Here is a 56,003-nt window from a genome sequence, read left to right on the forward strand (position 1 = left end):
TTCACACGGGCGCCTTATGTGAGGAAGAGGCCCCCAGACACCGCTCTCCCTGGCGGGCGCCCCAAAGGATACGTCCGAACAGAGCGGACGCCTGGCGGGCTGCGCCCTGGTTTTCGGACAGTCTCCCCGGTCCCCTGTCAGGACACTCAGGAATGAACCCGAGGCAGCTCAGACCTGGCAATACGCAGCCGCGTACCAGCCCTCAGGCAGGTTCAGTTCCTGATCCGGGCTTCCCATCACCCAATGGAAATTCCAGGAAATCCCCTGCAAAAATACCTGCGTAAAGTGCAGCATAGCTATCCCGATGTTTAATTTTTCATCGTTAGCGTTGGTCATGCCATCTTTTTCGACCACGAGGGTAATATGATTTCCGTCTAATATCAGACGGTAAGGCTGCAGATTCAAAAAGGAAGGGGCAAGACTCGTGGCGTACAGGGCGCGGATCAGAAAATCGTTATTCATGAGTTCTTCGACCGGGAATTTACGTCCCCAGGTTTCCTTGTATACAAGTTCGGAGACATTGATTTTAGGGGCGACATGTCCTTCCCGTACATTGGTATTGATATCTGACTGGGTTTTGATATCCAGCCGGAGCAGTTTCTTTTCCTGCTTCCCGTAACCAAAACCAATCAGTGCGGCTATCTCCATACCGGAAGAGATCTGCAGGGCAGCTTTGGCAGCTTCTTTGTCCAGGATAGTCACCCAGCAGCTGTCCAGACCTAATTCGGTGATTTTGAGATCCAGTTCTTCACCGATGTAGCCGGCGTTTTCCACGTAGTGTTCTTTGGATTCAGAGAGTAGAACCAGGTAATAGGGCGCGGGAATCAGAGACTCCTGATAGCCGGCAATACCCTCCAGATTGTGGATTGCCTCACCTTCGAGAATCCTGAGAGATGTACCAACAGCCGGGATTAATCCGGAGCAGCCCGCGTAATGGGTCTGTATATCTTCCAGGATATGGGCGGGAACCGCTTTTTCTCGGAATTCCCGGATAGACATTCTTCTTTCAATCAGATCAAAATAATTCATGATAAACCTCCTTTTCTCTGCGCAAAATAATAAGGATGCGTTTTTCTTCCTGCTTTCTATTTTAGCCCAATAGGAAGAGAATGTCGACCTATTTCCAGTTTCGGGCGAAACAGGGATCTGAGAAGGTACAGTTTATAAAAACTTTAGAAAACACACGGAAATTTCACAAGGTATCTATTGATTTATAAAGGAACTAACCATATAATAAGAAGTGTTTATTACGAGGAGGAAAAAGATGGAGAATAACAACAATCAAAACCAGAATGGCAAAGAACCAAAGAATAAGCAGACTCTGGTAATGGTTTTAGTTTGTGTATTGGTAGCGCTCTTGTTAATGAGCGTTTTCAGTAATTTATTTAGCGGCAGCAGTGCGAAAGAAATCCCTTATAATCAGTTTTTGTCGATGCTGGATGAGGGACAGGTCGCGAAGGTGAAGGTGCAGTCGGATTTAATCACGATCGTTCCGAAAAATCAGCCGAACCCGCTGTTTGAAATTACTTATCAGACCAATCGAATGCCGGATGAAAAACTGGTGGACAGACTGGAGCAGGCCGGGGTGGAATACTCGGCGGAAGCGCCTGATGTGGTGTCTTCTGTAATCTATACGATCTTAAGTTTCGCGATTCCGCTGGCTCTTCTGTGGATCGGTATGAGCTTTATCATGCGCCGGATGTCTAAGGGCGGCGGCATGATGGGCGTCGGTAAGAGCAAGGCTAAGGTATATGTACAGAAAGAGACCGGCGTCACGTTCCGGGATGTGGCCGGGGAAGATGAGGCCAAGGAATCATTACAGGAGGTTGTGGACTTCCTGCATAATCCGGGCCGGTATACGAAGATCGGGGCGAAGCTTCCGAAGGGAGCCCTGCTGGTGGGGCCTCCGGGAACCGGTAAGACACTGCTTGCCAAGGCGGTGGCCGGTGAAGCACATGTGCCGTTCTTCTCCCTGTCGGGATCCGATTTTGTGGAGATGTTTGTAGGTGTCGGTGCTTCCAGAGTCCGGGACCTGTTTGAAGAAGCAAAAAAATCCGCTCCCTGTATTATATTTATCGACGAGATCGATGCGATCGGTAAGAGCCGTGACAGCCGGTACGGCGGCGGAAATGATGAGCGGGAGCAGACCTTGAATCAGCTGTTGGCGGAGATGGATGGCTTCGACACATCCAAAGGCCTTCTCATACTGGCGGCCACCAACAGACCGGAAGTTCTGGACCCGGCGTTGCTGCGTCCCGGCCGGTTTGACCGGCGGATTATCGTGGATAAGCCGGATCTGAAAGGCCGGATCGATATTCTGAAAGTACATTCCAAGGACGTGCTGCTGGATGATTCCGTAGATCTGGATGCCATCGCACTGGCTACATCCGGAGCCGTGGGTTCCGATCTGGCCAACATGATCAACGAAGCGGCGATCAATGCGGTAAAACATGGCAGGCAGGTTGTGTCCCAGTCTGATATTTTCGAGGCGGTGGAACTGGTCCTGGTCGGAAAAGAGAAGAAAGACCGGATTATGAGCCGGGAAGAGCGCCGGATCGTATCCTACCATGAAGTCGGGCATGCGCTGGTCAGCGCGCTGCAGAAGGATTCAGAACCCGTTCAGAAGATTACCATTGTTCCCAGAACCATGGGTGCTCTGGGGTATGTCATGCAAGTTCCTGAGGAAGAGAAGTTCCTGAATACGGAGAAAGAACTCCGTGCGATGCTGGTGGGCCTGCTGGCCGGCCGTGCGGCGGAGGAGATCGTATTCGACACAGTAACTACAGGAGCTTCCAACGATATTGAGAAAGCTACCCGTGTGGCCCGTGCAATGGTGACCCAGTATGGTATGTCTAAGAAATTCGGCCTGATGGGATTGGAATCCATAGAGAATCAATATCTGGACGGACGGACCGTGTTGAACTGCGGAGATGCCACCGCAGCTGAGATTGATAAAGAAGTTATGCAGATGCTGAAGGACTCCTATGAGGAGGCCCGGAAGCTTTTAGCTGAGAACAGGGAGGTTCTGGATAAGATCGCCGCTTTCCTGATCGAGAAAGAGACCATTACCGGAAAAGAATTCATGAAGATTTTCCGGGAAGTCAAAGGCCTGCCGGAACCCACGGAAAAGGATACCGCGGAAAAACGGATCATGGACCGCCAGGCGGAGCCGGCCCGGGTCATCGAGCTGGGGGCCGTTCCTTCACCGCCTTCAGACGGCGGATTAAACGATGCGCAAAGCGCGGGAGTGGTGGAGCAGGAGCAGGAAACAGACCAACAGATTTAGAAATGGTATTAAGAAAAAAATAGTAGCGCTCGAAAATACCTCGCTGACTATTTAAGAATAGCAATGTTTCGAAAAGATGTTCGAAATTTCCTATTGTCAATAATCAGAAAGTGCCTTAGAATAATATTCTAGGGCATTTTTTATTTCAATTGTAATAATCATGCGTATGGTATATGAGGTGATAATAGATGTTTGATATCGATGAGGAATTAAAAAAACTGCCGGGGAAGCCTGGGGTATATATTATGCATGATGATCGGGACGAGATCATCTACGTGGGAAAAGCGATCAGTCTGAAAAACCGGGTGCGCCAGTATTTTCAAAGCAGCCGGAATAAGGGCGTGAAGATCGAGCAGATGGTCACCCATATTGCCCGGTTCGAATATATTGTCACGGATTCGGAACTGGAGGCTCTGGTCCTGGAGTGTAATCTGATCAAAGAACACCGTCCGAAATACAATACCATGCTGAAGGATGATAAGACCTATCCTTTTATCAAAGTGACGGTACATGAAGACTATCCCAGAATCCTGTTTTCCAGGAGTATGAAGAAGGATAAGAATAAGTATTTTGGGCCGTACAGCAGCGCGGGAGCGGTGAAGGATACCATAGAGCTGATCCGGAAGATCTATAAGATCAGAACCTGCAACCGGAGCCTTCCGCGGGATATCGGGAAGGAGAGACCGTGTCTCTATTACCATATCAAGCAGTGTGATGCGCCCTGCCAGGAGTATATCAGCAGGGAGGATTACCGTGCCAATATCGACGAGGCGATCGAATTCCTGAACGGAAACTATGCGCCGGTCTTAAAGCTGCTGGAGGAACGGATGATGGCAGCCTCAGAGGCCATGGAGTTTGAGCAGGCTATCGAGTACCGCGAACTTTTAAACAGTGTAAAAAAGGTGGCCCAAAAACAGAAGATCACCAATAGCGTAGGAGAGGAAAAGGATATTATCGCGCTGGCAATCGACGAGCGGGATGCAGTGGCACAGGTGTTTTTTGTCCGGGAAGGAAAGCTGATCGGCAGGGACCACTTTTATCTGACGGTGGCAGTTTCCGACACAAGGGCGCAGGTTTTGAGCAGTTTCCTGAAACAGTTTTATGCCGGAACCCCTTTTGTCCCAAAGGAACTGATGATCCAGGATGAGATCGAGGACGCCGCCATCATTGAAGAATGGCTGTCGGGTAAGAAAGGGCAGCGGGTACATATCCGGGTGCCGAAAAAAGGAACAAAGGAAAAGATGGTGGAGCTGGCCGCTCAGAATGCGCAGCTGGTTTTGAGCCAGGACCGGGAGCGGATCAAGCGGGAAGAAGGGCGTACCATCGGTGCGCTAAAAGAGGTGGCCGGCTGGCTGGGACTAAGAGATGTGGTTCGGATCGAGGCTTTCGATATTTCCAATATCAGCGGCTATGATTCTGTGGGTTCCATGATCGTCTATGAAAAAGGCAAACCGAAGCGCAGCGATTACCGAAAATTTAAGATCAAATGGGTGAAGGGCGCGGATGATTATTCCAGTATGGCGGAGGTGCTGACCAGACGTTTTACCCATGGCCTGGAAGAAGAGCGGGAACTGCAGGAGAAGAACCTGGCCAGTGAACTGGGGAGTTTTACCAAATTCCCGGACCTGATCATGATGGACGGCGGAAAGGGCCAGGTAAATGTGGCGAAACAGGTATTAAGCGAGCTGAATCTCGATATTCCTGTCTGCGGCATGGTAAAAGATGATAATCACCGGACCAGAGGGTTATACTATGAAAATGTGGAAATACCCATCGACCGCTCTTCCGAGGGATTCCGGCTGATTACCAGGATACAGGATGAGGCGCACCGTTTTGCCATCGAATATCACCGGATGCTGCGGAGCAAAGGGCAGGTTCATTCGATTCTGGACGATATCGAGGGGATCGGGCCGGCCAGGAGGAAAGCACTGATGAAACATTATCAGTCACTGGATGAGATCAAAGCCGCAGAACCGGATGATCTGGCCAAAGTTCCGTCGATGAATGAGGCGGCGGCCCGGAAAGTGTACGAGTTTTTTCATTGATGTTCCAAAGTTGCTATGCTAGAATGATAGATAGTAGTGAATACTGATAAAAAAGGAGCGTCTGCTATGCACAGTGTAAAGCTTACAAAACTGGTAGAGAAAATGAACCTGAAGAACATGACGCCGGATATCGATATGACAGAAATCAAGGTTCATCAACCGGATATCAACCGCCCGGCCCTGCAGCTGACCGGGTATTTTGACCATTTCGATTCCGAACGGGTACAGATCATTGGGTATGTGGAATATACCTATCTGCTGTCTCTTAAGACAGAGCGAAAGAAAGAGGTGTACCGCAAACTGTTATCCGCGCAGATTCCATGCGTTGTATTCTGCCGGGAACTGCCGCCTGACCAGGAGATTCTGGATGCGGCAAATGAACTGGGAATTCCCATTTTTATGACGGAAAAGTCCACGTCCTCCTTTATGGCTGAGGTAATCCGCTGGCTGAACGTAGAGCTGGCGCCCATGATTTCCATTCATGGCGTGCTTGTGGATGTATACGGCGAAGGTGTGCTGATCATGGGCGAAAGCGGGATCGGAAAAAGTGAAGCCGCTCTGGAATTGATCAAACGGGGCCACCGCCTGGTGACCGACGATGTGGTGGAGATCCGGAAAGTAAGCGATGAGACACTGATTGGCACGGCTCCGGACATTACCAGGCATTTTATAGAACTGCGGGGAATCGGCATCATTGATGTCAAGACCCTGTTCGGTGTGGAGAGCGTCAAGGAAACCCAGTCTATCGATCTGGTAATCAAACTGGAAGAGTGGGAGAAGGATAAAGAATACGACCGTCTGGGACTGGAAGAGGAATACACGGAGTTCCTGGGAAATAAGGTAGTCTGTCATTCCCTGCCCATTCGTCCCGGACGGAATTTGGCCATTATCGTCGAGTCTGCGGCGGTAAACCACCGTCAGAAAAAGATGGGTTATAATGCCGCTCAGGAGCTGTACAAGCGGGTACAGAAGAGCCTGGCAAAAAACAGCGAAAAATAAAAGAATAGTGATGAATGGTAAAAGGAGAAAAGAGATGTTTTGTTTCGGAGTAGATATAGGCGGCACCACAATTAAGCTGGGATTATTTGACCTTCAGGGGGATGTGTTGGACAAGTGGGAAATCCCCACCCGGAAAGAGGACGAAGGGAAAAACATCCTGCCTGATGCGGCAAGAGCCGTGCTGAGCAAAATGAACGAAAGATCCCTTTCAAAAGAAGACGTCGCTGGCATCGGAGTCGGCGTTCCTGGTCCTGTGAAAGAGGACGGAACCGTGGAAACAGCGGTAAACCTCGGATGGGACTATATGGATGTACAGGGTACCATGCAAAAAGAAACCGGACTTCCGGTGAAGGTAAGCAATGACGCCAATGTGGCCGCACTTGGGGAAGCCTGGGTCGGCGGGGCGAAAGGATGTAAAGATGTCATTCTGGCAACCCTGGGAACCGGAGTGGGCGGCGGGTTGATCACCAACGGAAAAATTATAACGGGGGCACATGGGGCTGGAGGAGAGATCGGGCATATGCATCTGATCGATGATTTCCCTCATGCCTGCAATTGCGGGAATTATGGATGTCTGGAGCAGGTTGCCTCAGCGACCGGAATTACCTATCTGGCCGAGAAAGCTCTGGCAGACAGCCAGGAGGCTTCTGTGCTGCGGGACAGAAAAGTGTCGGCGAAAGCTGTGTTTGATGCAGTGAAAGAAAATGACGCGCTGGCTATTGCGACTGCGGAGCAGTTTGGAAAATATCTGGGAAAAGCGCTGGCTATGATTGCGGCTGTGACAGACCCGGAAGTGATCGTAATCGGTGGTGGTGTATCAAAGGCCGGAACGGTACTGCTGGATTTTGTGGAAAAGAATTTTCAGGTTTATGCGTTTAGTTCCTGCCGTAAAGCTACCTTTGCATTGGCGGAATTAGGGAATGATGCGGGCATTTTCGGAGCGGCAAAAATGGCGTTGGATACTTATGCATCCAAATAGCGGTAATCTGCAGCGCTGTTCAGATAGAGCGGCTAATTTAGTTGAGAATTTAAAACGGTATCATATTAGGTTCGTTAGGTCTATATGTTTGATTTCACAGATGAGGAAATGAAGGAAATAAATCAGGAGATGATGGCAATGAAGTTAGGATTTATCGGATGTGGAAATATGGCCTCCGCTATTATGGGAGGAGTGATCCGCAACGGAATTTTCCGGCCGGAAGAGATGATTGGCGCGGATTCCTATAAGACAGCCCTGGATAAGGTTTCGGAGACATTGGGCATTCAGGTAACTACAGATAACCGCAGGGTGGCGGAGGAATGCGAGGTACTGGTGCTCTCGGTGAAACCGCAGTTCTATGAGGAAGTGATAGCCCAGATCCGAAGCGCTGTGGATGAGAATAAAATTATTATTACCATAGCGCCCGGGAAAACACTGGAATGGCTGGGGCAGAAATTCGAAAAACCGGTGAAGATCGTCCGGACGATGCCGAATACACCTGCCTTAGTAGGAGAGGGAATCACTGCCGCCTGCGCGAATGTCCAGGTGTCGGAGGAAGAATTAGCGTATGTGTGCTCGATTCTCAGGGGCTTCGGGGAAGTGGAAGTGATTCCGGAACACCTGATGGACGTGGTTGTATCTGTCAGCGGAAGTTCTCCGGCTTATGTTTTTATGATGATTGAGGCGATGGCGGACGCTGCCGTCGCGGATGGTATGGCGAGAGCCCAGGCCTATCGCTTCGCGTCCCAGGCCGTTCTGGGAAGCGCGAAAATGGTTCTGGAAACCGGAAAGCATCCCGGTGAGCTGAAGGACATGGTGTGCTCGCCGGGTGGAACCACGATAGAGGCTGTCCGGGTTCTGGAGGAGAAAGGATTCCGGAGCAGCCTGTTCGAAGCCATGAAAGCCTGTGCCAAAAAAGCGCGGGAAATGTAAAACATTTTTGAGAGGGGACTGGCTCCTTTCGGTTGTAAAGTCAGAGTGTAAGTAACTATGCAGAGAAAGGTGCCTGTCCCCGGATGTGGGTCTATTCAAATCGACATCCGGGGACAGGCACCTTTCTCTGCGTAGTTATTTATACTCTGACTTTACTGCCGAAAGGAGCCAGTCCCCTCCCATTTATTCTATATCCGCTGACTTTATATTCTTGGATCTAGGCAATGAGAATATAAATTCTGTCCCCACGCCTTCCGTGCTGATCACGTTGATATTTTCTTTGTGGGCCTGTATGATCTCTTTCGTAATCGAGAGTCCCAAACCAGTCCCCTTCTTATCTTTTCCCCTGGAAAGATCGGTCTTATAAAAGCGTTCCCAAACCTTTTTCACACTCTCCTTTGGAATACCGATCCCGGTATCCTTTACGGAGACGAATACTTTTTCGTGCTTTTCGGTGGTCTCCACATAGATGACCGAATCCGGATTGCTGAACTTGATGGCGTTGTCGATCAGATTGTAGAGCACCTGCTGTATTTTCCCCATATCAGCGGAAACATAGAGGACCTTTGCGGAAAAAATCAGCTCTATGGATATGCGCCTGGTAGTACAGGTTCCCTCAAAGGTAGCCGCCGTCTTTTTGATAATACTGTTGATATCAAAATCCGTGATATCCAGCAGCGTCCCCCTGCGGTCAAAATCATTCAGCGTGAGCAGGCCGCTGGTCAGCTTATTCAGACGCTCCGTTTCAAAGAGTACGATATTCAGATATTTTTCCTGCATCTCCGGAGGGATCGTGCCGTCCAGGATCGCTTCCACATATCCCTTGATCGAAGTCAGGGGAGAACGGAAATCGTGAGAGATATTGGACACGAATTTTTTCTGATACTCCTCCATCTTAGACAGCTCGGTGGACATATAGTTCAGCGTCGCCGAGAGCCGGCCCATCTCATCATCGGTGGTCACAGGCAGCTCATATTTCAGATTTCCGGCCGCATACTGGTTGGCGGCGAAGGTGATCCGCTTTAACGGTTTGGACACCAGGAACGTAAACGCAGCCAGAATCAGCAGGGACAAGAGGAAAATGCCGATTAGGGTGATATAGGAAACGTTCAGCAGCTGGTCCCTTTCCTGGCTGATCGCGCTGACCGGATAATGAATCAGCACATACCCTCTGGTTTTGAGATTGAGGGTGATCGGTGAGATGACGCTTAATACTTCCTCCTGATAACAGTCATAAAAATTACTGATACAATAATACTGATTGCCGGTAAAAGTAGGATCGAAGTCCTCGATTACCTTCGGACTCTCCAGATTCACCTTTTCCCGGGAATTCAACAGAATCGTGCCGTCCGTGTCAATGATCCAGACCGGAGCGGACACATAGGTATCCACCGCTTTTAACTGGGTCTGCAGTTCATCCAGGGACAGCGCCTCCGTGTAATAGTTCTTGGCATAGGTGGAAGCGACAAAGATGGCCTCCCGGTATAAATTATCGGCTTTTTCTTCTTCCAGCTGGTTCAGGGTCAGAGACGAAGTCAGCGTGGCGATAAGAAAAAAACTCAGAAAGCCAAAAATCACATACGCGATAATAAATTTGGCATAGAGCTTCATTGCTTCACCTCGAATTTATAACCGATCCCCCATACGGTGGACAGACTCCAGGCCTCGTGATCCTTGATCTTCTCACGGAGACGTTTGATATGTACGTCGACCGTTCTGGTATCCCCGATGTACTCGTATCCCCAGATATGATCCAGAAGCTGTTCCCGGGTGAAGACCTGATTCGGTGAGGAAGCCAGAAAATACAGCAGCTCCAGTTCCTTGGGCGGCATATCCACAGGCTCTGCGTTGTAGATGACGGAATAGTTGGTCAGATTGATAATCAGGTCCGGATACTCCACATATTTGGCGTCCGGGGTGGGAGCGGCCGGCTTTTCCGGCTGGAACCGGCGCAGAACCGCTTTGACACGGGCCACTAATTCCTTGGAATCGAAGGGCTTGATGATATAATCATCGGCTCCCAGTTCCAGGCCCAGTACTTTGTCGAAGATCTCGCCCTTGGCGGAGAGCATGATAATCGGTACGGATGATTTGTGACGGATCTCACGGCAGACCTGATAGCCGTCGATGCCCGGCAGCATCAGATCCAGCAGGATCAGATTCGGCCGGAAGGTATCGAAAATAGTCAGGGCCTCCTCTCCGTCATGGACCATCATGGTTTCGAAACACTCTTTGGTCAGGTAAAGGGAGATGAGCTCCGCTATATTTACATCATCATCTACAATTAATATTTTTTGTTTTGCAGCCATATGAATGCCTCCTCTATTTTTTACAGTGATTATTTAAATTCAACGATTGTCACGCCGGTTTCGCCTTCGCCGAACGCTCCGAGACGGTAAGATTTTACATAACGGGTCCGTTTCAGATGATTATGAACGGCGGTCCTCAGGGCTCCTGTCCCTTTGCCATGCACGATACGGACCTGAGGGAGATGAGCCAGATAAGCGTCGTCCAGATATTTGTCCAACGCGCCCAGCGCCTCATCCACCGTCATACCCAGCAGCTTGATCTCAGGACTTACCGTGGCAGATTTAGACATTTTGATTTTTCCGGAGCCTGTTTTCTGAAGGTTCGGGCCTGTGATCACAGGTTCATCCACCAGCTCCAGATCTTTGATGTTGACCTGGGACCTTAGGATGCCCATCTGCACGAAAAGATCTCCCTTGGCGCCCGGCAGCGTGCTGACGGTACCTTTCAGATTCAGGCTTAATACCCTGACGGTGTCTCCGATTTTGAAGTCTGCAGGCTTATTGGCCTTGCCGGATTTCTGTTTGGGCTGGATGGTCATGTTCTTCTCTAAACCGGACATCTTATCCCGCAGCTTCGTGCGCTCCTGTTCCATCTGTTTCATGGAGATATTACCCTGCCCGTATTTGTTGAAATTGGATATCGTCTGGTCCGCGACTTCCTTGGCCTCCCGGAGAATGGCATGGGCCTTTTCATTGGCTTCCCGCAGAATGTCCTCCCGGCGCTGGTCCAGCTTATCGTATTTTTGTTCCAGCCGGGTCTTTAAGGATTCGATTTCTTCTTTGTAACGGGTGATTTCCACCTGTTCTTTCTCAATGGTAACCTTGCTGTTTTCCAGATCGGTGATCAGGTCTTCGAAATTCTCTTTTGTCTCACTGATCCGGCTTTTGGCGTCGTCGATGATATAGTCCGGAAGTCCCAGCTTGGAGGAAATCGCGAAGGCATTACTCTTTCCCGGAATACCGATCAGCAGCCGGTACGTGGGGCGCAGTGTCGCGATATCAAATTCGCAGCAGGCATTTTCCACACCCTGTGTGGACAGCGCATATACTTTCAGTTCACTGTAATGGGTGGTGGCCATGGTGCGGATGTCCCTTTGATGCAGCCAGGATAGAATCGACATGGCGAGGGCGGCGCCTTCCGTAGGATCCGTTCCGGCGCCCAGTTCATCGAACAGAACCAGGGACCGGTCATCGACCTCCTCCAGGATTTTCACAATATTAGTCATGTGGGAAGAAAATGTACTGAGAGACTGCTCGATGCTTTGTTCATCACCGATATCCGCATAAACCTCGTGAAATAGTGCCAGCTCCGACCGGTCGAGGGTGGGAATATGAAGTCCGGCCTGGCCCATCAGGGTCAGAAGGCCAACGGTTTTCAGGGATACGGTTTTTCCGCCGGTATTTGGTCCGGTGACGATCAGCTGGGAAAATTCTTTGCCCAGGTAAATATCGATGGGAACTACCTGCTTGGAATCCAGCAGCGGATGCCGGGCCTTGCGCAGATGAACATATCCCTGTGTATTGAACATAGGGGCGGTTCCGTTATAGTCCTGAGCCAGCCTGGCACGGGCAAAGATAAAATCCAGTTCGGTCAGAAGTTCGAAATCACTATGCACCGCCTGGGTTTCTTCCGCTACAAGGGTACTTAGGTTCGCTAAAATCACTTCGATCTCGGCCTGTTCTTTTAATACCAGCTCCTTGATATCATTGTTCAGGCGTACCACAGCCATGGGTTCGATAAAGACTGTGGAGCCGCTGGAGGACTGGTCGTGGATCATACCGGACACCTGGCCGCGGTATTCCGCTTTTACCGGAAGGCAGTAACGGCCGTCCCGCATGGTGATCACTGCGTCCTGCAGATAAGTGCGCACGGAACCATTTACCATGGAATTCAGCTGGGTGTGGATCCGGTCGTTGGCGAGCTTGATACTCCGGCGGATCTGGCGGAGCGTACTGCTGGCCTCATCGCTGATCTCTTCCTCGGACAGGATGCACCTGCGGATTTCCGCAGAAATCGTGGAGAGAGGAATGAGACCATCAAAATAGTCGTCCAGTGAGTCGCGGGTCAGATCGGCATTATCCTTACGGCCATAGGACTTCGCCCGGGCGGCTGTCTCCAACAGGGTACAGACGGCCAGAAGCTCGATGGCGTTTAAGGAACTGCCGATTTCCAGCCGTTTCAGGGAACCGCGGACATCCTTGATTCCGCCGAAAGAAGGACTGCCCTTTTTTAGTATACGGCTGAAGGCATCCGCCGTCTGAGACTGGAGCAGCCGGATCTGGGACAGGTCATCAGATGGGGTCAGATGACGGCACAGGTCCTTACCAGACTGGGACGCGGCGTGTTCGGTCAGCCGGTCGATGATTTTGTGGAATTCCAATGTATGCAAAGCTTTCGCGTTCATGTTGATCCTCCATATTGCAGGCAATGCTGAAAATTGTTGTTTACTATCTTTTCATTTTACAATATAATAAGATAAATGAAAAGCTCAATTCCGAGACTTTCTTATGTTTACATTACCTTCATAGATTGTTCATATGTCTTTGCTAAAATTAAAATATTATGGGGTTCCGCTGTACTTAAAGGAGAAGGTTTATGTCAGAGGAAAAAGATAAGGAAGAATTTTCTTTTATGAAGGAAAAAATCAAAGCGAAGCCAATCAACAAGAAAAAGCTGTTGCTTAAGGTGGCTGGTACGATGGTACTGGCTGTTCTTTTTGGGGTTGTGGCTTCTTTTACGTTCGTCATTACCAGTCCTATTGCCGAGAAAAAATGCGGGGAGAAGGAAGAGATTCCCTCTGTCACGATCCCCCGGGATGATGAGGCAGAACAGAATCCAGAGACTGAGGCAACGCCCGCGCCTACACCGGTACCCTCGAATCCTCCGGCGGTGATCCAGCAGACCGTAGGTATTGAGGTGGATGATTACAGAAAGCTGTATAATAAGCTCTACGCGGTGGCTGTGGGACTAGACAAATCTCTCGTGACCGTAACGGCTGTGAGCAGTAACGTGGACTGGTTTAATGTTCCCTATACGAATCAGGGGAAGGGTTCCGGTATCATAGTGGCGGAAAATGGGATTGAATATATGATCCTGACGGATGAACGGGTTCTGGAAGGTGCCGAGCAGATTATGGTTACCTTTGAGAATGATACCCAGGTGGAAGCCACGGTCAAAAAGATTGATCACAATACCGAAATGGCCATTCTAAGCGTCCGGATGGATACTTTGGAAGAAGATACCAGGAATGCGGTAGAAGTGGCTGTACTGGGGAATTCTTTCCAGGTGAGAAAGGGAACGCCGGTGATCGCTGTCGGCAGTCCGTTAGGCTATCCGGATTCCATGTCCATCGGCATGGTGACTTCCGCGGGTAACCAGATCGCCACCTGGGATGCCAATTATACATTGTTTACGACGGATATCCTGGGTAACACCGAGGGCAGCGGTGTCCTGATTAATCTGGACGGCGATGTCATCGGAGTGATCACGCAGGAAAGTAATGATAACTCCAGCGAAAATGTGGTGACCGCTTACTCGGTGTCGGAACTGAAAAGTGTGATCGAACATTTGTCGAATGGCCTGGATCTGGCTTATATGGGAATTAAGGGAACACCGGTAACGGACGAAAAGGCCGAGGAGAACGGGATGCCGCAGGGAATCTATATTGTCGAGACGGCTCTGGATTCGCCTGCCATGAATATTGGAATTCAAAATGGGGATATTCTGGTTAAGCTGGGAACGGAAGAAGTGAAGAACATGAAGGATGTGCAGAATGTGCTGCTGAATCTTTCTCCCAATCAGTTGGTGACGGCAGTCGTGATGCGTCCGGGAAAAGACGGATATAAGGAACTGACGTATCAGGTTACGCTGGGCGTGCGGGAGTAGTTTCTGTACGGTTCATACAGGGATTTGAGAAAAAATACAGGTATTTGATAGTTGGAAGGAGACAGCATGAGATACATAGAGACGCTGCGGGATGGAGACAGAATCACGGGGATCTATCTTTGTAAGCACAAGCAGGCAGCATTGACAAAGAACGGGAAGTCCTATGAGAATGTAATTCTGCAGGATAAGACAGGAACCATCGATTCGAAGATTTGGGAGCCGAATTCTCCGGGAATCGGGGATTTTGAGGCAATGGACTATGTGGAGATCGCCGGCGATGTGGTGAGTTATCAGGGCGCACTGCAGCTGAGTATCAAGCGGTCCAGAAAGGCTATGGACGGCAGTTATGACCCGAAGGATTATGTGCCGGTCAGCGAAAAAGACATTGAGGAAATGTACCGTGAGCTGCTTGGATTCATCGGCGGGCTTCGGGACCCTTATCTGAAACGGCTGGCAGCCAGCTTTTTTGTGGAGGATCAGGAGTTTATAAGCCGATTTAAATTTCACTCTGCTGCAAAGAATGTACACCACGGTTTCGTGGGAGGGCTGCTGGAGCATACGTTAAGTGTGGTGAAGCTGTGTGATTATTACTGCGGGGCGTATCCGGTCCTGAATAAAGACCTGTTGATTACAGCTGCGATTTTCCATGATATCGGTAAATTAGATGAGCTGGCCGCATTTCCGGCCAATGATTATACGGATGACGGACAGCTTCTGGGGCATATCGTGATGGGCTGCGAGGCGGTTGGAGCCAGGATCCGGACGATCAGCGGGTTTCCGCCGAAGCTGGCCAGTGAGCTGAAGCATTGCATTCTGGCGCATCATGGAGAGCTGGAGTTCGGATCACCGAAGAAGCCGGCGTTGGTGGAGGCTGTGGCGCTTAATTTTGCGGATAATACGGATGCGAAGCTGCAGACTATGACCGAGGCTTTTAAGGCGGCGGGAAATAATGATGATTGGCTGGGGTATAATCGGTTGTTTGAATCTAATATCCGGAAAACCAGCAAATAGATAGGTATTATAGGTATGCCAGGTTAGCGATGTGCGCAAACTGAGAACAGGTGGTTTAGGATCTGGTTGTATTGGAACAGGCAGTTTGAGAAAAGACAAACGGGATGTTGGTGGCGCAGCATTCCGTTTTTGCATGAGGTGACATTATGATACAGAAAAATGAAATTTATCAAATCAGAATCGAAGATATGACGACCGAAGGAGATGGAATCGGGAAGGTGGATGGATATCCGCTGTTCGTGAAAGGGGCTTTGACCGGTGATTTGGCGGAGGTGAAAGTGATTAAGGCCAAGAAAACGTATGGGTATGGGCGGCTGGTCCGGTTGCTGGAGCCTTCTGCGTTCCGGGTAACTCCGGAATGTGAAGCGGCTGGACCCTGCGGGGGGTGCCAGCTGCAGGCGATGAGCTATGAGGAGCAGCTGAGGTTTAAAGAAAATAAAGTGCGGAATAATCTGCTGCGGATCGGGAAGCTGGAAGAGGTACCGATGCTGCCGATCATCGGGATGGAGGATCCGTTCCGGTACCGGAATAAGGCACAGTTTCCGATCGGGACGGATAAAGAGGGGAATCCGGTAGCGGGATTCTATGCAGGGAGGACGCATTCTATTATTCCTGTCAGGGATTGCCTGTTGGGTGTTAAGGAAAACCAGAAGATTCTGGATGTGATACTGGGATTTATGAAGGAGTATGGGGTTACGGCCTATGAGGAGGAGAAGGGGACAGGGCTGGTGCGTCATGTGCTGATCCGGTATGGATTCCGTACGGGGGAGATTATGGTCTGCATTGTTTTGAATGGAAAACGGCTGCCGCATGGGGAGGTGCTGGTGGACAGGCTTCGGAAGATCGATGGGATGACCAGTATTTCTTTGAATGTGAATCAGAAGAGAACGAATGTGATTCTGGGGACAGAGATGGTGTATCTGTGGGGAGCGGAGTTTATCACGGATTTTATCGGGGATGTGGAGTTCCGGATCTCGCCGCTGTCGTTTTATCAGGTGAACCCGGTTCAGACGCGGAAGCTGTATGAGAAGGCGCTGGAATTCGCCGGATTGACCGGCGGGGAGACGGTGTGGGATCTGTATTGCGGAATCGGGACGATCTCGCTGTTCCTGGCGCAGAAGGCTGGAAAAGTGTACGGTGTGGAGATCGTACCGGAGGCGATAGAGGACGCAAGGATAAATGCGAAGATTAATGGGATAGGGAACGCGGAGTTTTTCGTGGGAAAGGCGGAAGAGGTACTGCCGGCGTATTATGAGCGGAATGGGGGGACTGCGGATGTCGTGGTTGTGGATCCACCCAGGAAGGGATGCGATCGGGCAGTGCTGGATACGATTGCCCGGATGAAGGTGGGACGGGTGGTGTATGTGAGCTGTGATTCGGCTACGCTTGCCAGGGATGTGGGGTATATGCGGGAGTATGGGTATCAGGTGGAGCGGATGCAGGGGTGTGATATGTTTCCGTTTACGGTGCATGTTGAAACCGTTTGTCTACTATGTAGGAAATAAGCGGTTCCTCCGACGTTTTTGTATGCCGGAACACAGTTTTGCCTACCTCTTGCCTACCATTTTTGTGAGTGGTAGGCAAGACCGGATGCCGCCCGCTCGAAAATATCCACGGCGTCTTGTTGCATCTTATCTGTGTTGAAAACATAGGTATTCATGGTGACACTAATGTCCTTGTGACCCAGGCGCTCCATGACAGCCTTCGGTCTGGCTCCGTTTTCAGCCAGTATCGTCCCGTGCGTATGCCGGAGACAATGGCTGTGAAAGAGGGGGAGTCCAAGCTCATTATGGCACACCCTGGCGCAGTATCTGAAAGAATTCGGCGTCATGATCTCACCGTTTTCGTGAGCGCTGGCTGGCATAATCTCTTTGTATGGCACTTCTACATGCGCGGGTACCTGTACGATCGCATTTTCGGGTGTAATATAAGTCTTTGTGTAATATTTCCCATATTTTAACTGGTTCTTTTTGCGTGATGTAATTTCCCGCTTTATTGCTTTTTCGATTGCTTGACCCATCTTAAGTATGCGGAAGGAATCATATTTGGGCGGACGCTGATACCATGTCCCACCCTCGCACTGCATCTGGTGATTGATTGATATTGTATGGGTCTTAAAATCAACATCCTCCAGCAGATCGAAACCATAGGATTCACCTATTCTTGTGCCTAGGTAGTAGCCGAGCATAAGAGGGAGATAGTATGACGAGTCAGGCCCAAAACGGTCTATGATCCTCGAAAAGTCTTCTTGAGGCAGTATATATTCCCGGTGCTCCTTCAGATATTGATTCTCTGCGATCTTCCCAATCTTGACATATATGCACGGATTGGATGATATATATTTCAGTGGCAGGACAGCATAATTCATTGCTCCCGAAAGACAAGACAGGAGATTCTTTAACATACCTTTTGATAGCCCGCAGTCTTTTTTTCGGTCAATCCAGCGTTGCACGGTATCTGGTTCTATAGCCGAAAGACGGTATTTCCCAAACTCCGGTTTGATATGCAAACGGATTTTTGTTGCATAATCCAGATATGTGTTATGGGCAAGATTACGCTTTACGTACTCTTCCAGCCAATAATCCAGGTAATCAGACACACTTATCTCGGATGGCTTAAAAGATCGTCCGGTATTGTCATACTCCGCTTTAGCCTGTGTGCCGGCCGTTAGGGCCTCTGCTTTGGTGCGGTATCCTCCCTTTGATATCGGATTCCGCTTTCCGCCGATCCTGGCTCCCTCAAATGACCATTCCCATGTTTTCCCACGTTTTCGCGTTCTTAATTCTCCCATGATATCATCCTCCTTGATTTTGAGTACAAAAAATACGCCTATTGCCAGGCGCATCCTTGGATGATATAATATGCTTGATTGAGCGATATTACATCGTCGGATGCTTCCGGCAGTAGTATCTATGTTAAGCCGTTCGGTGCTGATAACACCGGGCGGTTTTTACGTCTGCGCTCTACTGTACTAAAATGTCAATATTTGTCCGTTAAGTTACATCTTTTGTCCTTGAAAAGTGTTCGACACATCGAACGGTTTATGTGGTAAGATTTACCTATAAATAATTAAACTGATTTGGGCACACTACGTATGAGGTGATGCGTAGTGAAAAAGCTAAATAAAGTCGGAGAGATGCGGATAAAAAACGGTTTTAGCATTGGGCAATTAGCGCGGATGTCAGGCATGGCAAAATCTACTATTATTCGAATTGAAAATTATGAGGTAGATACCACACAATCCCAAATGCGCCGGATTTCAAGGGCTTTAAATCGCAAAGTATGGGAGGTGTTTGACTTGTCATGGTTATAAGTACCAAAAATAGACAGAACGTTTGTTTGGATTTATTGTTTACAATTTGTGTCAACCGTTGTATAATGTTCTTACGACAAGGAAAATGTGCGGTATCAATGTGCGAACGGAGGGTGTCCTATGGAAGAAACTTGCGAACATTACATTCAACTTATCCTTGACAAACTTATACATATTAAAAGTGTAAAACTCTTAAACCGGATATATGTGTTTATATGCATTCTTATGGAGGACTAGCTTATGGCTAGTTCTCTATTTTATACCTAAACATTTTTTCATAAATTCTTCGATTATCTTTAAATCCTCAGGTTTTGTTTCTGCAATCGCATTTATGGCGTTCTGTACAAATTCATTTTCAGTTCTACCCAGTTTACCTAGACTGATCGAGTATCTGTCATCGTCAGATAGTTCTACAAACATACTATCCTCTCCACCTAATCCGGTGCGCAGCCAAACTTCATTCACACCATACTCCCTTACCAATGCCATTATATTTTGTTCTGAAACACCATTAAGCCCCGATTCAATTCTACTTATAGCTGATTTTGTAATTCCTAATTTTTTCCCAAAATCTTCCTGGTTAGAACCAGTCTTATTTCTTAATTTTTTAAATCTAAAATTTATACCAGGTATATCAGCCATATTATCACCTCTCTTTTCGTTATCTATCATAGCAAAAAAAGTTGATAAAGTCAACTGAAAAGTATTGACAAAGTCGATAATATTGATTACAATGTCAATATAATCAACAAAGCGAGGTGATGAAGGAATGATATTAAAAGGAAAAAGCATTGAGATCGACCTGACCGATGATCCACTCAAAAACATAGCAATCATGGCGCCGTATTTGAATGAGGCGGACCAGAACAAGGTGTTTGGTCTGATGTTTGGCCTGATCAGCGGGGAACATCCGCCAAAAAAGAAAGCCGGTTAGTGAAGACATAATAAAATTTAAAAGGAGGTGAAAATAAAGTGAAATCACAAATAATTCTTGATGGAATGGCGAAAGTAGATGAGAACGGCACTGTATATAAAAAATCAGGCGATGATTGGTTAAAGGCTAAAACTCAAGATTCCTCAAGGGATGGAAAATATCAAATGGTATCTTTCTATATTGGCGGGAAGCAGCAGCACATGTACGTGCATCGCCTAGTGGCGGAAGCTTTTATTCCGAACCCGGAAAAAAAAACGCAGGTTATTCACAAAAACGGAGACTCAAAAGACAACCGGGCTGAGAACTTAGAGTGGGCTACCCCAAAAGAGAATGCAGAAAGAGCGTATAAGAACAGGTTAATATCAAAAATGTATCGAATGGAGCCTTGTAAAATTTGTGGACAGCCCACGCAGGCTAAAGATGGCATATGCCCGACATGCAAAATGCGTGAGAAAGGCGAAGCGAAAAAAGAAGTGAGATTGGCGCAGATCGAACAGATGATGTCTTTAATTGATGAGTCTGTACTGACTCCGCTCGAACGAGAGACTGTAGAATTAAGAAAACAGTTTCTAAGTTATGAAGAGATTGCAAGTATATTTGGATGTTCCAAACAGTGTATAGACTTACGAATCAAAAATGCACTCAAGAAAAGCGCTGTTAAAACAAAATATACTCCAACGAGACGAGAATCCTTAGCATTAGAAAGACGCATAGAGCAGAAGAGACTTAAACTCAGGCATATGAATGAGGATATTGAAACACTCACAGAGGAAATAGAAAAATTAGAAAAATGTTTAATGTCTTTAAAGGGTGAGCAAATGGAGGCTTAGAAATTGAATGGAGTGTGATTACTTATGGAAGAACTCTTATACACAGTAGAAGAAGCATCTAAAATACTAAAAACCAATATCAATTATGTGTATGAATTACTGAATTATGGAATTATTCCTTATCTGGTGTTAGGTCGAAGGAAGATTAGGCGGCAAGCCCTGGAAGATTTCTTAATCAAATACGAAGGGTATGATCTAAGCAATCCTGATGATATTAAAAAAATCAGGGAGGATGGGGTAGCGTGAAGAAAGATATCCGCCGGATGCTCCGGCTGATGAGGAGAATGGAAAGGAGAAAGCATTTATGACAATAACAAAAAGGATTAAGCGTTTTATAACTGAGGTAGTGGCTGCGGCAATGGCCGAACCCGACGAGATTTTAACCGAGCAGCTTTGCACAGCGGAATATACCGACCAGATCTTAACAGACGATTATTGCTGTGTTGTCGATTATGCAACCCTTATGGGCATAGCAATACCACTGGCCCTAAGGGGAGCTATCAATCCAAGTCGGGAGGCATCATGAAACAAGACAAACCCCGATGGGGCGTTATAATCGCAATCGTTCTGGCCGTCATCGCCGCAGCCGCGATCCGGGCACAGGCCGGACAAGATCACCAGCCGCCGGATACGATCCGGTTCGAGAGCACGGCCTATTGTGAGACAGGAGATCCGACGGCCTCCGGTAAATGGCCGCGCGAGGGTGTCACAGTAGCGGTCGATCCCGACGTGATCCCGCTCGGGTCCGCGGTGATGATTTGGGATGACACAGGCGAGTGGATGGGGATCTACGAGGCCCAGGACACCGGCCGGCTGATCAAGGGCCGGATCATAGATCTGTACATACAGGATTACGATCAGTGCGTACAGTTCGGCCGGAAGACTATATATGTCCGGGTGATCCCAGGGGCGGTTGGGTAGGAGGTGATGACAGATGATCAGCATAGGAGACAACGTAACCTGGACCGGGAGTGATGGTTGTACCAATACAGGATTGGTGATTGGCATAGATCAGGTGGGTGTCGGCACCCCAATATACATAATCCGGTCAAAAAATGGTTGGCGCGTGCGGATACCGCAGGAGCGCTGCAAAAAAACGATCCCTTAGGAGGTGGGCTCCGCCGGGATCAATTAGTAGAGTAATTACTTATTACGCCTTAATTATAAGGCAGAATCGGAGGAATTGCAATGTCAGAATATCAAAAACTATGGTATGACCTAAAAAAACAATTAATCTATCGATATGAGGCTATGGAGGAAGAGGACCTAATAGCAAAAACGGAACTGCTAGACACTATATTCAAAATGGACAAAATGGAAGCATTTTCGTTACAGGAGGAAGAACTATGATACCAGACGCGGCGGATCTGTATGAACAATATGAAGAGCGCCAGGAATGGCACCGGCGCCGCAGGGATCGAGCTGACTGGGAAGAAGATCACGCGGACGATGCGTGGGAAAGGTGATTTTAATGGAAAACGAAATCATAAGTCAAGAGCAAATAGAAAGCGTTCAGCCGAACGTCTACACGAATAGAAAGTCATTTCAGACCCTTTACGATATAGCGAAAATGTTTGCAGCATCTTCCCTGGTACCGCAGAACTACCAGGGGAGACCGCAAGACTGCATGATTGCGATTGATATGGCTAACCGGATGGGAGTTAGTCCCATGATGGTTATGCAAAATCTTTATGTAGTCAAGGGAAAACCTGGGTGGAGCGGTCAGGCGTGCATGACTTTGATAACTGGGTGCGGTAAATTTCGGGACGTGAAGCCGGTTTACACCGGCGAGAAAGGCGCAGACGGGCGCGGATGTTATATCCAGGCAGTCCTACGGTCCAGCGGGGATGTCGTTGCGGGAACAGAAGTGACGATGACCATGGCAAAAGCCGAAGGGTGGTTATCCAATCCGAAATGGAAGAACATGCCGGAACAGATGCTTGCATATCGCGCAGCGGCCTTTTTCGCCCGGGTTTATTGTCCGGAAGCGCTTATGGGCGTTCAGCTTGTGGATGAAATCGTAGATGTATCACGAGAGAAACCGGCAGTAGATAATCCTTTTACCGGAGGGGAGGGGAACCAGGATGAAGCTGACGGCTGAAAATTATTACAGTATAGAAGCGAACCAGGAATACCTATCAGTCAGCCAGTATAAGGACTTCTGTGGAAGCCTGGGTAAGCTGGCGTGTGAAGCAGAAGCCATGGCAAAGATCCGCGGGGAATGGGAAATAAGGAAGACTACACCGCTTCTGGTTGGTTCCTACGTTGACTCATATTTTGAAGGGACACTTCCGAAGTTCAAACAAGATAACCCGGAAGTGTTCACCCAAAAGGGAGATCTTAAATCAAATTTCCGGAAAGCGGAAGAAATCATAGAACGAGTCGAAAAGGATGACTTCTTCATGCTGTCGCTTTCCGGTGAAAAGCAAGTGATCATGACGGCAAAAATGTTCGGCGCAAAGTGGAAAGTAAAAATGGACAGCTATCTTCCGGGAAAAGCGATCGTAGACCTAAAAGTTATGAGTTCCTTGCGTAAACAGCACTATACAAAGGATTTTGGCTACATGGATTTTACGCAGTATTGGGGTTATGACCTGCAGGGGGCGGTATATCAAGAGGTGGTATTCCAAAATACCGGTCACCGCCTTCCGTTTTATATCGCGGCTGTATCCAAAGAGGAAGAACCAGATATAGAAGTTATCCAGATCGATAATAAGCATTTGCAGGAAAAACTGTATGAAATAGAACAGAACACCCAGAAGATTATTGGGTTAAAGAAAGGACTTTATAGCCCAATACGCTGCGAACTATGTGATTATTGCAAACACACCAAAATACTTACAAAACCGATACATTTTTCAGAGCTGTTAGGAGAGGTATAGATGAGTACGAAAGGGATTGTAACGGAGTTTGACAGGTATTGTGTTATATGCGGCCACCCGGTAGAGGCTGAACATCATTTGCTGTTTGGGACTGGGATACGGGAAATTGCGGAAGAGGATGGAATAAAAATACCTGTTTGCAACAGTTGCCATTTGATGAACCCTGTGAAGCAAAGAATCCATGATAATTCTATGGCGGAATCTCTAAGCAAAATAGCTGGACAGTTAGCATGGGAAAAGCACTGCGTTGCAAGCGGAGATTCTGAGGCGGAGGCGAGGGAACTGTTCAGGAAAAGATACGGTATAAGCTATCTATAAAGGAGGGCATGTTTTAATGCAGTATAGTTTCGTAATTCCCGGCCGCTTGGACGGATTAAATGATTATACGTCTGCCAATCGGACCAATCCGCATAAGGGCGGGAAGATGAAAAAGGATAACGAACAAATTTGTATAGCTGCAATCCGCCAGCAGCTTGGAAATCTTAAGATACATAATCCGGTATCCATCCATTTTTCCTGGTATGAGCAAAGCCGGCGGAGAGATCATGATAATGTATCATCATTTGGCCGGAAAGTAATTCAAGACGCATTGGTTAAATGCGGTGTGCTGGGTGATGATGGTTGGGATTATGTAGTTGGATTCACAGACACATTTTATTTGGATCGCGGACACCCGAGAATAGAAGTGACATTAGAAGAACAGTAGGTGGTGGTGTGAATTATATAGCACAGATCAACGCCTTCGAACGCTGGCTCGAAACGAATTACTTGCCGGTTCCCTCACAGTTGCTATGGTATAAGCTCATGAACATAAGCAATAGAGCGGGATGGCCAGAGTGGATTCAAGTAGATAACCGGCGATTGATGGCAACCATGCAGATTAACAGGGAGGCGACATTTATTGGAGTGCGCGACCGACTTGCAAATGCTGGCCTGATCGAATTCCAGAAGGGGAGGAAGGGCTTCCCGAACCGGTACAGAATAAACACTTTCAAAAGCGTAGTACAAAGCGAAGCAGAAACCGTAGTACAAAGCGAAGTAAAACCGGTAGTAAAAACCGAAGTAGAAACCGTAGACATAAATAAACATAAACAAAAACCAAACGAAAACAGTAAAAAGGGTATTTCTAAAGAAATACCAGAAAAAAAGACGTATGTTCCCGATGATCTGCTGAACGCAGCGATCCTGGATTTCGTTGCTTTTCGGAAAAGCATTAAAGCTCCGATGACGGATCATGCAGTGGATCTGGTTATCAAGAAGCTAGACAAAATGACAACTGACAACGACGAGAAAATCGATATCCTGAATCAATCGATTATGAATGGATGGAAAGGGGTCTTCCCGTTGAAAAATCAGGGTCAGAAGTATGAACGTGGGAGCACAGGAAATTTTTACGATCAAATGAAGGAGTGGGCGAACGAACATGAATGCGACTGAATTTGCAACACTGGCGTCGGCTATTAAGGCGGCCTATCCGGCAGCAAATATTATGCCGGATAAACAATCAAAAGAGGTCTGGTATACGATGTTACGTGATCTGGACTACACCGCGGCTTTAAATGCTGTAAAGGCCCATATCAGCACTAATAAATTTGCACCATCGATCGCGGAGCTGCGGGAAAAGTGCCTGGAAATGTCAATACCGGAGATTCCGGACTGGTCGGAGGGATGGGAAGAGGTTGAAATGGCGATAAGAAAGTACGGGACACCTCGTGCAGATTTAGCAGTAAAGGAAATGAGCGATCTCACAAGGAAATGCGTGCGCCGCCTTGGATTTGTCAATATCTGCCTCACAGAGAATTTGTCCGTGGAGAGGGCGAATTTTCGGATGATCTATGAGGCAGAAGCCAAACGGGTAAGACAGGATCACCAGATGCCGCCAGCATTGAAAGAGATTAAGAAAAATCTCATTGAGCAAAAAGCGGGAGAAATTACCAAGGAAGGGGAATAGTAAGAAATAGGAGAGACAGAAAAAACGTTAAATTTTGCCGTTAAGGCTAAAAAGTGTCTGCGTCCGGGCGAAGGGAAGACTTTTAAGTGTCCGATCTGCGGTGGAAATGCGCAAGCGGGTAGATCCAGTTACACTGGCCGCAGCAGCAAGGATGATTAAAAACCTTGTAAAAATAAACTCTGGAGCAAAAACCAGATAGACAATAAAAAAGAGGGTGAGCTGATAACGCGCCGTGAAAGCAACGGGAGTGCCGCGCCATATGCGGATGCCGGCCGGGGGCATTGATTGGGCACAAGCCAAAGCTGGGAGCCAGTACCGGAAAACAATAATTTAAGGAAGCAGGAGACACTATGACATTCGGAGAACATATACGAGAGTCTGATGATATTGGAATTGCCGTGGCGATAGCATTCTGTATCGTAGAGTATTTGCAGCAATCAGGAATTATAAAGGCAATATCCATGGATGACAAAAAAGAGCTTATGTCCGATCTGGCTGACGATTTAATAAAATGGTTAGCTGATGAATGGGACAAAACCAATATTTAAGTAACTAAATCGAGAAAGGAGCCAGCCTCCTGCAGGGGTAAGGGTATACCGGGCTTCTTTAATCATGAAAGGTCAATTAAATCTATTTGAGCCGGAGTTTATCCGGGATGCAGATTGCACAAAGGACACTCCGGTTGTCTACGGAAAGGCGGACGCTCCAATTTATGGGAAAGGGGTTTCCATTAGACCCCGAATACCAGGCCGAGAAGATACAGAGCATTTGAAAAAGATCTTCCTGTCCGAGCTACTGCCATTAGAAAATTACGATATGATTGCAGTGTTACTTTCCGGAGGGAAAGACAGTATTGCATGTTATTACAAACTTTTGGAGTTGGGTGTTCCGAAGGAGAAAATAGAGTTTTGGCACCACGATATTGATGGTGGGCACCCTTGCCGCAGGATGGATTGGAGGTGTACGCAGAGCTACGTGAGGGCATTTGCGGAAGCAGAGGATGTACCATTGCGGTTGTCATGGAGGGTAAATGGGTTTTTTGGCGAATTATACCGTGTGGGGGCATCAGAACCGGTGGAATGGATGGAACCAGATACCGGAGAAATCCGACAGTGTAAGCTGTCGCGGAACTATCTTAAGTGCATGGAAATCAAAAAGAAGGCTACAGAAGATATGGAGGAGCAGCTGAAAGAGTATGGCTATCGGATGAAGTTTCCCATGAAAACAGGTGATTTGAGCCGCCGTTGGTGTAGTGCATATTTAAAAATCATGGTTGCAGATGCAGTAGTGAGCAATCTAAGTCGTACAGGAGAATTGGAGCAGATAGGTGGTAAATGCCATAAATTTCCGGCAAAGGGAAGCATCGGAAATGGCCGTTGGTGCAGCGCGCAGCTTAAGCGCGAGGTGGCAGACACAGTGATTCGCAATCTCGATGAATTAGGAGAAAACGGGGATCTGGATAAGACCAGGCGCGATGTTAGGGTGCTGGTGGTATCTGGGGAGCGTCGCGGGGAGTCAGCCGGGAGAAGCAAGTATAACGAGATGGAGATACACCGTACCAATGCCACGGCCAAAGCGCACCGCCGGGTGCATCAATGGAGGCCGGTTATAGACTATTCGGAAAAGGACGTATGGGAGGTGCTCAAGCGGCACAGAGTAAATCCTCATCCTTGTTACCGGGCCGGGTGGAACCGGTGCAGCTGTGCAATGTGTATCTTTTCAACACCGCCCTTATTTGCAGGGATACGTGAGCTGTACCCGGAGGATTTCGAGTTACTTAAACAGGACGAACGAATACTGGGCTTTACATTGGATAATAAGTGCGACCTGGATACATTTGTAGGAGATGCAAAGTCTTGTGTCTATCATGGAGATACAAAGGCAATACACAGTTTGGTAACAGGTGATTTTAAGGCAGATGATATATATGTAACTGGCGATTGGATGTATCCTGCCGGGGCATTCCATGGAGCGGAAGGCGGGCCGTGTTAATCAACAAAATTAAGTGTACCTTGAAAACTGAATATTGATAGTTGGGAAAAGCAGACTTATAATGGAGATATCACATTTCTACAAAGGATAAGTCAATGGGAGAGAGATACTTTTCATGGGAATTATGGGACGATGTGGCAATAAAACATGTTGATACCTCAGTGGTTAGACACCATGGATCAGGGGTTCCAATACAGACTAGAAAATTTTGGGATCTAAATGATATTGGAAATGGTGGGAAAAAGAACATCATACTCGAGGTGAACGGACAGGAGCATAAAGCTTTTATTGAAATGAGGGAAGGAAGAACCCGGATTTTTTGGAAAGTTGATTTCCGCGAAGCTTGTGGGCTGAATCGGTATATGTTTTCTCCTGATAATATCTTGAAACAGATAGGAATTAAATTTCAAAAAATCGGACCAGACAGATATAATGCTGAAATGATCAAATTAGAACGAAACGCAATAAACTATCTGCAAGATGTAGTAGAGGACTTATCGTGTTATACAGAGGGAAAGAAAAAGGTATATTATACTACAAAGTACGAAAGAAATGTAAAGTGTCGGGAAGATGCCATTCGGCTACATGGATGCAAATGTATGGTATGTGGATTTGATTTCAAGGCAGCATATGGAGAGCTTGGAGAAAAATATATAGAGGTTCATCACAAAAATCCACTATATAATCTGAATGATGAAGTAGAAATAAATCCGGATACGGATCTCGCAACAGTATGTTCGAATTGTCATCGAATGTTGCATAGAAGAAAGGATCGAATAATAACCATTGATGAATTGAGACAAATTGTAAAATATAATCAAAATTAAGCAAAAGCCAACTATCAGTATTCGATGGTTGGTTTTTTTCTGTCTAGATTTAGGTAGATAAATCGGAATTTTGAGAAGGAGGAAGAAGATGGGTGACAATATGAATTATCCGGATAGCGCTATGGAATTTATTAAAGGCTATTCTTTCAAAGACGGAAAGGAAATTTACACAAACGGGTCAGAGTTGATTCCGGTCTTTAGGGTCGAACAAATGATAGAGCATTACATAAATGCAAGATGGATACCGGTGACGGAGCGGCTGCCAGAGAAAAAAGAAACAGTCCTGGTGCAGTCCTGGGGTGGCGCGATGTACACTGCATGGTATGGACCGAAAAGTAAAAAGTGGAAGTCAAATGATTGCTGCGGGGAATGCTACAAGGTAATTGCCTGGATGCCACTTCCGGAGCCATTTAACTCACAGAATTAAAATTTCCGAGAAAACAGGAAGGAGGAAACGGAATGCAAGAACCACAGATCGGTGACTTTGCTGTATGCATAGACGGTCATGCTGGTATTGTCACAGCAGTTAAGGACAGCCCTTATGGGCGCATGATATTTGTTATCGAGGCAGATGGGAGAGTGTATCATTTCCCTCTCGATATGCTGGACAATTAAAAGTTAGGAGGAAAAAAGGCATGATTAGACGTATGAAGTTGTGGATTATAGAAATTATCTTACACCATCATTACAAAGTTTGCATGAATCAATCAACGCGTTTTCACCATCACGAGACGCAGTACAGGTACTGGAGAAATATATGGGACCAAACGTTAGATTCATAATTAGGGTTTAGGAGATAATGTGAAAATGATTTGGAGAGATGATATATCTTTTGAGGGATTATCCGAAAAGATAAACGATTGGTATAAAGATAACGAGTTTGAATTATGCGACCCACCAATTGGCGCCCAGTATGCGCTTGATTTGATATTTAAAGTACTGGTTGACGATAAAGAGCACTACCCATACCTTACCACAATGCCTGAATCAATCGATCAAACAAATAGTATTATGCTAGATTTAATTTTACGTAAATATAGCAGAAAATATCGGAAACATTTAAGAAAAATAAGAAATAGCAATTAAAATTAGGGTTTAAGGAAGGTAGATGTGCTATGAAAAACAAACTGTTTAGCGTTAGTGTGGAGGATGAAAATCGAGAAGAAAACGAACATAACTTTTCTGTATCGCTGGAATTTTGCGATCCGATCCGAAAGCGCGACGCCCGTGACTGGTTGCAGCGAGTTATAGCAGACGCAGCACGCAATGAATTTAGGATTTAGGAGATTTGAGATGTCAAAAGAGATTATAACCTGCTTATTGTGTAAATGGTTTTGGAGTTGTGATCGCCACTCGGAAAAGGGTGGGTGCGGTAGGTTCGAAAAAGGATAGCTTGAAATTTAAGAAAGGAGTAAGGAAACTTGGTTATAGAAATTAACGAAGAGGGGCTACAAGAATGGGCGGTCAACCAGATTAAGAAACGCATGGGAGATCGGATTAACACTTTAATGCGGGAATGGGATTGGAAACAGTACATGCGAAATGCTGTTGACATGGCCGTTAAGGATAGGGTCACGGATGAAGCGGTTAAGACGCTTATGACAAGCCTAAATAAAGACGAAATAGTCAAAAATATAAGTGAACGTATCGCGGAAGAAATAGCTGATAGTTTGCAAAACTGAAATTTTTAGAAGGAAGGATGATCGTGGAAAGAAGTTTCGATTTACAGGAAATTATGACTTATAATCACACGATAAGTATTAGGGCTGAATCAGATGAAAAACTGGACGCAATCGAAGGAGTAATCGGATACATGATAGATGAAGGAGACTATGAGTCAAAAGATGATCTTCTTGAAGAAATTGAGCACCTAGGCGGGAGCTATGAATTCATTGAAGATACTTGTCCTGATATAATGCTTGAGTAATGCATTAAACGGATTTAAGGAGAGGAATGATTACTTGATAAGGGAAAGAGAATGCACATGTGGAAGGTGCAATAAAGTTATAAGAACTAAAGGTAATTGGTTTAATCAGATCTTTATAAGGCCACTTAATGACTTAAGATTTTGTTATCATTATATAAAACATCATAACATAACAAGGCGATATCTACGCATCATGTTATTATGCCTACTTGAGATTGTAGCTGGATCTATTATACAAGCAATATTTGCGATATTATGGGTAGTTACGTTACCTTTTTGGGCGATACATGAATTCGTAGCGTAAACGGAGATTTAAGGAGGAGATAGGATGGACATTGATGATATCAGGGAGACGATCCTGGATAGGATAGACATGGCCCTGGAGGCGTTAGACAACCGACAGAGCGCCGAATTTAATGAGCAGGTGAGCTGTGTCGTGTGTAATCTGGCACAAGCGTATAGTTGTCTGGAGGGGGAGAGAACAAGATGAGTAATGATTCAATGGCTTCACACGGGAGAGAGATGAGACAAGATATCCTCAAGCGTATCATAGGCTACATACAGACATATGGCTACCCGCCGACCACCCGTGAGATTGGGGACATGGTATGCCTGGACTCCACATCATCCGTCTATAATCACCTGCAGCGGATGAGAGACGAGGGCATGATAGATTTTCTTGACGGACAGCCCCGGACGATCACAGTGCCAGGATACAAATACACAAAAACTGATTGAGACTAAGGGTTCTGGCCACAGCGCCGGGACCCAAAAAAAGAATCATCGATCGAACATATGTTACGAAAATATGTTCGGTGATAAAACCAAAAAAGCAGCGGATCCACTCGCCAAAGTAATCTCCGCTGCATCTATACTACCTGGGATAATTATACCACTTTTGGTCCTCCCAGGCAATACAAAGGAGGAAAAATCTATGTACAATCAGCAAACAAAAGAGACAATTGTAGATAATATATTGCTAAAAGCATCAATCGCGATGGGGATGGGGGCTAATGCATTGCAAGTCCTCCGGCAAATTGTGGTGGAAGAGCTGGTCCGGGTCAATCTTGAGGAGATCACTACACTTCCGGCGGTGACAAAAAAGAGCGTGGATGAAGCGAATAAATATGTGCTGGGACTTTACGGGATTAAGAAGGCACCTAAACTCTCTAATGGTACAAATGAGCGGTACCTTACTGCAGTTAAGAATCTGTTGACAGTAATACAGAATAAGAAGCTTGTGGAAATGGACAGTCTGGACATTGAGCAGTACCTCCGGTGGTATCGGACCCGGAACCCAGAGAAAGAAAACCAGAACAGCACCATGAATAATGAACGTAGATACCTTTGCGCTTTCTTCTCGTGGATGCGCAAGGCGAAACTGATCACGGAGAATCCGGTTGAAGAGGTAGATCCCGAACAAGTGATACGTAAGCCGATTGATTTTTTGACGCGCGAGGAAATGGAAATACTGCGTGGAGGATGCCGGACATTACGGGATCGAGCGTTGATTGAATATCTAAGGAGTACCGGAGTACGTGTAGGAGAGGTGATCATAACGAAGTATCAAGATATTGATTGGACTACGGGAGACATATTGGTATATGCACCTAAAACAAAGACATATAGGACCGTATTCTTAGATTCTATAGCAAAAGTACATGTAAAGGAATACTTGGATTCAAGAACAGACAAAAATCCTTCTTTGTTTGTTCGGTATCGTGGTTTTCATGGCACTTTAAAAGATAGTGGTATAAGATCGGCCCTGAAATGTATAGCATCTAGGGCCGGTATGAACCGGAGAGTGTACCCGCATTTGTTTAGACATACATTCGGCACATGGCTATGCGAGTCTGGAGCAAGCGGCGATCTGGTCGCTGATATGATGGGACACAAAGATTTTGCGACAAGCCGGACATATTATGTAGCACGTAACACAGGACAGATGCGCCATGCCCACAATCAGTTAGGTATGGCAATGGTATAAGGAGGGGTTTGGTGCTTAACAATTACGAACGGGATCGGCAGCTTAAAAGAGCAGCACACAACAACATGTCCCGGTGCCCGGTAGATCCATCCGCAGACCAGGCATTCCGCCGGTCGGCGTACAGGGATGGACCGGCGGAGGTACGGGTGGACATTAAGGAGGCGCTGGCGGATATCCGGCGGTACAGTTTCCGGCTGGATGACTGGGAGCGGGAGACGATCCGGAGGATAGCGGAGAGGATTAAAAAGGAGAGTGATTGACATGGGGAAAGTCAGACCATTAAACAGGCATAAGTACAATATCAGTAAGCATCGATTCCAGGAACTATACCATTTCTGCCTTCAATACGGAGAGTGGAAAGATGAGCTTAATTACAAGATCGACACAGTGGGAAGCTTTAAAATCACCGGTATGCCTATACATAACGGGAACGTAGATGCAACGCAGAATCTTGCAGTTCGGAGAGCGATATTGGAAAAAAACTGCAAGATAATCGAAGAATCAGCAAAGGAAGCAGATCCCACAATTTATCCGTACATCGTTAAGGCTGTTACCGAAGAGTTAACTTTTAAGTATTTGAAAACAGTTATGGGTATGCCGTGCGGAAAAGATATGTATTACGATAGACGCCGAAAGTTTTATTGGATATTAGATCAGAAAAAATTATAAAAGAACCGTACTCACGGGACAAGTCAATAGGGTATAATACTATCATGGAATTTTTATTAAGAGGTCACCCATGGTAGGGCGGCCTCTTTTTGTACCCTCTCCCGGAGCATGAAACTTAGGGCGCCGGGGAGCCTCCTTTAAAACAAACACGAATGAGAGGTGGTGGTTCTTGCCGAGAGAACGTAGCCTAAACCGTGATAAGGCTTATGAAATATATAAGCAGCACGGAGGGATAATCACAAATAGAGAAATAGCTACTCTTTTGGACGAAGATGAAAAGGTAATTGCTGTCTGGAAGAGTCGGGACAAATGGAAAGTTGTACAACAATCAAAGGAAAGTTGTACAACAAAGAAAAAAGGGGGACAGCCTGGCAACAAAAATGCCGAAGGAAATAAGGGCGGAGCCGCACCAAGGCAAAATAAAAATGCAGTCAAGACAGGAGAATTTGAAACAGTTTTTTTTGATACCCTGGAACCGGATGAGATGAGGCTTATCAATATGGTGCAGCCTGACAAGGAACAGCTCTTACTACAGGAGATACAGCTTTTGACAGTCCGGGAACGCCGAATGCTGAAACGCATTAAAAGCTTGAGAAGTCTGGAGGAATTGCCAGAGTTTGCAGAAGATGAAGAGAACAAGCCGCCCTCCGGTATGTCTATTGTGAAATACTCTACCGGATTTGATAAGGGGAAATTGACTGACCTTAAGGAATATGAAAGTATCTTAGGACAAATACAGGCTATTGAGGACGCCCTTACCAGGGTGCAGGCTAGACGGCAGAGAGCTATCGAAGCTCTGCATAAATTTGGATATGATGATGCACACCTGGAACTAGAAGCCATGAAGTTTGAACTGGAGATTGTAAAACAAGATGGTTCGGGGGATGATCAGAAAGACGATGGCTTTATGGATGCTATGAATGCTACTGCATCGGAAATCTGGGGTGACGCAGATGTATGAGAAAATACAAAAGCTGAAAATCAGGATTGAACAGATGAAGCAGAAACGTAGTCGCTGCGCCGGTTCTTCAATATTCAAATTTAAGCCTTTTTCCGATAAACAGAAGCAGGTATTGACATGGTGGTGCCCTGAATCCCCGGTTAAAGATATGGATGGGATTATTGCTGACGGTGCGATAAGGTCTGGAAAAACGGTCTGTATGTCATTGTCATTTGTTATGTGGGCAATGGAAATATTCGCAGGTCAGAACTTTGGCATGTGTGGCAAGACTATTGGAAGTTTCCGGCGTAATGTGCTTTTCTGGTTGAAATTAATGCTGAAATCCAGAGGTTATGCTATATCAGACCACAGAGCAGATAATCTTCTGGTAGTCGCAAAAGGCGGCAGAGAGAACTATTTTTATATTTTTGGTGGCAAGGATGAGCGCTCACAGGATCTTATCCAAGGTATCACACTGGCGGGAGTATTTTTTGATGAGGTTGCTCTGATGCCAGAATCCTTTGTCAACCAGGCTACAGGTCGTTGTTCTGTGGATGGAAGCAAGTATTGGTTCAACTGCAACCCAGATGGACCATATCATTGGTTCAAACTCAAATGGATCGACAAATCGGTTGGATATTTAGGCAAGGAAAGAGCCAGAGAGTTGCAAGCAAAGGGCGAGATATTAAAACAGATCCTGTATCTGCACTTCACAATGGATGACAACCTAAGCCTGTCTGAAAAGATCAAAGCCAGATACCGGAGCATGTACACAGGAGTATTCTATAAGCGGTATATTCTGGGCCTTTGGGCAATGGCAGAGGGGATTATCTACGATATGTTCTCGGAAGAGAAGCATGTCAAACCAATAATGAAGTTCTTCCAACAGCTCATCAATGCGAATAGATACGTCAGTATTGACTACGGTACACAGAATGCCACAGCCTTTCTACTCTGGAATAAGGGTGTGGATGGCAAATGGTACTGTATCAGGGAATATTATTATTCAGGTCGTGATAAGGGACTACAAAAAACAGATGCTGAGTATGCGGATGATTTAGAAGAATGGCTGGATGGCACGAATGTCAAAGCGGTTATTGTAGATCCTTCGGCAGCATCGTTTATCGCAGAGTTACGAAAGCGAGGATATAGTGTCCTTAAAGCCAAGAATGATGTGGAAGATGGTATTCGTCTGGTTGGAACACTCCTGAACAGGGCAAAGATTGTGTTTAGCTCATCCTGCGTCAATACGATTATGGAGTTTGCTTCATACATCTGGGATGAAAAGGCTGCAGAACGTGGTGAAGATGCGCCGATCAAACAGCACGACCATGCCATGGATGCGGTCAGATATTTCTGTTATACGATACTGAGCAACAATATAGCGAGAATAAAAAACAAGGCGAAAGCCGGATTCCATTAAAGAGGTGATATAGATGCATGTATTTACGATGCCGGCGACGGAGTGGGATGAATTAAATATAGATAAGCAGGCGATCCGGCACCTGATTATGAAACATAGGACGTGTGTGCCGAATCTTACTAAGCTGAAAGCTTATTATGAAGGCCATCATAAGATACTGGAAGATTCCGAACGGCAAAATAAGTTAGTATGCAACCATGCAAAAGACATATCAGACACGGCCACATCTTATTTTATCGGTAATCCAGTATCCTATAAAAGCAAAGGGGATATCACAGCCCTTACAGATGCGCTGGAGACCGCAGGGGCGGATGAGGCAGATGGAGATAATGGTCTGGATCTCAGTATTTATGGGCGTGCCTACGAATACATATACACCAAACAGGATGCCACAGACCTGCAGATTAAAAATCTGGAACCTGAGAATACATTTTTAGTTTATGATGACAGTATAGAGCAGAATGAACTTTTTGCGGTTTATTATTATGCCAAAGTGGATTCCCGGGATAAAGTGAATACGATATATGTGGCTACGATCCTGACGAAGAATTATAAGTATGTGGCAAATATCGAGGACATTGATGGGCCGCAGGGGATACTGGATGGGCCAGAACCACATTTTAAGGGAGAGGTCCCGGTTGTCGAATATCTGAACAATAAGCTGGCCATTGGTGATTATGAATTACAGATACCGCTGATTGACGCCTACAACGCGTTGATGAGCGACCGTATTACGGATAAAGAGCAGTTCATCGATGCTATATTAGCCATTTATGGGGCGCTCCTTTCAGATGAGGATGCAGAGGTTGAGGGGGACGGAGAGGGCAGCCGAGAGGCAATGAAGAGGCTGAAAAAAGAACGAATGATTGAATTCCCAGAAGGAGCAAAAGCAGAATACCTGACACGAACATTCGATGAGGCTGGAATTGAGATTCTAAAAAAAGCGATTGAACAGGATATACATAAATTTTCGCACATCCCATGCATGACGGATGAGAGCTTCGGCGGAAACGTGTCTGGCGTGGCTATGGAGTTTAAACTATTAGGCATGGAGAATATCACAAAGATCAAGACGCGATATTACAAAAAAGGATTGAGGAAAAGATTACACATTTTTGCTAACTTTTTAAATACCAGGTCTGGTGTGATCGTGGATATATCAGGGATTACGACTACATTTACGCGGGCTATGCCCAAAAATCTGCTTGAAATCAGCCAGTATGTGGCTAACCTATGGGGAAAGGTCGGGCGTAAGACATTGTTATCCCAGATCCCATTTGTGGAGGATCCTGATGCGGAATTGAAAGAGGTCGAGAAAGAAGAGCGGGAGAATATCGAGAGGCAGAAAGAACTCTTCGGGAATCAACCTAATGAGCCGCCGGAAGATGGTGATATAGACGATGAAGAGTAGCGACTACTGGAAAATGCGGCAGGTACAGGACGCATTCAATGTCTTTCAGAGGGCGGAGGATACGGCAGATCAGATATCGACCCTGTATCAAAAGGTATCTCGCTATCTCTCCTTGCAGGCTGATGCTATCTTTGATAAGTATCAGACTAAGCACAAATTGTCAGAGACAGAGGCCAGGCAGCTCATTAATACTTTACATGATAAAACCTCTCTGGATGAACTCCTGCAGAAGCTGCGGAATGGAAATAAGGGCGAATCAAAGCGTCAGCTTATGTCTCAACTGGAGGCACCGGCATATCAGGCCAGGCTGGAGCGCCTTCGGCAGGTACAGGCACAGCTTGACATGGTTATGCAAGATGTGTACCGGCAGGAGAAAGCAATCAGCACGGATTTTTACACGGATCTTGCAAAAGAATCATATTATCGTAGTATATACAATATTCAGCAGCGCGCCGATGCAGGTTTTTCTTTTAGCCATGTGTCAGCAAAAGCGATTGACCAGGTAGTGAATAGTCGCTGGTCCGGGGAAAATTATTCGAAGCGTATCTGGGGAAATACACAGGCACTTGCGCGGGATCTGAAAGAAGAATTGCTGGTCAATCTGGTTACAGGCCGCACCAACCGGGAAGCCGCTGAAATTATAGCCAACAAGTTCGGGCAGGGGGCCAGCAATGCCAGGAGACTTGTACGGACTGAAAGCAATTATGTGTCAACAGAGATAAATTGCAAGGCTTATGAGAAATGCGGGATTGAAGAATATCTTTACCTCGCAACGTTGGATTTAAGAACATCTTTAATCTGCCGGGAGCTGGACGGGAAGATATTTCCTGTCAATGAACGGCAGATCGGAAAGAATTGTCCACCCATGCATCCCTGGTGCAGGTCTACAACAATATCTGTTTTGGACAGATCGCTTATTGATAAGATGCAAAGAGCAGCGATCGATCCAGAAACAGGAAAGCGGATCAAGGTGCCGAGATCAATGACATACCAGGAATGGTATGATAAATATGTTCGCGGAAAACCGGATGTCGAACTGGAAGAAATGAAAATCAAATCCAGAGCTACAGACCGGAGGCAACATCTGAAATATAGAAAAATATTAGGTGAGGATGTACCGGAAGAGCTGGACGATTTCCAAAAAATGAAGTATACTAATCCTGAGAAATGGAAGTACACAAAGCTGGATTATAAGAGGCGGGATGAGCTGATAGAACATCCGGAACGGAAGCTTCCAAATGCAGAAAATGCATCTGCTTCGGACAAAAAGTTTTTGCAATATTTGTTTGGCGGCGTGTATGCGGAGGGTTTAGCAAAGGGAAAGGCATTTGCATCCAGGCTGGGATATAATTCCCATAACTGGCAGGAGTTACAGAATGCAATTTCGAAAAGCGCAACAAAGTATCCTGCAGTATTCAAGCATAATAATGGATTCGTTGATATGTATGAACAGAGGATTATATTGTACGGATTAAAAGGCACACCGGCGAATGTGGTAGTTGGATGGTCTGTTGGGGATGGAAAAACAGTCATGGCAAGTGCATATATAAAAGAGGTGGAGTAACTTTGGAAGTTAAAGAATTTGATACAGTAATACTGAAAGACGGCCGCCAGGCAAGTGTCATGGAGGTTTTCCCGAATGGCTCGTTAATTTTAGATGTTGGCAGCTCTCCTGACGATTGGGAGACCCTGTATGATAAAACGCTGGATGATGTCAGTAAGGTGGTTAAGATCTAATAATTTTTATAATAGGAGGGATGCATATGAAATGTCCAAAATGCGGGAGCCAAAACGTTATAGTGCAACGGGAACAAACGGCCAGCATAGGAGGTAGTATTCATTCGTTTGGAAAATCAGGCCACAGTTTTTTATACTGGCTGCTTATCGGTTGGTGGTGGTGGGCCATAAAGGTTGCAATGAAATTCCTCCTTGCGGTATGCACAATGGGGATTTCACTGTTATTCCATCGCAACAAAAACAAGGCCGGCGGAAGGACAATCAGCGCAAATAAAACATTTAACAAAACTGTGGCTGTCTGCCAAAGCTGTGGGCATCATTGGAAAGTATAATTTCATGAAGCATCCTTCGGGGTGCTTTTTTGATACGAGGAGGTGATCCGGTTATCTCCCTCCGGGCGGCGGGGTGAAGGCGCCTATTGAAAGATACAGATAAACATATGTAGAAACACGCGGATTTTCCGGGTGTTATTTTTATGCAACGATCTGGGCAAAGAACAGACCGGGGCGGAAAGGGTGAAAAGTATGAAGTATATGAACAATTTGTTTGGTCAATCGAGGATTTTTTGCAAGATACCACTAATTAGAGAACCATTCATGGCACCGGATGAAGGTGCTGGGACCGGGGGAGGCGCTGGAGCGCCAGTTAGTGGAGACGATGGTGCGGGAAATGGAGACGACGCTGGCGGTGAAGGCGACGGAGCGGGAAACGAACCTGAAAAGAAAACCTTCGACGAATTAATGTCTGACAAGGATTATCAATCCGAATTTGACCGGAGAGTACAAAAAGCATTAGAAACCCAGAGATCGAAGCTGGAGGTTCTTTATGATGAGAAAGCTACTGAGGCAGAAAAACTGGCGAAAATGACAAAGGAAGAAAAAGCGGAATACATGCGCCAAAAGCAAGAAAAGGAACTGACCAAAAGGGAAGCGGAGATCACCAGACGAGAACTAATGGCCGAGGCAAAAAATACGCTGTCAGAGAAGAAGCTTCCTATTGATCTTGCAGAAGTGCTTAATTACACTGATGCAGATTCATGTAACAAGTCAATTACGGCTGTCGAAAAAGCATTCCAGGAAGCCGTACAGGCGGCAGTAGAAGAAAAATTAAAAGGCGGTACGCCGCCGAAGAAAGCACCAGCAGGTGGAGATGATGACCTTGCAAAACAGGTAGAAAACCTGATGATGGGAAACATATAAGAAAGGATGATAGAAGACTATGGCAATTAACACATTAGCAACAGCAACACTTTTTCAGAACACTTTGGATAAGGTAGCAATCCGGGAGGCCGTTACAGGATGGATGGATGCAAATGCCGGCCAGGTTATTTACAATGGAGGCGCTGAGGTAAAAATCCCTAAAATGTCTGTACAGGGACTGGGAGACTATGACCGTGATAATGGATATCAGCAGGGAGGCGTCACTCTGGAATACGAGACCAGGAAGATGACTCAGGACAGAGGACGTAAGTTCCAGCTCGACCCGATTGACATCAACGAAAACAACTTTGTGACTACTGCGTCGGCTGTCATGGGTGAATTCCAGCGCGTTTTCGTGGTACCCGAGATTGACGCCTACCGTATCAGCAAGATTGCCGCAGAGACGGTTGCGGCAAAAAAAGCTGGAATGGTTGAGTACGGTTATACCCCGGGAGCGACCGGAACCTCCGCCCTGCGGAAAATCAAAGAAGGGATTAAGGCCATTCGTGAACTGTATAACGGTCCGTTGGTGATCCATGCCACGCCAGACATAATTCTGGAGTTGGAGCTGGAGTTATCTGGAAAGATTACGAATACAACATTTTCAAAAGGCGGAGTTGACACGGCAGTACCATCTGTTGATGGAGTCCCGATTGTGTCCACGCCGTCCAATCGCATGTACACGGCCATCACGATTTATGACGGAAAGACTGCTGGCCAGGAACAGGGAGGATACATCAAAGGTACGACGGCAAAGGATATTAACTTCTTCATCTGCCCACGTACAACGCCGATTGCAATCACGAAACAGGATATCATGCGTATCTTCGACCCGGCTGTCAACCAGAAACTGAATGCATGGCAGATGGATTATCGTCGATTCCATGATATATGGGTATTGGACAACAAGTTAGACAGCATCTACCTGAATATCAAAGATGCAGCTCCGTCTGCATAAGGAGGATACTTATGAGAATGATCAACAGGAACGTAGAGCGTGTGGTTGAGAGTGAAGCACAAGCTACGAAACTTCGGGCTGCCGGATTTATAGAATTGGGCGAGCATAAGGAGGAAACAGGTGTAAGTCAGACAAAGGACATATCCTCCATGAATATCGCAGATCTAAAAGCGATGGCAAAAGAAAATGGGCTTGAGGGATATTCAAGCCTCAATAAAGAGGAGCTTCTCGCCGTTTTAAAGGATGTGGTCTAAGTGTATTCGAATGTTAATTTGGGAATACTGAAAAATCTGACGGGTGAGTCGGAAAAGGACCTTATGACCGTACTGCAGGAAGCGGAGGATTTTGTCCTGTCTTATACCAACCGGACGCACATGATTGTTCAACTAGAAAAAACTGTTCGAGACTTGGCTGTGATCGCATTGAATAGAACGGGAACAGAGGGGGAAACAGCCCGGAGTGAAGGGGGAGAAACCTACAGCTTTGACACAGCCCCGAGGCATATTTATGATGTGCTAAACAGATATCGGTTGGCAAGAGTCGGAGGGAAAACCCATGAAGCTAAAACGTAACAGACTTAAAACATATTATCATAAGGTGAAATCGACGAAAAAGGACAAAGAGGGCGGCACATACGAAGTGTATGGTGCTGCCGTTTCTTTTTCCGGGGAAATGTGGCCGGCGGCAGGTAAAATACAGGCAGAGATGTACGGAGACCGCCTTTCTTACATCCGTAATGTTCGGATTAATGGAAAGTATGTAATAACAACGGATCGAGACGGTCAAGTACATTATGTTTATCCGTCTGGATTGGATATCATGGAGTCTGATGGTTTATGCCTGTACGTATCCGCAAGCGAGGAGCCGGACTATAAAATCATATCCGCGAAACCATACTCCTTTTTGCGATTGGAGGCGGAAAAGCGAAAATGATCAACGGAAAGCTGGATCTGGATAAGAAATTCGATCATTTATCTAAGATTGATTTGACGCCTGCTGTGAAAACAGGAATTATGATTGTGCAAGAGGCGGCTAAAAGTGGCTGCCCCGTACATGACGGAGAGTTGCGCGAGAAGATCATGACAGATGTAGAGGATCGGGACGATATTGTACGGGGATTCTGTTGGCCGGCGGTGGAACACGGTGTGTATGTGGAACTGGGAACCGGCCCAAGAGGTCAGGAAAATCATGAAGGAATATCTCTTGATATAGCAGTAGCTTATACACAATCCCCGTGGTGGATACATGAAAGTCAGATAGACAAAGAGACCGCAGAACAATATCACTGGTTTTATATTGACACATCCAGTGGGAGGTTCTATCAATGTGCAGGGCAGCCGGCACAGCCGTACTTATATCCGGCTCTCAAGGATAACGAAGAAGGAATAGTAAGCGAAATATCCAAAATATTAAGGAAGGAGATCAGGAAGCAAATATGAAAAATGTAAAGGACCAAATTTTTAATGCACTGGCGGCGATTTTTTCGAATGTTACTGATCAGTACCCGAAGGATTGGGCTGAACTCCCGGCGGTCCAGTATACCGAAGAAGATAACAAAGTATATGAGCATACCAGTAAGGGAGAGTGCAAGTCTTATATCAGGTGCCGGGTGGATGTGTGGCATAGCAGATCTACATCGGATGCAGCACTGAAAGTGGATGAAGCATTGGCGGCGCTGGGACTTGTGCGTACTCTCTGCCAGGATGCACCGGATCCGTCCGGGTTAAAGCATAAAGTAATGCGATATGAAGCGATTATAGACTTAGAGTCAGATGAAGTATACTGGCCTAACTAAGAGAGGAGAAATAGCATATGTTAGCGAATGGAGCAAAGTTAGGATACAAAGAAAAAGGAGCCGCTGGAGACTTTACAGTTCTCCCCGGCCTTAAGGAATTACCAGATTTAGGTGTAGAGCCTGAGAAGGTGGAAAATACCTGTCTTACGGATAATAACAAGCAGTATGAGAACGGAATCGGAGATCTAGGGGAAATGACATACAAATTTAAGTATGACAATACAAAAGCAGATTGCCCATACCGGGTTATGCGGCAGGCGCAAGAAGCCGGAAAGGTTTTAACATTCCAGGAAACTCTCAAAGACGGTACAATCACCGAGTACGATGCCGAGGTGTCCGTGAAAAGAACCGGCGGCGGGGTCAATGCGGTTATTGAATTTGAATTATCCATGGCGGTACAGAGTGACCTTAAATACACAGATCCGACAGCACCTACAAATTAAGAGGGGAGTACATAAATTATGGGAAAATTACAGGGCTTGGATGAAGAAGTTATCCAGGAAAAAGAGGAGAACGTTGTATCCTATGAAGAAGCAAAAACCAAACGGCGCCCGTTTCATTATTGGAAGATTGGTGAACGAGAATATAAATTGAAACTAACCACAGCAATGATCGGAAAACTTGAAAATAAATACAGAACGAATATGCTTACTTTGGTCAGCGAGGACAATATCCCGCCCTTATCAATCATGCTCACGATCCTGCAGGCGGCTATGGCACCGTGGGAACACGGAAAATCCTATGCGGATGTGCAAAAACTTTATGACCGGTGGATAGAAGACGGTGGAAACCAAATGCTTTTATTCACCGGTATTTTGATGCCTACTTTGGCGGTATCCGGTTTTTTTACGGAAAAGCAGGCGGCAGCGATGCTGGAAAGCCTGAAAGATATGGACGAATTGATCTAAAGTACGGCTATGACAGTATCTCGGATTGGTACGATGAAGCACTTGACTGCGGTATTGAACCAAACGCATTCTGGGAGTTATCGCCATATGAGGTAATGGATCTGATACACAGACAGCGCCGTATGGAAATCAGAAGGATGAAGCAGCGCGTATCAGGTGAGTTCGTATTAGCAGAAGTCATTTGGAGATATATGGGAATGATGCTTGACGATAAAGCCGAAGCGCCACTACCGTGGGATTACTATCCGGAATTATTTGCAAAAGAAAAAGCAGAACACGTGAATGCTTTACATAATGCAGAATTAGAGTCGTACAAAGAAAGACGCAAAGGTTTTGTGGAAGAATTCAACCATCGTCGTTCCGGCGAGTGAGAGAGGAGGTGGAACATGGGAGAAACTTTAGAAAAGCTGCAGGTGGTAATAGAAGGTACAGCCAATCCCTATAAAAAGGCATTGAAAGACGCTAAGAGTGAGACACAGAAATTATCCGAATCTGTCAGCGAGCAGATGAAAAAAGTTAAAAGCTCTATGTCAGATCTCGGAGATAATAAGATGCTGCAAAAGATCCGCAATATGCAAAACCAGATCAGGAAGGCAGTATCATCGTACCGGGAAAAGGCGGGGTTTGCTCCGGAAGGACTCGGAAACGCGTTGAGGAATAATATCAGCAGCGGGATAAAATCACTGCAGGTAAACGCTGGAATCAAAGAATATACGGATGAATACCGCCAGGTTCAGAACGATATCGATCGTGCTTCTAAAGCTGTTGACAGGCTGAAAGAAAAGCAGAGAGATATGGCAGCCTCTGGGGTACGTCGTAATTCAGACGAATGGAAAAAGCTTCAAGGTGAAATAGCTCTGGCGGAAAGGCGCGTTGAGAGCTATAAAGCGAAGATGTATCGCATAGAAGGCACGGGAAAAGACCTGCAGTTTTCTGGATTCAAGGGTGTCGGCTCTTCTATTTCTAAAGCTTTCAGCGGAATGAGTTCAGTATTCGGCAAGGTCACAGGTGTAATAAAAAAGGCTGGGGGAGCATTTGCAGCACTCATTCAAAAGTTTAAAACCGGTATCCCGCACCTTAACCGGGCTAAAAAATCCATGAATGATATGCATGGATCTGGTCGTGGATTATCTGGAATGTTCCGCACTTTGGCAATAAGCGCGAAATTTATGTTTGCCAGCTTCCTTATTCGCGGGGCGCTGAACGGGGCAAAAGAAGGAATGCAAAATCTCGCCCAGTATAGTGGCGAGACCAACAAGAGCCTATCAATGCTTATGTCCAGTCTCACGCAGCTTAAGAACAGCCTGGCGACGGCCTTTGCACCGATCCTGAATGCGGTGGCCCCTTTGCTGAATGCTTTGATACAGAAGATCTCCCAGGCGGTATCTGCAATCGGTATGCTTTTTGCTTCTTTAACCGGTCAAAAATCATTTACTAAAGCAAAGAAAGTCAATCAGGATTTTGCCGCCAGCCTGGATTCGAATACAAAAAGTGCCAAAAAAGCCGATGAAGCTAATAAGAAGCTGCAGCGTACGCTTCTCGGGTTTGATCAGATCAATAAAATGAATGGCAAGGATGATAATGATTCTGCGGGCGGAGAGTTGTCGCCGTCCGATATGTTTGAAGACGTAGAAATAAACAGTCGCGTCAAAAGCATAGCGGACATGATCAAAGAGGCTTGGAAGAACGCGGATTTTACGGATATAGGCAGGATGGTTGGGGAGAAGCTGAATGCTGCTCTTGCATCAATACCCTGGGATAAAATTCGATCTACTCTTGATAAAATTGCTAAGAGTACAGCAACGTTCTTAAACGGATTCATGGTGGCAGTAGACTGGCAGCTTTTGGGAAATACACTTTCCCAGGGACTAAATACAGCCTTTGGGTTCGTAAATACATTTGCGGAAAATTTTGAGTGGACATCTTTTGGGCAGAGTCTTGGACGTGGATTGAACGGCGCCATGAAAGGCATAGACTGGAGTCTGATTCGTGAAACGGTAAAGAACCTGGTATCTGGGATAGTGGGATCTCTCAATGGATTTCTAAATGAAACAGACTGGAGCTTAGTCGGACAAACATTAGGACAGGGAATCAATACGATAATCGATGCAGCCCATACACTTGTGACAGAATTTGACTGGAAAAAATTGGGTCGGTCTATTGCGGATAGCATAAACGGAACACTCTCCACGGTGGATTGGTCTAAGGCCGGAGAGACGTTATCAACTGGTGTAAAGGGACTCTTAGATGTTGGAATCGAAGCATTAGAAAATATAGATTGGGGCTTGGTGGCAGACAGCGTTGAAGAATTTGTTTCCGGAATCGATTGGAGCGGAGTAGTCAAGAAAGTTTTTGAACTTCTCGGCGCAGCATTGGGAGGATTGGCAGCATTCCTGGGAGAGCTTATCATGGATGCATTTTCCTCCGTCGGAGACTACTTCGGAGAGCGGATAGAGGAATGCGGTGGCAACTGGGTTAAAGGGATCTTCAAGGGAATTAATGACGCTTTGGCATCATTTGACCAATGGCTAAAAGTAAACGTTTTTGATCCCATAATAGGCGCATTTAAAAAGGCTTTCGGGATAAACAGTCCATCAACAGTCATGGAGACCCAGGGGATCTATATTATCCAGGGTCTTTTAAAAGGTATTTCTGATACTAATAAAGAGATTGTAACCTGGTTTAAAGATCTCCCAGGAAACATCAAAACTACTTTGGGCGATGCAAAAAAATGGCTTGTGGAAAAAGGTAAGGGGGCAATTGAAGGTTTTAAAAGTGGGATGGAAAACAATAAAGACCTTATTAAAAAGGTTGCTGAGTCTATCCCAAGTACAATAAAAAATGGAATCGGAAACCTTTGGGATATAGGAAAAAATGCCATTGATTCCTTTGCTAAGGGCTTTTCCTCGGTGCATATTCCACTTCCGCATATTTCTGCAACCTGGAATGAGCATAAAATTGGGAAATTGAGTTTTTCTACTCCAAGTTTCGATATTGATTGGTATGCAAAAGGTGGGTTCCCTGATGCCGGTGAAATGTTTGTCGCCAGGGAAAGCGGCCCCGAAATGGTTGGACGTATCGGGAATCGAAATGCTGTAGCGAATAATGCACAGATAACACAGGCCATTGCAGATAGTGTAGGGCCAGCGGTGTATGAGGCTGTTTCAGCGGCTATTGCAAACAATCAAGGATCCGAAGGCGGAGGCGTAACAGTAGAATTTACATTTATGGTGGATTCGGAAGTAATATACAAGATGGCCCGGAAGGGGCAAAAAAAGGCGGATCGGAGATTTAACATTGTTGCTTCGACTGTATGATTGTGAGGGATGCCTGGAAACGGGCATCCATTTTTATGGGAGGAATAATTATGGCGATGTTGGTCGTTGATGGAATAGAACTGCCGGACCCTTCCGGTATGACGTGGGGTCTGCAGGATGTATCTGCAGATGATGCTGGGCGTGTGCAAGATGACAATGACACGATGTACAAAAATAGAACATCGCAGAAGAGAAAGCTTTCATTATCATGGAATAACCCGGATCCACAGAAGGCAGCACTTATTTTACAGGCTTTTAATCCAGAATATTTTATGGTTATATATCCTGATGTGCTTACTGGTGGGAGTGAGACACGGGAGTTTTATTGCGGAGATAGAACGGCGCCATTTAAAATGTGGACGGTAAACAAGAAGCGATATTCTTCCGTTGCTTTCGACATCATAGAGAGGTGATCAGATGATAAATGTAAGCAATGCGTTTAAAGAGAAAATTAGGAACAATACAAAGGTATTAATCAAAGGAACGATTACCTTTAAATCGGGTGAGTCAGTCAATTTATCTGGGAGCGACTTTTTGGCCGGAACAATAAGATTCGATGATGCTACATCAGGAAGCGATAGCTTTGATATCGGAAGCGCTATTATCAACAAGCTTTCCTGTAGCCTAAATAATTATGATAGTAAATTTGATCAATATGATTTTGATGGGGCGGTACTGCAGGTGTATGTTGGTGTAATCATATCCGAGACCACAAAGGAGTGGATCCGCAAGGGCACGTACACCATTGACGATCCGGTATCGAAGGGGTCTACTATTGCCGTAACTGCATTGGACAACATGCATAAGTTTGACCGCCTATACAGCGATAGCACTCTGTCCTATCCAGCCACCCTGGGCGAGATAGTCCGGGATGCCTGCAGCCGGTGCGCGGTGTCATTGGCAAGCAGCCGGTTCGACAACGATAGCTATACAGTACCGGTCCGGCCTGACGATGAGTCTATGACATACAGGGAGATGATCTCATATGCTGCCCAGATAGCTGGATGCTTTGCCCGGATAAACGTGGACGGCGCCCTCGAACTGCGATGGTATGATTTTGATGCTTTTGAGGGAGAGGATCACCTGGACGGAGGGCGTTTTGACAACTACACTTCGGCCCAGTATCAAACCGGCGACAATGCTGCCGGCGGGGAATTTGACAACCTGGACCCAAATGTGTACGTCACCGGGGACAATTATGATGGTGGTACTTTTGATGCCTTGGCACGGTATCATCATATTTATAAGCTTTTTTCGCAGAGCATAGGTACTGACGATGTGATCATAACAGGAATAAAGGTGACGGAGGATACCGAGGAAGGAGCTGCGTATCTGGTTGGAGAAGAGGGGTACATACTGTCCATCAAGGATAATCCTCTCATACAGGCGGGTCAGAGCCAGGCAGTAGCGCAATATCTGTATGCCAAGATAGGGGGCAATCAATTTAGGCCGCTCACTGTATCATGCCTGTCAGATCCAACAATCGAGGCAGGTGACGTTGGATATGTGTCAGATCGGAAGGGAAACAGCTACAAGACAGTGTTGACCAATGTCGCATATACCATCGGCAGCCAGCAGACGATCACTTGTGATGCGGAGACACCCAGCGCAAAACGAAGCTCCCGGTCCACGGCAGAAACAAAGACACTGATCAAGGCTCGGCAGGAAGCACAAAAACAGATCAGCAATTATGACCTGGCTGTCCAGCAGCTTACCAGCCTCATGACACAAAGCTTTGGGGTATATAAGTCAGAAGAGATTATGGAGGATGGCAGCACAGTTTACTACATGCACAATAAACCGGTACTGTCCGAATCAAAGACAATCTGGAAAATGACTGCTGATGCGTTTGCAGTAAGTACCGATGGTGGAAAAACCTGGAGTGCCGGTATAGATAGCAGTGGTAATGCGGTGGTTAATGTTCTGTCCGCAGTGGGTATTAATTTTGATTGGGCGCGTGGCGGAACACTATCTCTTGGTGGGGCGAACAATGGAAATGGTGTGATGAAGGTATACAATAGTACCGGGAGGGAGGGCACAGTTATTGACGCGTCAGGTGTAAAATCTATGCATACTGATGGATCATATACAATGATGGGACCCGTCGGAATGCAGCATCACGACTCGTCTGGAGACACGGACTATCACTATCTGATGCACAGCGGGACTTATACTTTTAGCGGTACGTTCAACGGCAAGTGGAGCAGCGACATACAGCTCCCTGGTGCCTTTAAAGGGAAGAATTTTAAGGTCACTGTACAGTTTGCGGGGATGGTTCCGCGTGAAGAATATAACGATGTCTTAAGCAGTTTAGCCCTTGATACTTCCACAAATCAGGAGAACGGGACATTTAAAATAATGTGTCGTTGTAATTCATTTAGTTTGGAGCAGCGGACCGGGCCTGATGGGTCGCTCCTTAATCAGCTGACTGATCCGGCATCAGTAACAATATCTTATCTGGTCATAGCATAGGAGGTGATGTAAATGGCTATATGTGTAAGACGTGGAAATTATACAGACTTTGACCCAAACAAGCTTAAGCCGGGTGAGTGGGCAGTGGTATTGGCGCAGGATCCGCATTGCCAGGATGGTAAATCAGTGTATATATGCTTTTCTGCCGGAAAAACGAAACGTATGGCTACGTACGAGGATATGCTGGAGCAATTCGGGACAATAACGGATGATATAGTCCGACAGCTCACAGAAGGTATAAATGCGGTAATTGTGATAGCCAATACTGCAGCCAGTAATGCGAATGCACAGGCGGAAGCGGCGAGAAGTGGTGCGTCGGCGGCCAATTCCGCGGCCACACATGCGTTATCGGTGGCGGATGATCTGGAAGCCCGATGGGCGGCTGGCGAGTTTAATGGTCCGCAGGGGCCGGCAGGTGCAACCGGGAAAACTGGAGCGCAAGGCCCGTCTGGAATAAACGGCGTAGATGGTACAGCCGGACCAATGGGGCCTCAAGGTCCGGAAGGACAGCGGGGCGCAACCGGAGCAACCGGAGCGCAGGGACCGAAAGGGGATACTGGGGCGATAGGGCCAAAAGGCGAAAACGGATCCCAAGGTCCAACTGGTCCAAAGGGAGCTACTGGTCCGCAAGGACCAGCTGGTGAAAACGGAGTGGATGGAGCCGCCGGACCGATGGGGCCTCAAGGCCCGGAAGGTCCGCGGGGTGCCACCGGGGCCATTGGCCCACAAGGCCCGAAAGGCGATACTGGCCCCACCGGGCTAAAAGGTGAAAACGGGTCCCAAGGCCCAACTGGACCAAAAGGAGCAACTGGCCCGCAGGGACCTGCTGGAAAAGATGGGGCGGATGGTGTAGATGGTCCGATGGGACCTCAAGGACCAGAAGGGCCGCGCGGTGCAACCGGAGCAACCGGAGCGCAGGGCCAAAAAGGGGATACAGGTGCTACAGGACTGCAGGGAGTGACAGGCGCACAGGGGCCAATAGGTCCAAAAGGAGATACTGGTCCACAGGGGCCACAAGGCCCAAAGGGTGACAAGGGAGATATTGGACTGCAAGGCCCTATGGGAGCAAGTGGTGTTGTGACGGAGACGACCGGAGCTTTCGTTTTTGCGGGAGACGAGAGCGGGAACGGTGATCTGTGGTGTTATTATTCCGGCGATACTGCTCCGGTGTTTGAGACGGAGACTAATGGCGACATATACATGCAAATAGGAGGATGATGATATGCCGAGAGCATATGTAGGCAATTTTCTGGGGCCTCAAGGCCCGAAGGGCGACAAAGGAGATACGGGCGCACAAGGCCCGAAAGGAGCGACCGGTGCCACCGGACCACAGGGGCTAAAGGGGGATACCGGGGCTACCGGACCCGCTGGTGCAACTGGCCCCGCCGGCCAGAACGGAGCTACTGGATCGACCGGCCCGAAAGGAGACACAGGCCAGCGCGGGAGTCAGTGGTATTCTGGGACCGGGATCACGGGCACGTCTTCAACAGCAACGGTTTTTTCGGGATCAGGAGTGACGTCGGCTTTAGTTGGGGACTACTACTTAAATACATCAACCGGTTATGTATATAGATGCACGGTATCTGGCGCGGCCAGTGTGGCAAAATGGGTATATGGCGGCAGCATTAAAGGGCCAACCGGGGCGCAAGGCCAAACCGGCCCAACGGGGGATACTGGACCGCAAGGAGCTAAAGGAGATACTGGGGCTACCGGTCCACAAGGTCCCACTGGCCCATCTGGGCAAAGCGGAGCTACCGGGCCAACTGGCGCTAAAGGAGATACTGGCCAGCGCGGGAGTCAGTGGTATTCTGGGACCGGGATCACTGGTACATCAACTACGGCAACGATCTTTTCGGGATCGGGCGTGACATCGGCGCTAATCGGTGACTACTACCTGAATACATCAACCGGTTATGTATATAGATGTACGGTAGCTGGATCTGCTAGCGCAGCCAAGTGGGTGTATGCCGGCAATATTAAGGGAGCAACCGGAGCCAAAGGAGCGACGGGAGCAACCGGTGCAACTGCTCCGTCAATATATGCACAACACGGAAAATGCCGTAACCATGCGGCTTTCCACTATCTTAAAGACAATTAAACAGCCCCTATGATTACACCTAAAACGCCGTAGCAAGGTTGGACAAGCCTTGATATGGCGTTTTTAGTAGGATATGCCGCCGCAGCTTCAAAGAAGTTGTGGCGTTTTTTATGCCCGCAGGAAAGGAGGTGCAGCCGGAATGTATTTCACAAAGGGCAAGCAGCGGGCGTTTGAACTGCTCATGCAGCAAAAGCCGGGATTTGACCGCTATCAATCCGGCTGTGCCGGAGGTGATGAAGATTGCGGCACTTGCCGTTTTTACCGCCCCGGGTGGAAGTATGAGTTTTGCGTTTTCAAAGAGTGTCCTTACTGCCCCGGCAAAAGGACGCGGAAAACGCCCGCCAGCATGGACAAATAGACGGGCAAAAGCCCTTGTGCCATGCGGCTTTGCAGACGCGAAAACGGCAAAGGGCATATTGCAATACCAAAACCGCCGAAAACGGCTTTCTAATTGTCCACGCAGACCAAGAGAGGAAGTGAGGAAATATGGCAGTTTTCAGAGTGGAGCGAAATACGGGATATACCGTTATGAGCAACCACCACTTGCGCAACAAGGAATTGTCCTTAAAGGCAAAGGGCTTGTTGTCGCAAATGCTGTCTTTGCCGGAGGATTGGGATTATACCCTTGCGGGATTATCCCATATCAACCGGGAGAAGATCGACGCAATCCGCGAAGCGGTAAAGGAACTCGAAAAAGCCGGATATATCGTGCGCAGCCGGGAACGCGACGAAAAGGGACGCTTGCGGGGCGCGGATTACGTCATATACGAGCAGCCGCAGCCGCGAGAGCCGGAAGCAGCTACCAGCGGCGAACAGCCGCCTATATTGGATTTACCTACATTGGAAAATCCAACATTGGATAATCCAACGTTGGAAAAACCTACGCAGGAAAAACCTACGTTGGAAAATCCAACGCAATTAAATAAAGATATATCAAGTAAAGAAAAATCAATTACTGATTTATCAAGTACCCATTCCTTTCCATTCCATTCCCCAAACCCCTTGCCCTTTGAGCAGGACGAAGCGGCTACGCCGCCGGAAAGGAAAAGAACGGAAGCGAAAAGCAATAGCGCAGTAGAGATTTACAGGGAAATTATCAAGGACAATATCGAATACGACCATCTCATTCAAAACTACAAAATCGACGCAGACCGCCTAAATGAGATTGTTGACCTCATGCTGGAAACCGTCTGCACAGCCCGAAAGACAATCCGTATCGCCGGGGACGACTACCCCGCCGAACTGGTGAAATCCAAGTTTATGAAACTGAACAGCAGCCATATTGAGTTTATTTTGGATTGCATGAAGGAAAACACAACCAAGGTGCGCAACATCAAGCAGTACCTAAAAGCGGTGCTGTTCAACGCGCCGAGTACCATTGACAGCTACTATACCGCCCTTGTCAATCACGATTTTTACGGCGGCGAATGAGCATAGCCGCACTTTACCGGGAAAGGAGTTGATACCTTGCAGGAGGAAGTAACCCAAAAAACGATTGCCCTATACGTCAAGGTGGGAAAAGGCGCGGCGCGGCTTACCGAACAGGCGTTGCAGAAAGCAATCCGAAAGTTTTTGGAGCAGAAAAGCAAGCCCGCGCATGGGAAACAGACCATGCGCCAGCTTATGAAGCAGAACGCGGGCGTTTCCAACATCGAGATCACCGACAGCAATATTAAAGCCTTTGAGAGTACGGCGAAGAAATACAACATAGATTTTTCGCTGAAAAAGGTTAAGGGTGAACAGACCCGTTACCTTGTTTTTTTCAAAGGCCGGGACGCGGACGTTATGACCGCAGCGTTTCAAGAGTTTTCCGCAAAGAAGCTGAACAGGGAGAAAAAGCCCTCTATCCGCAAAGCCCTTGCCGCTGCAAAGGACAAGGCGAAACAGCTTAACGCCGCCCGCGACAAGGTAAAGAAAATGGACAGGGGGCGCGAGATATGAAGCAGTTAAACTACAAAAAGCTGATAATCCCGAATATCCCTTATGTGTTCTTTGTCTATCTCTTTGATAAAGTCGGACAGGCGGTGCGGCTTGCCCCCGGCGCGGATATTTCCGCAAAGATACTGAATATCACACAGGGATTTTCCGCAGCCTTTGAAAACGCCTTGCCGAGCGTTTACCCGCTGGATTTGCTTGTCGGCATTGTAGGCGCGGTAATTATCCGCTTGATTGTCTACGTCAAAGGGAAAAACGCAAAGAAATACCGCAAGGGCGCGGAGTACGGCTCTGCCCGATGGGGAAACGCCGAAGATATAAAGCCCTACATAGACCCGGATTTTCAAAACAACATCATTTTGACGCAGACGGAACGGCTTACCATGAACAGCCGCCCGAAGCAGCCGAAGTACGCGAGGAATAAAAACGTCGTCGTGATCGGCGGCAGCGGCAGCGGAAAAACAAGGTTTTTCGTCAAGCCTAATTTAATGCAGCTTCATTCCTCTTACGTCTTGACAGACCCGAAAGGTACGGTTTTGATTGAGTGCGGGAAGCTGCTGCAACGGGCAGGCTACCGCATTAAGGTATTGAATACGATTAACTTCAAAAAATCCATGCACTACAACCCCTTTGTGTATATCCGCAGCGAGAAAGATATTTTGAAGCTGGTAAATACGTTGATAGCGAATACCAAAGGTGAGGGCGAAAAAAGCGCGGAGGATTTTTGGGTAAAGGCAGAACGGCTTTTGTATTGCGCGTTGGTGGGCTACATCTGGTACGAAGCCCTCGCAGCGGAAAAGAACTTTATTACCCTGTTGGAACTTATCAACGCCAGCGAAGCCCGCGAGGACGACGAGGAATATCAAAGCCCCGTCGATTTGCTGTTTGCCGACTTGGAGGAATGCGACCCCGACCATTTCGCGGTGAAGCAGTACCGAAAATATAAATTAGCGGCGGGTGATATATGCTCTAAGTGACTTCTTAATCATGATTTTGTCATGGTTAGTGAAGCAATCACTTAGAGCATTTTTGTTTCAGGAGGTACAGCCATGAGAAATGAAAAAATTACCCCACTGTACGAGCGCCTGAGCCGGGACGATGAGTTACAGGGCGAGAGCAATTCCATATCCAACCAAAAGCAGATGTTAGAGGATTTTGCCCGCCGGAATGGGCTGCCCAACCCTACGCACTTTACCGATGATGGTATCTCAGGCACTCGTTTTGACCGCCCCGGATTTTTGGCGATGATGGAGGAAGTGGAGGCAGGGCGTGTAGAGGCAATCGTCATCAAGGACATGAGCCGGTTAGGACGCGACTATCTGAAGGTCGGTCAAGTTATGGAGGTTTTGCGGCAGCGCGGAGTTCGGCTGATTGCGATCAATGACGGTGTGGACAGTCTGAAAGGTGATGACGATTTTACCCCGTTCCGCAACATTATGAATGAATTTTACGCCCGTGATACCAGCCGGAAAATCCGCTCTGTGTTTAAGTCAAAAGGCATGAGTGGCAAGCACCTGACCGGCACTGTGATTTACGGCTACTTATGGGACGAAAAACGGGAGCATTGGCTGGTAGATGAGGAAGCCGCCGAAGTGGTACGCCGTATCTTCTCCCTCACGCTGGAGGGATATGGGCCTTATCAGATCGCCTGCAAATTATCCGCAGACCGGATTGAAATTCCTGTCGTACACCTTGCCCGCTTCAACGAAGGTGTGAACCGTTCAAAGCCGGTCAAAGACCCCTATGGATGGGGATCATCTACCATCGTGAACATTTTGAAAAAACGAGAGTATTTAGGGCATACCATCAATTTCAAGACCCGCAAGCACTTTAAGGACAAGAAAAGCCACTATGTTTCTGAGGACGAATGGACGATCTTTGAGAATACCCATGAAGCCATTATCGACCAGCAGACCTTTGATTTGGCGCAGAAAATCCGCAGCAATGTACGGCGTTATCCAAACGGCTGGGGCGAAGCGGCTCCCCTCACAGGCTTGCTCTATTGTGCCGATTGCGGCGGCAAGATGTATGTCCACCGCACCAACAATGGCAAGCGGGTTTCTCAATATACCTGTTCCAATTATACCAAAGTTCCGTGTGGGACACTATGCCATACACAACACCGTATCAATGAGAGTGCTGTTCTGACATTGGTTTCCGACACGCTCCGGGCCATCGCTGAATATTCCAAAAATGACCGGACGGAATTTATTCACACCGTTCAGGAGACGCAGGTTGCCCAACAGAGTGCCGATATAGCGAAAAAGCGCAGGCGTCTGGCCGCTGCTCAAAAGAGAGCCGGAGAACTGGAAAAACTGATTTGCAAAATCTATGAGGACAATGCCCTCGGCAAGCTGTCGGATGCGCGATATAGGGCGCTTGATGCACAGTATGCCAAAGAGCAGGACGCACTTGAGATTGAAATTGCGGAGCTGGAAAAGGCTGTTACCGGCTATGAGCAGAGCCAGAAATCCGCAGAGAAATTTATAGCCCTGATTGATAAGTATGAGAATTTTGACACGCTGACAAACACCATGCTCAACGAGTTTGTAGAGAAAATCCTTGTCCACGAACGCGCCCGAAAAGGCAGCCAGGACACCACGCAGGAAATTGAAATCTACTTCAATTTTTTAGGACGCTATATCCCACCATCCTTACAGCCGGTTCCTTTAACCCCGGAGGAACAGGAAGAACTGCAGAAAAAAGAAGAACGCAAGGACAGGCTTCATCAGAATTATTTGAAGCGGAAAGCCAGCGGCGCACAGAAACAGTATGAGGACAAAATCAAGGCGAAGAAAAAAGCGGAAATGGACGCTAAGAAAGCCCTGATCCGGGCTGAGGATATGAAAAAAGGCGTTTTTTCTACTGTCGGACAGCTGCCGAAAGAAGAACCACGCAAAGGCAGCATAGCAGCCAGCGCAGCAGTCTAATCATCACGAAGCAAAGGAGAATGAATATGAGTAAGTTGACTTACATTCGTTGTGGAGATTATGATATACCCAACCTAAAACTTTCTGAACAGCCGGAAACTTCTATCGGCAAGTACGGCA

Annotated in this window: 68 protein-coding genes and 1 pseudogene (1 of these 69 running past the window's edge); 63 read left to right on the forward strand and 6 right to left on the reverse strand. The window is 47.0% G+C overall.

The features are described 5' to 3' along the window. Positions 1-168: 168 nt before the first annotated feature. Positions 169-1,029: a nitroreductase family protein gene (locus tag KTH90_RS00005; RefSeq protein ID WP_238725980.1), complete on the reverse strand. Its 861-nt coding sequence runs from the start codon at positions 1,027-1,029 to the stop codon at positions 169-171. 235 nt (positions 1,030-1,264) lie between these two features. On the opposite strand from KTH90_RS00005, the gene ftsH reads away from it, so the two are divergent. From ftsH to proC, 5 genes are all read left to right on the forward strand, one after another. Beyond that, positions 1,265-3,286, forward strand: coding sequence for an ATP-dependent zinc metalloprotease FtsH (gene ftsH / locus KTH90_RS00010; RefSeq protein ID WP_238725981.1), 2,022 nt, complete (start codon positions 1,265-1,267; stop codon positions 3,284-3,286). 188 nt (positions 3,287-3,474) lie between these two features. Further along, positions 3,475-5,331 carry an excinuclease ABC subunit UvrC gene (gene uvrC / locus KTH90_RS00015; protein WP_158351471.1) on the forward strand — a complete coding sequence of 619 codons (1,857 nt, stop codon included), beginning with the start codon at positions 3,475-3,477 and terminating at the stop codon, positions 5,329-5,331. 66 nt (positions 5,332-5,397) lie between these two features. Further along, positions 5,398-6,330: an HPr(Ser) kinase/phosphatase gene (gene hprK / locus KTH90_RS00020; RefSeq protein ID WP_158351472.1), complete on the forward strand. Its 933-nt coding sequence runs from the start codon at positions 5,398-5,400 to the stop codon at positions 6,328-6,330. 34 nt (positions 6,331-6,364) lie between these two features. Beyond that, complete coding sequence (locus KTH90_RS00025) at positions 6,365-7,309, forward strand: ROK family glucokinase (RefSeq protein WP_238725982.1); 945 nt, start codon at positions 6,365-6,367, stop codon at positions 7,307-7,309. Between the two features lie 138 nt (positions 7,310-7,447). Beyond that, the gene (gene proC / locus KTH90_RS00030; RefSeq protein WP_158351476.1) at positions 7,448-8,242 is read left to right on the forward strand and encodes a pyrroline-5-carboxylate reductase; all 795 of its coding nucleotides are present in this window, start codon (positions 7,448-7,450) and stop codon (positions 8,240-8,242) included. A gap of 183 nt (positions 8,243-8,425) precedes the next feature. On the opposite strand, the gene KTH90_RS00035 is transcribed toward proC, so the two are convergent. Genes KTH90_RS00035 through KTH90_RS00045 form a run of 3 tightly spaced genes read right to left on the reverse strand, consistent with a single transcriptional unit; the run spans position 8,426 to position 12,956 of the window. After that, positions 8,426-9,853 carry a HAMP domain-containing sensor histidine kinase gene (locus KTH90_RS00035; protein ID WP_158351478.1) on the reverse strand — a complete coding sequence of 476 codons (1,428 nt, stop codon included), beginning with the start codon at positions 9,851-9,853 and terminating at the stop codon, positions 8,426-8,428. Next, a complete protein-coding gene (locus KTH90_RS00040; RefSeq protein ID WP_158351480.1) occupies positions 9,850-10,551 on the reverse strand; it encodes a response regulator transcription factor in 702 nt (233 codons plus the stop codon). Before KTH90_RS00040 ends, KTH90_RS00035 begins: the two co-directional genes overlap by 4 nt. A 29-nt stretch (positions 10,552-10,580) precedes the next feature. Further along, entirely contained in the window at positions 10,581-12,956 is a 2,376-nt protein-coding gene (locus tag KTH90_RS00045) for an endonuclease MutS2 (protein ID WP_238725983.1), read from the reverse strand. Positions 12,957-13,147: 191 nt separating this feature from the next. Between KTH90_RS00045 and KTH90_RS00050 the strand changes: the two genes are divergently transcribed. From KTH90_RS00050 to rlmD, 3 genes are all read left to right on the forward strand, one after another. Next, positions 13,148-14,437 carry a S1C family serine protease gene (locus KTH90_RS00050; protein ID WP_238725984.1) on the forward strand — a complete coding sequence of 430 codons (1,290 nt, stop codon included), beginning with the start codon at positions 13,148-13,150 and terminating at the stop codon, positions 14,435-14,437. A 66-nt stretch (positions 14,438-14,503) separates the two neighbouring features. Next, positions 14,504-15,448, forward strand: a complete 945-nt coding sequence (locus KTH90_RS00055) for a 3'-5' exoribonuclease YhaM family protein (protein ID WP_158351486.1) — start codon at positions 14,504-14,506, stop codon at positions 15,446-15,448. Between the two features lie 146 nt (positions 15,449-15,594). Then, entirely contained in the window at positions 15,595-16,953 is a 1,359-nt protein-coding gene (gene rlmD / locus KTH90_RS00060) for a 23S rRNA (uracil(1939)-C(5))-methyltransferase RlmD (RefSeq protein ID WP_238725985.1), read from the forward strand. A gap of 53 nt (positions 16,954-17,006) precedes the next feature. On the opposite strand, the gene KTH90_RS00065 is transcribed toward rlmD, so the two are convergent. Beyond that, positions 17,007-18,239, reverse strand: coding sequence for a tyrosine-type recombinase/integrase (locus KTH90_RS00065; RefSeq protein WP_238725986.1), 1,233 nt, complete (start codon positions 18,237-18,239; stop codon positions 17,007-17,009). A 318-nt stretch (positions 18,240-18,557) separates the two neighbouring features. Between KTH90_RS00065 and KTH90_RS00070 the strand changes: the two genes are divergently transcribed. Further along, positions 18,558-18,761 (forward strand): helix-turn-helix transcriptional regulator, encoded by a 204-nt coding sequence (locus tag KTH90_RS00070; protein WP_238725987.1) that lies wholly within the window; start codon positions 18,558-18,560, stop codon positions 18,759-18,761. Between the two features lie 252 nt (positions 18,762-19,013). Here the strand turns inward: KTH90_RS00070 and KTH90_RS00075 are convergent, their stop codons facing one another. After that, entirely contained in the window at positions 19,014-19,403 is a 390-nt protein-coding gene (locus KTH90_RS00075; RefSeq protein ID WP_238725988.1) for a helix-turn-helix domain-containing protein, read from the reverse strand. 127 nt (positions 19,404-19,530) lie between these two features. Between KTH90_RS00075 and KTH90_RS00080 the strand changes: the two genes are divergently transcribed. The 54 genes and pseudogenes from KTH90_RS00080 to KTH90_RS00345 all read left to right on the forward strand — a co-directional run. Then, positions 19,531-19,695, forward strand: a complete 165-nt coding sequence (locus tag KTH90_RS00080; protein WP_238725989.1) for a hypothetical protein — start codon at positions 19,531-19,533, stop codon at positions 19,693-19,695. A gap of 38 nt (positions 19,696-19,733) precedes the next feature. Continuing rightward, positions 19,734-20,525: an HNH endonuclease gene (locus KTH90_RS00085; protein WP_238725990.1), complete on the forward strand. Its 792-nt coding sequence runs from the start codon at positions 19,734-19,736 to the stop codon at positions 20,523-20,525. 24 nt (positions 20,526-20,549) lie between these two features. Continuing rightward, positions 20,550-20,771, forward strand: coding sequence for a helix-turn-helix domain-containing protein (locus KTH90_RS00090; RefSeq protein ID WP_238725991.1), 222 nt, complete (start codon positions 20,550-20,552; stop codon positions 20,769-20,771). 58 nt (positions 20,772-20,829) lie between these two features. Continuing rightward, positions 20,830-21,051 (forward strand): hypothetical protein, encoded by a 222-nt coding sequence (locus tag KTH90_RS00095; protein ID WP_238725992.1) that lies wholly within the window; start codon positions 20,830-20,832, stop codon positions 21,049-21,051. Continuing rightward, entirely contained in the window at positions 21,048-21,446 is a 399-nt protein-coding gene (locus tag KTH90_RS00100; RefSeq protein ID WP_238725993.1) for a 3D domain-containing protein, read from the forward strand. Before KTH90_RS00095 ends, KTH90_RS00100 begins: the two co-directional genes overlap by 4 nt. 13 nt (positions 21,447-21,459) lie before the next feature. Further along, the gene (locus tag KTH90_RS00105; RefSeq protein WP_238725994.1) at positions 21,460-21,633 is read left to right on the forward strand and encodes a hypothetical protein; all 174 of its coding nucleotides are present in this window, start codon (positions 21,460-21,462) and stop codon (positions 21,631-21,633) included. A gap of 80 nt (positions 21,634-21,713) precedes the next feature. Further along, positions 21,714-21,875, forward strand: coding sequence for a hypothetical protein (locus KTH90_RS00110; protein ID WP_238725995.1), 162 nt, complete (start codon positions 21,714-21,716; stop codon positions 21,873-21,875). Between the two features lie 121 nt (positions 21,876-21,996). Beyond that, positions 21,997-22,626 carry a recombinase RecT gene (locus KTH90_RS00115; RefSeq protein ID WP_238725996.1) on the forward strand — a complete coding sequence of 210 codons (630 nt, stop codon included), beginning with the start codon at positions 21,997-21,999 and terminating at the stop codon, positions 22,624-22,626. Continuing rightward, positions 22,610-23,407, forward strand: a complete 798-nt coding sequence (locus KTH90_RS00120) for a PD-(D/E)XK nuclease-like domain-containing protein (RefSeq protein ID WP_238725997.1) — start codon at positions 22,610-22,612, stop codon at positions 23,405-23,407. Before KTH90_RS00115 ends, KTH90_RS00120 begins: the two co-directional genes overlap by 17 nt. Further along, positions 23,408-23,725, forward strand: a complete 318-nt coding sequence (locus tag KTH90_RS00125; RefSeq protein ID WP_238725998.1) for a hypothetical protein — start codon at positions 23,408-23,410, stop codon at positions 23,723-23,725. It begins immediately after the preceding gene. A 16-nt stretch (positions 23,726-23,741) separates the two neighbouring features. Further along, positions 23,742-24,113: a RusA family crossover junction endodeoxyribonuclease gene (locus tag KTH90_RS00130; protein ID WP_238725999.1), complete on the forward strand. Its 372-nt coding sequence runs from the start codon at positions 23,742-23,744 to the stop codon at positions 24,111-24,113. An 8-nt stretch (positions 24,114-24,121) separates the two neighbouring features. After that, on the forward strand, positions 24,122-24,844 hold the full coding sequence (locus KTH90_RS00135) for a hypothetical protein (RefSeq protein WP_238726000.1): 723 nt from the start codon (positions 24,122-24,124) through the stop codon (positions 24,842-24,844). Then, positions 24,831-25,358 carry a replicative helicase loader/inhibitor gene (locus tag KTH90_RS00140; protein WP_238726001.1) on the forward strand — a complete coding sequence of 176 codons (528 nt, stop codon included), beginning with the start codon at positions 24,831-24,833 and terminating at the stop codon, positions 25,356-25,358. Before KTH90_RS00135 ends, KTH90_RS00140 begins: the two co-directional genes overlap by 14 nt. 350 nt (positions 25,359-25,708) lie before the next feature. Then, entirely contained in the window at positions 25,709-25,906 is a 198-nt protein-coding gene (locus tag KTH90_RS00145) for a hypothetical protein (RefSeq protein WP_238726002.1), read from the forward strand. 268 nt (positions 25,907-26,174) lie between these two features. Next, complete coding sequence (locus tag KTH90_RS00150) at positions 26,175-27,350, forward strand: phosphoadenosine phosphosulfate reductase domain-containing protein (RefSeq protein ID WP_238726003.1); 1,176 nt, start codon at positions 26,175-26,177, stop codon at positions 27,348-27,350. Between the two features lie 95 nt (positions 27,351-27,445). Further along, complete coding sequence (locus KTH90_RS00155) at positions 27,446-28,177, forward strand: HNH endonuclease (protein WP_238726004.1); 732 nt, start codon at positions 27,446-27,448, stop codon at positions 28,175-28,177. Between the two features lie 88 nt (positions 28,178-28,265). After that, complete coding sequence (locus KTH90_RS00160; RefSeq protein WP_238726005.1) at positions 28,266-28,604, forward strand: DUF551 domain-containing protein; 339 nt, start codon at positions 28,266-28,268, stop codon at positions 28,602-28,604. A 32-nt stretch (positions 28,605-28,636) separates the two neighbouring features. Continuing rightward, a complete protein-coding gene (locus KTH90_RS00165) occupies positions 28,637-28,792 on the forward strand; it encodes a hypothetical protein (protein ID WP_238726006.1) in 156 nt (51 codons plus the stop codon). A gap of 192 nt (positions 28,793-28,984) precedes the next feature. Then, positions 28,985-29,263 (forward strand): hypothetical protein, encoded by a 279-nt coding sequence (locus KTH90_RS00170; protein WP_238726007.1) that lies wholly within the window; start codon positions 28,985-28,987, stop codon positions 29,261-29,263. Between the two features lie 29 nt (positions 29,264-29,292). Continuing rightward, complete coding sequence (locus tag KTH90_RS00175) at positions 29,293-29,460, forward strand: hypothetical protein (protein ID WP_238726008.1); 168 nt, start codon at positions 29,293-29,295, stop codon at positions 29,458-29,460. Positions 29,461-29,598: 138 nt separating this feature from the next. Then, positions 29,599-29,859, forward strand: a complete 261-nt coding sequence (locus KTH90_RS00180; protein ID WP_238726009.1) for a hypothetical protein — start codon at positions 29,599-29,601, stop codon at positions 29,857-29,859. 23 nt (positions 29,860-29,882) lie between these two features. Then, positions 29,883-30,104 (forward strand): hypothetical protein, encoded by a 222-nt coding sequence (locus tag KTH90_RS00185; protein WP_238726010.1) that lies wholly within the window; start codon positions 29,883-29,885, stop codon positions 30,102-30,104. 328 nt (positions 30,105-30,432) lie between these two features. Beyond that, on the forward strand, positions 30,433-30,594 hold the full coding sequence (locus KTH90_RS00190) for a hypothetical protein (RefSeq protein ID WP_238726011.1): 162 nt from the start codon (positions 30,433-30,435) through the stop codon (positions 30,592-30,594). Beyond that, positions 30,591-30,842, forward strand: a complete 252-nt coding sequence (locus KTH90_RS00195; RefSeq protein WP_238726012.1) for a LexA family protein — start codon at positions 30,591-30,593, stop codon at positions 30,840-30,842. Before KTH90_RS00190 ends, KTH90_RS00195 begins: the two co-directional genes overlap by 4 nt. A 196-nt stretch (positions 30,843-31,038) precedes the next feature. After that, on the forward strand, positions 31,039-32,091 hold the full coding sequence (locus KTH90_RS00200) for a tyrosine-type recombinase/integrase (RefSeq protein ID WP_238726013.1): 1,053 nt from the start codon (positions 31,039-31,041) through the stop codon (positions 32,089-32,091). Positions 32,092-32,102: 11 nt separating this feature from the next. Next, positions 32,103-32,351 (forward strand): hypothetical protein, encoded by a 249-nt coding sequence (locus KTH90_RS00205; protein ID WP_238726014.1) that lies wholly within the window; start codon positions 32,103-32,105, stop codon positions 32,349-32,351. A 1-nt stretch (position 32,352) separates the two neighbouring features. Beyond that, on the forward strand, positions 32,353-32,760 hold the full coding sequence (locus tag KTH90_RS00210; RefSeq protein ID WP_238726015.1) for a hypothetical protein: 408 nt from the start codon (positions 32,353-32,355) through the stop codon (positions 32,758-32,760). A gap of 169 nt (positions 32,761-32,929) precedes the next feature. Continuing rightward, positions 32,930-33,721, forward strand: a complete 792-nt coding sequence (gene terS / locus KTH90_RS00215; protein ID WP_238726016.1) for a phage terminase small subunit — start codon at positions 32,930-32,932, stop codon at positions 33,719-33,721. Continuing rightward, complete coding sequence (locus KTH90_RS00220; protein ID WP_238726017.1) at positions 33,714-35,123, forward strand: PBSX family phage terminase large subunit; 1,410 nt, start codon at positions 33,714-33,716, stop codon at positions 35,121-35,123. Before terS ends, KTH90_RS00220 begins: the two co-directional genes overlap by 8 nt. Positions 35,124-35,136: 13 nt before the next feature. After that, on the forward strand, positions 35,137-36,534 hold the full coding sequence (locus KTH90_RS00225; protein WP_238726018.1) for a phage portal protein: 1,398 nt from the start codon (positions 35,137-35,139) through the stop codon (positions 36,532-36,534). Next, positions 36,524-38,098, forward strand: a complete 1,575-nt coding sequence (locus KTH90_RS00230; RefSeq protein ID WP_238726019.1) for a minor capsid protein — start codon at positions 36,524-36,526, stop codon at positions 38,096-38,098. The genes KTH90_RS00225 and KTH90_RS00230 overlap by 11 nt, the downstream gene beginning before the upstream one ends. A gap of 2 nt (positions 38,099-38,100) precedes the next feature. Further along, entirely contained in the window at positions 38,101-38,271 is a 171-nt protein-coding gene (locus KTH90_RS00235) for a hypothetical protein (RefSeq protein ID WP_238726020.1), read from the forward strand. 26 nt (positions 38,272-38,297) lie between these two features. Beyond that, positions 38,298-38,603 carry a hypothetical protein gene (locus tag KTH90_RS00240; RefSeq protein WP_238726021.1) on the forward strand — a complete coding sequence of 102 codons (306 nt, stop codon included), beginning with the start codon at positions 38,298-38,300 and terminating at the stop codon, positions 38,601-38,603. A 264-nt stretch (positions 38,604-38,867) separates the two neighbouring features. After that, positions 38,868-39,470 carry a DUF4355 domain-containing protein gene (locus KTH90_RS00245; RefSeq protein WP_238726022.1) on the forward strand — a complete coding sequence of 201 codons (603 nt, stop codon included), beginning with the start codon at positions 38,868-38,870 and terminating at the stop codon, positions 39,468-39,470. Positions 39,471-39,489: 19 nt separating this feature from the next. Next, complete coding sequence (locus KTH90_RS00250) at positions 39,490-40,428, forward strand: hypothetical protein (RefSeq protein WP_238726023.1); 939 nt, start codon at positions 39,490-39,492, stop codon at positions 40,426-40,428. Between the two features lie 11 nt (positions 40,429-40,439). Further along, positions 40,440-40,682, forward strand: a complete 243-nt coding sequence (locus KTH90_RS00255; RefSeq protein WP_238726024.1) for a Rho termination factor N-terminal domain-containing protein — start codon at positions 40,440-40,442, stop codon at positions 40,680-40,682. Beyond that, positions 40,683-41,000 carry a phage head-tail connector protein gene (locus KTH90_RS00260; protein ID WP_330655763.1) on the forward strand — a complete coding sequence of 106 codons (318 nt, stop codon included), beginning with the start codon at positions 40,683-40,685 and terminating at the stop codon, positions 40,998-41,000. It begins immediately after the preceding gene. After that, positions 40,984-41,361, forward strand: coding sequence for a hypothetical protein (locus tag KTH90_RS00265; protein WP_238726025.1), 378 nt, complete (start codon positions 40,984-40,986; stop codon positions 41,359-41,361). The genes KTH90_RS00260 and KTH90_RS00265 overlap by 17 nt, the downstream gene beginning before the upstream one ends. Next, entirely contained in the window at positions 41,358-41,867 is a 510-nt protein-coding gene (locus tag KTH90_RS00270; protein ID WP_238726026.1) for an HK97 gp10 family phage protein, read from the forward strand. Before KTH90_RS00265 ends, KTH90_RS00270 begins: the two co-directional genes overlap by 4 nt. Continuing rightward, positions 41,864-42,223: a hypothetical protein gene (locus KTH90_RS00275; RefSeq protein ID WP_238726027.1), complete on the forward strand. Its 360-nt coding sequence runs from the start codon at positions 41,864-41,866 to the stop codon at positions 42,221-42,223. The genes KTH90_RS00270 and KTH90_RS00275 overlap by 4 nt, the downstream gene beginning before the upstream one ends. A 17-nt stretch (positions 42,224-42,240) precedes the next feature. Beyond that, positions 42,241-42,666, forward strand: coding sequence for a phage tail tube protein (locus tag KTH90_RS00280; protein WP_238726028.1), 426 nt, complete (start codon positions 42,241-42,243; stop codon positions 42,664-42,666). 18 nt (positions 42,667-42,684) lie between these two features. Beyond that, positions 42,685-43,131 (forward strand): DUF6096 family protein, encoded by a 447-nt coding sequence (locus KTH90_RS00285; RefSeq protein WP_238726029.1) that lies wholly within the window; start codon positions 42,685-42,687, stop codon positions 43,129-43,131. Positions 43,132-43,268: 137 nt separating this feature from the next. Continuing rightward, positions 43,269-43,502 carry a hypothetical protein gene (locus tag KTH90_RS00290; RefSeq protein WP_238726030.1) on the forward strand — a complete coding sequence of 78 codons (234 nt, stop codon included), beginning with the start codon at positions 43,269-43,271 and terminating at the stop codon, positions 43,500-43,502. 15 nt (positions 43,503-43,517) lie between these two features. After that, positions 43,518-46,448, forward strand: a complete 2,931-nt coding sequence (locus KTH90_RS00295) for a ubiquinol-cytochrome C chaperone family protein (RefSeq protein WP_238726031.1) — start codon at positions 43,518-43,520, stop codon at positions 46,446-46,448. 50 nt (positions 46,449-46,498) lie between these two features. Further along, complete coding sequence (locus KTH90_RS00300; protein WP_238726032.1) at positions 46,499-46,861, forward strand: hypothetical protein; 363 nt, start codon at positions 46,499-46,501, stop codon at positions 46,859-46,861. Positions 46,862-46,982: 121 nt separating this feature from the next. Beyond that, the gene (locus tag KTH90_RS00305; RefSeq protein WP_238726033.1) at positions 46,983-48,920 is read left to right on the forward strand and encodes a hypothetical protein; all 1,938 of its coding nucleotides are present in this window, start codon (positions 46,983-46,985) and stop codon (positions 48,918-48,920) included. A 12-nt stretch (positions 48,921-48,932) separates the two neighbouring features. Beyond that, a complete protein-coding gene (locus KTH90_RS00310; RefSeq protein ID WP_238726034.1) occupies positions 48,933-50,138 on the forward strand; it encodes a collagen-like domain-containing protein in 1,206 nt (401 codons plus the stop codon). A gap of 377 nt (positions 50,139-50,515) precedes the next feature. Beyond that, positions 50,516-50,788 (forward strand): hypothetical protein, encoded by a 273-nt coding sequence (locus KTH90_RS00315; RefSeq protein ID WP_238726035.1) that lies wholly within the window; start codon positions 50,516-50,518, stop codon positions 50,786-50,788. A 369-nt stretch (positions 50,789-51,157) separates the two neighbouring features. Continuing rightward, positions 51,158-51,376 carry a hypothetical protein gene (locus KTH90_RS00320; RefSeq protein ID WP_238726036.1) on the forward strand — a complete coding sequence of 73 codons (219 nt, stop codon included), beginning with the start codon at positions 51,158-51,160 and terminating at the stop codon, positions 51,374-51,376. A 128-nt stretch (positions 51,377-51,504) separates the two neighbouring features. Then, on the forward strand, positions 51,505-52,449 hold the full coding sequence (locus tag KTH90_RS00325; protein WP_238726037.1) for a DUF6017 domain-containing protein: 945 nt from the start codon (positions 51,505-51,507) through the stop codon (positions 52,447-52,449). Positions 52,450-52,485: 36 nt separating this feature from the next. Next, positions 52,486-52,959 (forward strand): PcfB family protein, encoded by a 474-nt coding sequence (locus tag KTH90_RS00330; protein WP_238726038.1) that lies wholly within the window; start codon positions 52,486-52,488, stop codon positions 52,957-52,959. Beyond that, positions 52,956-53,912, forward strand: a pseudogene (locus KTH90_RS00335) (type IV secretory system conjugative DNA transfer family protein); the annotation flags it as partial. The gene KTH90_RS00330 and the pseudogene KTH90_RS00335, both read left to right, overlap by 4 nt. A 90-nt stretch (positions 53,913-54,002) precedes the next feature. Further along, positions 54,003-55,883 (forward strand): recombinase family protein, encoded by a 1,881-nt coding sequence (locus tag KTH90_RS00340; RefSeq protein ID WP_238726040.1) that lies wholly within the window; start codon positions 54,003-54,005, stop codon positions 55,881-55,883. A 26-nt stretch (positions 55,884-55,909) separates the two neighbouring features. Further along, positions 55,910-56,003 carry the beginning of a TnpV protein gene (locus KTH90_RS00345; RefSeq protein WP_024724768.1) on the forward strand. 260 nt of this gene lie beyond the right edge of the window, so only the first 94 of its 354 coding nucleotides appear in the window; its start codon is at positions 55,910-55,912; its stop codon lies off the right edge, out of view.

Source organism: Diplocloster modestus, from assembly GCF_019042245.1.
Taxonomy (GTDB): domain Bacteria; phylum Bacillota; class Clostridia; order Lachnospirales; family Lachnospiraceae; genus Diplocloster; species Diplocloster modestus.

What these genes read in the sequence shown, in the direction of transcription:
- KTH90_RS00005 (WP_238725980.1), bottom strand. Translation starts at nt 1,029, where the DNA reads ATGAATTATTTTGATCTGATTGAAAGAAGAATGTCTATCCGGGAATTC.
- ftsH (WP_238725981.1), top strand. Translation starts at nt 1,265, where the DNA reads ATGGAGAATAACAACAATCAAAACCAGAATGGCAAAGAACCAAAGAAT.
- uvrC (WP_158351471.1), top strand. Translation starts at nt 3,475, where the DNA reads ATGTTTGATATCGATGAGGAATTAAAAAAACTGCCGGGGAAGCCTGGG.
- hprK (WP_158351472.1), top strand. Translation starts at nt 5,398, where the DNA reads ATGCACAGTGTAAAGCTTACAAAACTGGTAGAGAAAATGAACCTGAAG.
- KTH90_RS00025 (WP_238725982.1), top strand. Translation starts at nt 6,365, where the DNA reads ATGTTTTGTTTCGGAGTAGATATAGGCGGCACCACAATTAAGCTGGGA.
- proC (WP_158351476.1), top strand. Translation starts at nt 7,448, where the DNA reads ATGAAGTTAGGATTTATCGGATGTGGAAATATGGCCTCCGCTATTATG.
- KTH90_RS00035 (WP_158351478.1), bottom strand. Translation starts at nt 9,853, where the DNA reads ATGAAGCTCTATGCCAAATTTATTATCGCGTATGTGATTTTTGGCTTT.
- KTH90_RS00040 (WP_158351480.1), bottom strand. Translation starts at nt 10,551, where the DNA reads ATGGCTGCAAAACAAAAAATATTAATTGTAGATGATGATGTAAATATA.
- KTH90_RS00045 (WP_238725983.1), bottom strand. Translation starts at nt 12,956, where the DNA reads ATGAACGCGAAAGCTTTGCATACATTGGAATTCCACAAAATCATCGAC.
- KTH90_RS00050 (WP_238725984.1), top strand. Translation starts at nt 13,148, where the DNA reads ATGTCAGAGGAAAAAGATAAGGAAGAATTTTCTTTTATGAAGGAAAAA.
- KTH90_RS00055 (WP_158351486.1), top strand. Translation starts at nt 14,504, where the DNA reads ATGAGATACATAGAGACGCTGCGGGATGGAGACAGAATCACGGGGATC.
- rlmD (WP_238725985.1), top strand. Translation starts at nt 15,595, where the DNA reads ATGATACAGAAAAATGAAATTTATCAAATCAGAATCGAAGATATGACG.
- KTH90_RS00065 (WP_238725986.1), bottom strand. Translation starts at nt 18,239, where the DNA reads ATGGGAGAATTAAGAACGCGAAAACGTGGGAAAACATGGGAATGGTCA.
- KTH90_RS00075 (WP_238725988.1), bottom strand. Translation starts at nt 19,403, where the DNA reads ATGGCTGATATACCTGGTATAAATTTTAGATTTAAAAAATTAAGAAAT.
- KTH90_RS00080 (WP_238725989.1), top strand. Translation starts at nt 19,531, where the DNA reads ATGATATTAAAAGGAAAAAGCATTGAGATCGACCTGACCGATGATCCA.
- KTH90_RS00090 (WP_238725991.1), top strand. Translation starts at nt 20,550, where the DNA reads ATGGAAGAACTCTTATACACAGTAGAAGAAGCATCTAAAATACTAAAA.
- KTH90_RS00095 (WP_238725992.1), top strand. Translation starts at nt 20,830, where the DNA reads ATGACAATAACAAAAAGGATTAAGCGTTTTATAACTGAGGTAGTGGCT.
- KTH90_RS00100 (WP_238725993.1), top strand. Translation starts at nt 21,048, where the DNA reads ATGAAACAAGACAAACCCCGATGGGGCGTTATAATCGCAATCGTTCTG.
- KTH90_RS00105 (WP_238725994.1), top strand. Translation starts at nt 21,460, where the DNA reads ATGATCAGCATAGGAGACAACGTAACCTGGACCGGGAGTGATGGTTGT.
- KTH90_RS00110 (WP_238725995.1), top strand. Translation starts at nt 21,714, where the DNA reads ATGTCAGAATATCAAAAACTATGGTATGACCTAAAAAAACAATTAATC.
- KTH90_RS00115 (WP_238725996.1), top strand. Translation starts at nt 21,997, where the DNA reads ATGGAAAACGAAATCATAAGTCAAGAGCAAATAGAAAGCGTTCAGCCG.
- KTH90_RS00120 (WP_238725997.1), top strand. Translation starts at nt 22,610, where the DNA reads ATGAAGCTGACGGCTGAAAATTATTACAGTATAGAAGCGAACCAGGAA.
- KTH90_RS00125 (WP_238725998.1), top strand. Translation starts at nt 23,408, where the DNA reads ATGAGTACGAAAGGGATTGTAACGGAGTTTGACAGGTATTGTGTTATA.
- KTH90_RS00130 (WP_238725999.1), top strand. Translation starts at nt 23,742, where the DNA reads ATGCAGTATAGTTTCGTAATTCCCGGCCGCTTGGACGGATTAAATGAT.
- KTH90_RS00140 (WP_238726001.1), top strand. Translation starts at nt 24,831, where the DNA reads ATGAATGCGACTGAATTTGCAACACTGGCGTCGGCTATTAAGGCGGCC.
- KTH90_RS00145 (WP_238726002.1), top strand. Translation starts at nt 25,709, where the DNA reads ATGACATTCGGAGAACATATACGAGAGTCTGATGATATTGGAATTGCC.
- KTH90_RS00150 (WP_238726003.1), top strand. Translation starts at nt 26,175, where the DNA reads ATGATTGCAGTGTTACTTTCCGGAGGGAAAGACAGTATTGCATGTTAT.
- KTH90_RS00155 (WP_238726004.1), top strand. Translation starts at nt 27,446, where the DNA reads ATGGGAGAGAGATACTTTTCATGGGAATTATGGGACGATGTGGCAATA.
- KTH90_RS00160 (WP_238726005.1), top strand. Translation starts at nt 28,266, where the DNA reads ATGGGTGACAATATGAATTATCCGGATAGCGCTATGGAATTTATTAAA.
- KTH90_RS00165 (WP_238726006.1), top strand. Translation starts at nt 28,637, where the DNA reads ATGCAAGAACCACAGATCGGTGACTTTGCTGTATGCATAGACGGTCAT.
- KTH90_RS00170 (WP_238726007.1), top strand. Translation starts at nt 28,985, where the DNA reads ATGATTTGGAGAGATGATATATCTTTTGAGGGATTATCCGAAAAGATA.
- KTH90_RS00175 (WP_238726008.1), top strand. Translation starts at nt 29,293, where the DNA reads ATGAAAAACAAACTGTTTAGCGTTAGTGTGGAGGATGAAAATCGAGAA.
- KTH90_RS00190 (WP_238726011.1), top strand. Translation starts at nt 30,433, where the DNA reads ATGGACATTGATGATATCAGGGAGACGATCCTGGATAGGATAGACATG.
- KTH90_RS00195 (WP_238726012.1), top strand. Translation starts at nt 30,591, where the DNA reads ATGAGTAATGATTCAATGGCTTCACACGGGAGAGAGATGAGACAAGAT.
- KTH90_RS00200 (WP_238726013.1), top strand. Translation starts at nt 31,039, where the DNA reads ATGTACAATCAGCAAACAAAAGAGACAATTGTAGATAATATATTGCTA.
- KTH90_RS00210 (WP_238726015.1), top strand. Translation starts at nt 32,353, where the DNA reads ATGGGGAAAGTCAGACCATTAAACAGGCATAAGTACAATATCAGTAAG.
- KTH90_RS00220 (WP_238726017.1), top strand. Translation starts at nt 33,714, where the DNA reads ATGTATGAGAAAATACAAAAGCTGAAAATCAGGATTGAACAGATGAAG.
- KTH90_RS00225 (WP_238726018.1), top strand. Translation starts at nt 35,137, where the DNA reads ATGCATGTATTTACGATGCCGGCGACGGAGTGGGATGAATTAAATATA.
- KTH90_RS00230 (WP_238726019.1), top strand. Translation starts at nt 36,524, where the DNA reads ATGAAGAGTAGCGACTACTGGAAAATGCGGCAGGTACAGGACGCATTC.
- KTH90_RS00240 (WP_238726021.1), top strand. Translation starts at nt 38,298, where the DNA reads ATGAAATGTCCAAAATGCGGGAGCCAAAACGTTATAGTGCAACGGGAA.
- KTH90_RS00245 (WP_238726022.1), top strand. Translation starts at nt 38,868, where the DNA reads ATGGCACCGGATGAAGGTGCTGGGACCGGGGGAGGCGCTGGAGCGCCA.
- KTH90_RS00250 (WP_238726023.1), top strand. Translation starts at nt 39,490, where the DNA reads ATGGCAATTAACACATTAGCAACAGCAACACTTTTTCAGAACACTTTG.
- KTH90_RS00255 (WP_238726024.1), top strand. Translation starts at nt 40,440, where the DNA reads ATGAGAATGATCAACAGGAACGTAGAGCGTGTGGTTGAGAGTGAAGCA.
- KTH90_RS00265 (WP_238726025.1), top strand. Translation starts at nt 40,984, where the DNA reads ATGAAGCTAAAACGTAACAGACTTAAAACATATTATCATAAGGTGAAA.
- KTH90_RS00270 (WP_238726026.1), top strand. Translation starts at nt 41,358, where the DNA reads ATGATCAACGGAAAGCTGGATCTGGATAAGAAATTCGATCATTTATCT.
- KTH90_RS00275 (WP_238726027.1), top strand. Translation starts at nt 41,864, where the DNA reads ATGAAAAATGTAAAGGACCAAATTTTTAATGCACTGGCGGCGATTTTT.
- KTH90_RS00280 (WP_238726028.1), top strand. Translation starts at nt 42,241, where the DNA reads ATGTTAGCGAATGGAGCAAAGTTAGGATACAAAGAAAAAGGAGCCGCT.
- KTH90_RS00285 (WP_238726029.1), top strand. Translation starts at nt 42,685, where the DNA reads ATGGGAAAATTACAGGGCTTGGATGAAGAAGTTATCCAGGAAAAAGAG.
- KTH90_RS00290 (WP_238726030.1), top strand. Translation starts at nt 43,269, where the DNA reads ATGAAGCAGCGCGTATCAGGTGAGTTCGTATTAGCAGAAGTCATTTGG.
- KTH90_RS00295 (WP_238726031.1), top strand. Translation starts at nt 43,518, where the DNA reads ATGGGAGAAACTTTAGAAAAGCTGCAGGTGGTAATAGAAGGTACAGCC.
- KTH90_RS00300 (WP_238726032.1), top strand. Translation starts at nt 46,499, where the DNA reads ATGGCGATGTTGGTCGTTGATGGAATAGAACTGCCGGACCCTTCCGGT.
- KTH90_RS00310 (WP_238726034.1), top strand. Translation starts at nt 48,933, where the DNA reads ATGGCTATATGTGTAAGACGTGGAAATTATACAGACTTTGACCCAAAC.
- KTH90_RS00320 (WP_238726036.1), top strand. Translation starts at nt 51,158, where the DNA reads ATGTATTTCACAAAGGGCAAGCAGCGGGCGTTTGAACTGCTCATGCAG.
- KTH90_RS00325 (WP_238726037.1), top strand. Translation starts at nt 51,505, where the DNA reads ATGGCAGTTTTCAGAGTGGAGCGAAATACGGGATATACCGTTATGAGC.
- KTH90_RS00340 (WP_238726040.1), top strand. Translation starts at nt 54,003, where the DNA reads ATGAGAAATGAAAAAATTACCCCACTGTACGAGCGCCTGAGCCGGGAC.